At 66.2% G+C, this 57,671-nt stretch carries 48 protein-coding genes (2 of these 48 running past the window's edge); 14 read left to right on the forward strand and 34 right to left on the reverse strand.

Annotation, left to right across the window (positions count from 1 at the left end):
* The 7 genes from NX782_RS06360 to NX782_RS06390 form a co-directional block, all read left to right on the forward strand.
* Positions 1-194, forward strand: the 3' end of a protein-coding gene (locus NX782_RS06360; RefSeq protein ID WP_258844586.1) for a LemA family protein. 433 nt of this gene lie to the left of the window's left edge; 194 of the gene's 627 nt are visible here — the last part of the coding sequence; its start codon lies beyond the left edge, outside the window; the stop codon is at positions 192-194.
* A 13-nt stretch (positions 195-207) separates the two neighbouring features.
* Complete coding sequence (locus tag NX782_RS06365; protein ID WP_258844587.1) at positions 208-1,065, forward strand: TPM domain-containing protein; 858 nt, start codon at positions 208-210, stop codon at positions 1,063-1,065.
* Positions 1,065-1,586, forward strand: coding sequence for a TPM domain-containing protein (locus tag NX782_RS06370; protein ID WP_258844588.1), 522 nt, complete (start codon positions 1,065-1,067; stop codon positions 1,584-1,586). Before NX782_RS06365 ends, NX782_RS06370 begins: the two co-directional genes overlap by 1 nt.
* Positions 1,587-1,658: 72 nt before the next feature.
* Positions 1,659-2,423: an SDR family NAD(P)-dependent oxidoreductase gene (locus NX782_RS06375; protein ID WP_258844589.1), complete on the forward strand. Its 765-nt coding sequence runs from the start codon at positions 1,659-1,661 to the stop codon at positions 2,421-2,423.
* 467 nt (positions 2,424-2,890) lie between these two features.
* A complete protein-coding gene (locus NX782_RS06380) occupies positions 2,891-3,244 on the forward strand; it encodes a hypothetical protein (RefSeq protein ID WP_258844590.1) in 354 nt (117 codons plus the stop codon).
* A gap of 119 nt (positions 3,245-3,363) precedes the next feature.
* Positions 3,364-3,765 (forward strand): VanZ family protein, encoded by a 402-nt coding sequence (locus NX782_RS06385; protein ID WP_258844591.1) that lies wholly within the window; start codon positions 3,364-3,366, stop codon positions 3,763-3,765.
* Positions 3,766-3,930: 165 nt separating this feature from the next.
* On the forward strand, positions 3,931-4,794 hold the full coding sequence (locus NX782_RS06390; protein WP_258844592.1) for a hypothetical protein: 864 nt from the start codon (positions 3,931-3,933) through the stop codon (positions 4,792-4,794).
* A 122-nt stretch (positions 4,795-4,916) separates the two neighbouring features.
* On the opposite strand, the gene NX782_RS06395 is transcribed toward NX782_RS06390, so the two are convergent.
* The 7 genes from NX782_RS06395 to NX782_RS06425 all read right to left on the reverse strand — a co-directional run bounded on the left by NX782_RS06395 (position 4,917) and on the right by NX782_RS06425 (position 15,635).
* Positions 4,917-5,897 carry a TraB/GumN family protein gene (locus NX782_RS06395; protein ID WP_258844593.1) on the reverse strand — a complete coding sequence of 327 codons (981 nt, stop codon included), beginning with the start codon at positions 5,895-5,897 and terminating at the stop codon, positions 4,917-4,919.
* A gap of 3 nt (positions 5,898-5,900) precedes the next feature.
* Positions 5,901-8,528, reverse strand: a complete 2,628-nt coding sequence (locus NX782_RS06400) for an NAD(P)-binding protein (RefSeq protein WP_258844594.1) — start codon at positions 8,526-8,528, stop codon at positions 5,901-5,903.
* A gap of 108 nt (positions 8,529-8,636) precedes the next feature.
* Positions 8,637-10,445 (reverse strand): glycoside hydrolase family 2 protein, encoded by a 1,809-nt coding sequence (locus NX782_RS06405; protein WP_258844595.1) that lies wholly within the window; start codon positions 10,443-10,445, stop codon positions 8,637-8,639.
* Positions 10,432-11,544, reverse strand: coding sequence for a galactokinase (galK, locus tag NX782_RS06410; RefSeq protein ID WP_258844596.1), 1,113 nt, complete (start codon positions 11,542-11,544; stop codon positions 10,432-10,434). The genes NX782_RS06405 and galK overlap by 14 nt, the downstream gene beginning before the upstream one ends.
* Positions 11,541-12,644 carry a M24 family metallopeptidase gene (locus tag NX782_RS06415; RefSeq protein WP_258844597.1) on the reverse strand — a complete coding sequence of 368 codons (1,104 nt, stop codon included), beginning with the start codon at positions 12,642-12,644 and terminating at the stop codon, positions 11,541-11,543. Before NX782_RS06415 ends, galK begins: the two co-directional genes overlap by 4 nt.
* Positions 12,641-13,735 (reverse strand): galactose-1-phosphate uridylyltransferase, encoded by a 1,095-nt coding sequence (gene galT, locus NX782_RS06420; protein WP_258844598.1) that lies wholly within the window; start codon positions 13,733-13,735, stop codon positions 12,641-12,643. The genes NX782_RS06415 and galT overlap by 4 nt, the downstream gene beginning before the upstream one ends.
* Positions 13,736-14,102: 367 nt before the next feature.
* On the reverse strand, positions 14,103-15,635 hold the full coding sequence (locus NX782_RS06425) for a dipeptidase (protein ID WP_258844599.1): 1,533 nt from the start codon (positions 15,633-15,635) through the stop codon (positions 14,103-14,105).
* Between the two features lie 142 nt (positions 15,636-15,777).
* On the opposite strand from NX782_RS06425, the gene NX782_RS06430 reads away from it, so the two are divergent.
* Positions 15,778-16,635: a pirin family protein gene (locus NX782_RS06430; RefSeq protein ID WP_258844600.1), complete on the forward strand. Its 858-nt coding sequence runs from the start codon at positions 15,778-15,780 to the stop codon at positions 16,633-16,635.
* Between the two features lie 81 nt (positions 16,636-16,716).
* On the opposite strand, the gene NX782_RS06435 is transcribed toward NX782_RS06430, so the two are convergent.
* Positions 16,717-17,085 carry a hypothetical protein gene (locus NX782_RS06435; protein WP_258844601.1) on the reverse strand — a complete coding sequence of 123 codons (369 nt, stop codon included), beginning with the start codon at positions 17,083-17,085 and terminating at the stop codon, positions 16,717-16,719.
* A 279-nt stretch (positions 17,086-17,364) separates the two neighbouring features.
* On the opposite strand from NX782_RS06435, the gene NX782_RS06440 reads away from it, so the two are divergent.
* On the forward strand, positions 17,365-18,399 hold the full coding sequence (locus NX782_RS06440) for an asparaginase (protein ID WP_258844602.1): 1,035 nt from the start codon (positions 17,365-17,367) through the stop codon (positions 18,397-18,399).
* A 202-nt stretch (positions 18,400-18,601) separates the two neighbouring features.
* The gene (locus tag NX782_RS06445) at positions 18,602-20,782 is read left to right on the forward strand and encodes a TonB-dependent receptor plug domain-containing protein (RefSeq protein ID WP_258844603.1); all 2,181 of its coding nucleotides are present in this window, start codon (positions 18,602-18,604) and stop codon (positions 20,780-20,782) included.
* A gap of 388 nt (positions 20,783-21,170) precedes the next feature.
* On the opposite strand, the gene NX782_RS06450 is transcribed toward NX782_RS06445, so the two are convergent.
* A complete protein-coding gene (locus NX782_RS06450; RefSeq protein ID WP_258844604.1) occupies positions 21,171-22,028 on the reverse strand; it encodes a hypothetical protein in 858 nt (285 codons plus the stop codon).
* 133 nt (positions 22,029-22,161) lie between these two features.
* Between NX782_RS06450 and NX782_RS06455 the strand changes: the two genes are divergently transcribed.
* Genes NX782_RS06455 through NX782_RS06470 form a run of 4 tightly spaced genes read left to right on the forward strand, consistent with a single transcriptional unit; the run spans position 22,162 to position 26,804 of the window.
* Positions 22,162-22,611 (forward strand): MarR family winged helix-turn-helix transcriptional regulator, encoded by a 450-nt coding sequence (locus NX782_RS06455; RefSeq protein WP_258844606.1) that lies wholly within the window; start codon positions 22,162-22,164, stop codon positions 22,609-22,611.
* Positions 22,612-22,658: 47 nt separating this feature from the next.
* A complete protein-coding gene (locus NX782_RS06460) occupies positions 22,659-24,161 on the forward strand; it encodes an MDR family MFS transporter (RefSeq protein WP_258844678.1) in 1,503 nt (500 codons plus the stop codon).
* Between the two features lie 17 nt (positions 24,162-24,178).
* Positions 24,179-25,630 (forward strand): efflux transporter outer membrane subunit, encoded by a 1,452-nt coding sequence (locus tag NX782_RS06465; RefSeq protein ID WP_258844608.1) that lies wholly within the window; start codon positions 24,179-24,181, stop codon positions 25,628-25,630.
* A 16-nt stretch (positions 25,631-25,646) separates the two neighbouring features.
* Positions 25,647-26,804 (forward strand): HlyD family secretion protein, encoded by a 1,158-nt coding sequence (locus NX782_RS06470; RefSeq protein WP_258844610.1) that lies wholly within the window; start codon positions 25,647-25,649, stop codon positions 26,802-26,804.
* Positions 26,805-26,936: 132 nt separating this feature from the next.
* On the opposite strand, the gene NX782_RS06475 is transcribed toward NX782_RS06470, so the two are convergent.
* The 25 genes from NX782_RS06475 to NX782_RS06595 form a co-directional block, all read right to left on the reverse strand.
* Positions 26,937-27,860: a 2-hydroxyacid dehydrogenase gene (locus tag NX782_RS06475; protein WP_258844612.1), complete on the reverse strand. Its 924-nt coding sequence runs from the start codon at positions 27,858-27,860 to the stop codon at positions 26,937-26,939.
* A complete protein-coding gene (locus tag NX782_RS06480; RefSeq protein ID WP_258844614.1) occupies positions 27,857-28,552 on the reverse strand; it encodes a fumarylacetoacetate hydrolase family protein in 696 nt (231 codons plus the stop codon). Before NX782_RS06480 ends, NX782_RS06475 begins: the two co-directional genes overlap by 4 nt.
* Positions 28,553-28,742: 190 nt before the next feature.
* Positions 28,743-30,443, reverse strand: coding sequence for a methyl-accepting chemotaxis protein (locus NX782_RS06485; protein ID WP_258844615.1), 1,701 nt, complete (start codon positions 30,441-30,443; stop codon positions 28,743-28,745).
* A gap of 180 nt (positions 30,444-30,623) precedes the next feature.
* A complete protein-coding gene (locus NX782_RS06490) occupies positions 30,624-31,565 on the reverse strand; it encodes a LysR family transcriptional regulator (RefSeq protein ID WP_258844616.1) in 942 nt (313 codons plus the stop codon).
* A 28-nt stretch (positions 31,566-31,593) separates the two neighbouring features.
* Positions 31,594-32,544, reverse strand: coding sequence for a glycoside hydrolase family 43 protein (locus NX782_RS06495; protein WP_258844617.1), 951 nt, complete (start codon positions 32,542-32,544; stop codon positions 31,594-31,596).
* A gap of 47 nt (positions 32,545-32,591) precedes the next feature.
* Positions 32,592-33,578 (reverse strand): galactofuranose ABC transporter, permease protein YjfF, encoded by a 987-nt coding sequence (yjfF, locus tag NX782_RS06500; RefSeq protein WP_258844619.1) that lies wholly within the window; start codon positions 33,576-33,578, stop codon positions 32,592-32,594.
* A complete protein-coding gene (locus tag NX782_RS06505) occupies positions 33,575-34,609 on the reverse strand; it encodes an ABC transporter permease (protein WP_258844620.1) in 1,035 nt (344 codons plus the stop codon). Before NX782_RS06505 ends, yjfF begins: the two co-directional genes overlap by 4 nt.
* Positions 34,606-36,129: a sugar ABC transporter ATP-binding protein gene (locus NX782_RS06510; protein ID WP_258844621.1), complete on the reverse strand. Its 1,524-nt coding sequence runs from the start codon at positions 36,127-36,129 to the stop codon at positions 34,606-34,608. The genes NX782_RS06505 and NX782_RS06510 overlap by 4 nt, the downstream gene beginning before the upstream one ends.
* A 7-nt stretch (positions 36,130-36,136) precedes the next feature.
* A complete protein-coding gene (locus NX782_RS06515; protein ID WP_258844623.1) occupies positions 36,137-37,105 on the reverse strand; it encodes an ABC transporter substrate-binding protein in 969 nt (322 codons plus the stop codon).
* Positions 37,106-37,199: 94 nt separating this feature from the next.
* Positions 37,200-37,511 carry a putative quinol monooxygenase gene (locus NX782_RS06520; RefSeq protein ID WP_258844624.1) on the reverse strand — a complete coding sequence of 104 codons (312 nt, stop codon included), beginning with the start codon at positions 37,509-37,511 and terminating at the stop codon, positions 37,200-37,202.
* A gap of 33 nt (positions 37,512-37,544) precedes the next feature.
* Complete coding sequence (locus NX782_RS06525) at positions 37,545-38,078, reverse strand: GNAT family N-acetyltransferase (protein WP_258844625.1); 534 nt, start codon at positions 38,076-38,078, stop codon at positions 37,545-37,547.
* A gap of 93 nt (positions 38,079-38,171) precedes the next feature.
* The gene (locus tag NX782_RS06530) at positions 38,172-38,594 is read right to left on the reverse strand and encodes a hypothetical protein (protein ID WP_258844626.1); all 423 of its coding nucleotides are present in this window, start codon (positions 38,592-38,594) and stop codon (positions 38,172-38,174) included.
* Positions 38,595-38,718: 124 nt separating this feature from the next.
* Entirely contained in the window at positions 38,719-41,109 is a 2,391-nt protein-coding gene (locus NX782_RS06535) for a glycoside hydrolase family 127 protein (RefSeq protein ID WP_258844627.1), read from the reverse strand.
* 15 nt (positions 41,110-41,124) lie between these two features.
* Complete coding sequence (locus NX782_RS06540; protein ID WP_258844628.1) at positions 41,125-42,162, reverse strand: arabinan endo-1,5-alpha-L-arabinosidase; 1,038 nt, start codon at positions 42,160-42,162, stop codon at positions 41,125-41,127.
* Positions 42,163-42,204: 42 nt separating this feature from the next.
* On the reverse strand, positions 42,205-43,764 hold the full coding sequence (locus tag NX782_RS06545; RefSeq protein ID WP_258844629.1) for an alpha-N-arabinofuranosidase: 1,560 nt from the start codon (positions 43,762-43,764) through the stop codon (positions 42,205-42,207).
* Positions 43,765-43,781: 17 nt separating this feature from the next.
* Complete coding sequence (locus NX782_RS06550; RefSeq protein WP_258844630.1) at positions 43,782-45,710, reverse strand: glycoside hydrolase family 97 protein; 1,929 nt, start codon at positions 45,708-45,710, stop codon at positions 43,782-43,784.
* 121 nt (positions 45,711-45,831) lie between these two features.
* Entirely contained in the window at positions 45,832-46,620 is a 789-nt protein-coding gene (locus NX782_RS06555) for an SDR family NAD(P)-dependent oxidoreductase (protein ID WP_258844631.1), read from the reverse strand.
* Between the two features lie 42 nt (positions 46,621-46,662).
* Positions 46,663-48,249 carry an aldehyde dehydrogenase (NADP(+)) gene (locus NX782_RS06560; protein WP_258844632.1) on the reverse strand — a complete coding sequence of 529 codons (1,587 nt, stop codon included), beginning with the start codon at positions 48,247-48,249 and terminating at the stop codon, positions 46,663-46,665.
* A complete protein-coding gene (gene araD1, locus NX782_RS06565) occupies positions 48,246-49,241 on the reverse strand; it encodes an AraD1 family protein (RefSeq protein WP_258844633.1) in 996 nt (331 codons plus the stop codon). The genes NX782_RS06560 and araD1 overlap by 4 nt, the downstream gene beginning before the upstream one ends.
* A 15-nt stretch (positions 49,242-49,256) precedes the next feature.
* A complete protein-coding gene (locus NX782_RS06570) occupies positions 49,257-50,999 on the reverse strand; it encodes an IlvD/Edd family dehydratase (protein ID WP_258844634.1) in 1,743 nt (580 codons plus the stop codon).
* A gap of 111 nt (positions 51,000-51,110) precedes the next feature.
* Complete coding sequence (locus tag NX782_RS06575; RefSeq protein ID WP_258844635.1) at positions 51,111-52,004, reverse strand: SMP-30/gluconolactonase/LRE family protein; 894 nt, start codon at positions 52,002-52,004, stop codon at positions 51,111-51,113.
* Positions 52,005-52,009: 5 nt separating this feature from the next.
* Complete coding sequence (locus NX782_RS06580; protein ID WP_258844636.1) at positions 52,010-53,077, reverse strand: aldose epimerase family protein; 1,068 nt, start codon at positions 53,075-53,077, stop codon at positions 52,010-52,012.
* Positions 53,078-53,089: 12 nt separating this feature from the next.
* Positions 53,090-54,037 carry a glycoside hydrolase family 43 protein gene (locus NX782_RS06585; RefSeq protein WP_258844637.1) on the reverse strand — a complete coding sequence of 316 codons (948 nt, stop codon included), beginning with the start codon at positions 54,035-54,037 and terminating at the stop codon, positions 53,090-53,092.
* A 49-nt stretch (positions 54,038-54,086) separates the two neighbouring features.
* On the reverse strand, positions 54,087-55,430 hold the full coding sequence (locus tag NX782_RS06590; protein WP_258844638.1) for an MFS transporter: 1,344 nt from the start codon (positions 55,428-55,430) through the stop codon (positions 54,087-54,089).
* Between the two features lie 95 nt (positions 55,431-55,525).
* A protein-coding gene (locus NX782_RS06595) for a TonB-dependent receptor (protein ID WP_258844639.1) crosses the window boundary here: on the reverse strand, positions 55,526-57,671 show its 3' portion. It continues 431 nt past the right edge of the window; the window shows 2,146 of its 2,577 coding nt (coding positions 432-2,577); the start codon falls outside the window, past its right edge — the gene reads right to left on this strand; its stop codon occupies positions 55,526-55,528.

Below are 57,671 nucleotides of genomic sequence, written 5' to 3' on the forward strand. Positions count from 1 at the left end.
TGGAAGGCACCGAGAACCGCATCACCGTGGCACGCCAGCGCTATATCGCCTCGGTCCAGGACTACAACGTGCTGGCGCGCAGCTTCCCGACCAACCTGACGGCGAAGATGTTCGGCTACGCGCCCAAGCCTTCGTTCACGGTCGAGAACGAGCGCGCGATCTCGACCGCGCCGAAGGTCGACTTCGGCAAATAAGCGGACGCCAGGGATGAACCCCGTGCTGCGCCTGCTGTGGGCCTTTGCCCTGAGTCTGCTCCTGGCCGGGCAGGCGCAGGCGCAGCTCAAGCCCGTGCCCGAGTACACGGCGCGCGTCACCGACCAGGCCGGCATGCTGACGCCGGAGCAGCGCCAGAACCTGGAGCGCGTGCTGGCCGACTACGAGACCCAGACCGGCAGCCAGATCGCGGTGCTGCTGGTGAAATCGACCGAGCCCGAGGTCATCGAGCAATACAGCATCCGCGTGGCCGATGCCTGGAAGCTGGGCCGCAAGGGCGTCGACGACGGCGTGCTGCTGCTGGTTGCGCGCGACAACCCGTCCTCGCTGCGGCGCCTGCGCATCGAAGCCGGACGCGGCGTACAAGGCGTGCTCACCGATGCGCAATCGAAACGCATCCTGCAAGACACGATCGCCCCGCACTTCCGCCAGAACGATTACTACGGCGGCCTGGTGGCCGGGGTCGGCGCGATTTCCGCCCTCCTCAACCAGGAGAAATTCCCGGCGCCGCAGGCCCAGCCGGGCCAGGCGCAAGGACAGGCGCAGGACGAGGACGGCGGCCCCGGCATCGTGATGAGCATCTTCTTCATTGTCATCGGCCTGATGGTGCTGCGCTCGGTCTTCAGCCCGCGCCGTTCGCGTCTGTCGCAGCCGGGCATCGGGCGGCGCTTCGACAACGGCTGGAACAGCGGCGCCACCGGTTTCATCCTCGGCAGCATCCTCAGCAACATGAACAATCAGCGCGGCGGTGGCGGCGGCTTTTCGGGCGGCGGCGGCTTCTCGGGTGGCGGCGGCTTTTCCGGCGGCGGGGGCGGCAGCTTCGACGGCGGCGGCGCTTCGGGAGACTGGTAATGGATTCGGCACAACATCATCCCGGCCGCATCAAACGCAGCCTGCGCCACCTGCTCAGCACCAGGACCGAAGCCGCGCGCGTGTTTCCGCCGGCGACCCTGGAAGCCATCGCCGAAGCGATCACGGCCGGCGAGCAGACCCACCGCGGCGAGGTCCGGCTGGTGGTCGAAAAATCGCTGCCGCTGTCCGCCGTGTGGGACGGCGTCAGCAACCGTCAGCGCGCACTGGCGCTGTTTGCCGACTATGGCATCTGGGACACCGAGGACAATTGCGGCGTCCTCATCTACGTCAACCTGGCCGACCACAAGGTCGACATCGTTGCCGACCGCGGCATCAACCGCCGCATCGATCCCGCCACCTGGCAGGCGATCTGCAACACCATGACGGCAGGCTTTGCCCAGGGCCGTTTCCACGAGGCCACGCTTGAGGCCATCGGGCAGGTCAATGCGCTGCTGCGCCAGCACTTCCCCTCCAACGGCGCGCGGCCGAACGAGCTGCCGGACAAGCCGCTCATGCTGTAGCTGCCGTCACTGCCGTCGTCAGGGCGGGCTGAGTACAATGGCGTTCTTTATAGCCATCCAGGAAAGCCTGCCATGAAACTTGCCCAGAAAGTCGCCATCGTTACCGGAGCCAGCCGGGGAATCGGTTATGCCTGCGCCGAGCGCCTGGTGCGCGAAGGCGCGCGCGTGATGCTGGTCGACGTGCGCCAGGAAGGCGCGGCGGCGGCCGAAGCGCTCGGCGACAATGCCCGCTTCTTCTGTGCCGACGTCAGCCAGAAATCGGATGTCGACGCCATGCTCGCCGCCACCCTGGAAGCCTTCGGCCATGTCGACATCCTGGTCAACAACGCCGGCGTCACCCATGCCGCCAACTTCCTCGACCTGACCGAAGAAGACTTCGACCGCGTCCTGCGCGTCAACTTGAAATCGATGTTCCTGTGCAGCCAGGCGGTGGCGCGCGAGATGGTCAAGCGCAACAGCGGCTGCATCATCAACATGTCGAGCGTGAACGCCGAGCTGACCATCCCGAACCAGATTCCCTACGTGGTCTCGAAAGGCGGCGTGAACCAGCTGACCCGCGTGGCGGCGATCGCGCTGGCCGAGCACGGCATCCGCGTCAATGCGATCGGCCCCGGCACCATCCTGACCGAACTGGCGAAGAACGCGGTGATGGGCAGTCCGGAGGCGCGCCATACCATCCTGTCGCGCACGCCGCTGGGCCGCTGCGGCGAGCCGGAAGAGATTGCCGGCATCGCCGCCTTCCTGGCCAGCGACGACGCGTCCTATATGACCGGCCAGACCCTGTACGCGGACGGCGGCCGCATGGCCCTGAACTACACGGTGCCGGTAAAGGAATAAGCCGAGCCGATCAGTTATGAAGGCTGCGAATGTCTGCTATCCAGAATCAAAATTGGACGCATATATCGCGGCGCAGCATAATCTCACCTGTCTCCACTATTCTCCTCCAAGAAAATAGTTTGAAGCCCGCTCCTGAAGCGGGCTTTTTTTTATCCCCATCGTTGGTAGACCGGCCTCAGCCGAATTCGTTCGTAACGAACCTGCGTTCGCTTGAGCGGCGTCATACCCGAGTCATATTCGGCTTCTATACTGAGTTCATCTGCATACACGCAACCGATATGCGTGATCGCAGAAAGGCGTACCGCAACGCGGTGCGCCGCACCGGATTCTGCGTCTCTTGGCCCTATCTTGGGTTGTGCCCGTCCTCCGTTGGCGGGCATTTTTTTTTGCTCCCGCAGCAACTGGCGTGAATGCAACGTCGCAAATAAAAATCCACCTCAGTGCTTGATCCGGTCGAGGATTTCGCTATGATGAATTTCGCGCTTGCGTTTTTTCATGGAGCCATCCCTATGAATTTACCTGAAACGATGTCGCCACCCCAGCAACACCAATCGCGCCGGCAGCACCAAAGCGCAGATGACTACCTGGTTCTCAGCGAACTGAATCCGCGCATGGTCATCGACCACCTCGACGATGAAGACCAGCCGCTTCACGTACTGACTTTCGGCAGCGTCCGCGAGATCTGTCCGAAGTGCCGCACACATCACCTCAAGCTCGTCTTGCGACAGCGGACCGTACGCGTCGCCCATCTTTTCTGCGCCGAGTGCGAAAGCTGCTTCGACGCCCATTACCCCAACGGGACGCCCGCGCTCACGATCTGACGCGATCCCGCGCTTGGCCGACGTTCCGCACTACGGACCGCCGGCACAGGGCCAAACCTCCCTTGCGAACCCCCAGGCATGCGTCATGGTAAGGTAGATCTTTTGTCAGATCGCTTGCCATGAACGCCATGCTGTCCCAGTTGCTGCTGCACCCCCGTGTTCGCGCCGCCTGTATTGGTTGTGCCGCCCTCATGTACCTGCTGATTGTCGTTGCGGGAAATGTTCCGGGTGCGCGTGCGGATATTGGCCAGTATGCGTCCGGGGTCGTGCTGCATGGCAGCGCCTATGCGGTCCTGGCATGCCTGTGTTTCCTGGGCAGCAGCGGCAGCATGGCCACGCGCGCCGTCAAGGCGGTGCTGGCGGTTGCGCTGATGGGCGCCGGCGACGAGTTTATCCAGAGCTTCTTCCCCTACCGCGGCGCCGACGTGCACGACTGGGCCGTCGACTGCAGCGCGGCCATCCTGGCCGTGCTGGCGCTGTGCGCGGTGCTGCCGAAAACGCTCGTCGTGGCAAAGCGCTGAGACCAGCCGCGCGCGGAATTCCCGCATCCTGCCACGGCCTTGACGTGGCTCATGTTCAACCCGAGTCAGCCTGAACATCGTTCCCGAACGCGCCTCTTACCCGAGTGGCACGCGGCATCGTCACGCACATACCTGACATATCCATCCCATCAGAAGGAGTTGATCATGAAGCTAAAACACCAGAGCGTGCTCCTGACAGGCTTGCTGGCCCTGGCTTTCGGGCTGTCCGCGTGTAAATCCATGCAGGGCGACACCAGCGGCATGGAAAGCGGCAGCTCTACCAGCAGCGGCGGCAGCGGCGGCATGTCCGGCACCGGCGCGGGCACCGGCACCAGCGGCTCGGCCGGCTGGGGCGGCGGCACCGGCAGCTCGGGCAGCTCCGGCAGCTCGGGCTCCAGCGGCAGCTCGGGCAGCGCCACCGGCTCCGGTTACGACCAGTCCAGCTCGGGCACCGGCTCCTCGGCCACCGGCACTTCAGGCAGCTCGGGCAGTTCGGGCACCTCCGGCAGCTCGGGGACGTCCGGCAGCTCCGGCACCAGCGGCAGCTCCGGCTCGTCGGGCAGCTCCGGCACCAGCGGTAGCTCTGGCTCGTCGGGCAGCTCCGGTACCAGCGGCAGTTCCGGCACCAGCGGCACCGGCACCTACGACAGTGGCAGCGGCAGCGGCACGGGCACCTCCACCACCGGCACCAGCGGCGGCACGGCCAGCACCACCAGCGGCCAGGACAGCTATGGCTCGTCCAGCACCGGTGCATCCACGGCCGCCAGCTCGAGCCCGAACGCGACGGTCCTGGCAGTCGAAGTCGTACCGCGCACGGCAGGCGGCGTCGCCGGCGCAGGTTCGGTCGGCGCAGCGGCAGTGGGCGGCAGCGGCGCCACCGGCAGCACCGGCAGCTCCTCGAGCGACCGCGTCCACCGCATCACCCTGCGCATGGACGACGGCAGCACCCAGGTCATCACCCAGGAAACCACGCCGGACTTCCGCAGCGGCGACCGGGTCAACCTGAGCGGCGGCGCAATCCAGCGTTAAACCTTTCATTAGAGCGTCTAAAAAGCCCGAGGGCAAGGCGCACCGCCGCAGTGGCGTACCACGAAGACAGTACGCTAGTACGGCGAGACGGTGCAACGCCGCCATCGGGCTTTTTAGACGCTCTAATATACGCGTTCGACCAGGTAGCCCCGCTGTGCCAACAGCTGGGGCAAACCATTGGCGCCGAACAGGTGCAGCAAGCCGACGCCGACGAAGGTGACGCTGTCCTCGCGCATCAGGTGTTCGATCCGGTTTGCCATGTCGGGATTGCGCCGTCCCAGCAGCACGCGGCGCGTGAACTCGGCAACCACGCCGGGGCCGGCCGTGCTTTCCTGGAGCACGACGTCGAGGGCGCGTGCATCGCCCGACGCCCATGCTTCGATGACGGCCTGGGCGGTGCGCAGCGCGCGCCCATCGTCCAGCCCGTCCAGTACTTCCTGCAGGTAGCGCGCCGCTTCCGCTTCGCCCATGGTGTCGTACAGGGCCAACTGGTACTCGGCGCTCTCCAGCTGGGCCACTTTCAGGCCGTGCCGGCGCGCCTGTGCCAGTAGCGTCTGCTCCACGCCCTCGCTGCGGCGGTAGCCCTTGCGCTCCAGCTCCATGCTCAGCAGCAGGTTGGCAAGCAGCCAGGGTTTATAGGCCGCCATGCTGGCCATGCTGATGCCCTGCGCGTGCAGGACGGCGGTCAGCGCGCGCACCGTGGCCGGCGGCAGGTGCTTGCGGATGTCGTCGCCCGGCGCATACCTGCCGTGCAAGGCCAGCGCGCGCAGGTAATCGCCGTTGGCGCGCGTGTCGAGTTCGACGACGATGCGGTTGGCGCCGCCCAGCGCACGCTCGACTTCGGGCGGCAGCGGATAGAAACCGCGCGTGCCCACGTGCACGGTGCCGAACAGATAGGCCACCCGGCCATCATGACTGACGCGGAACAGGCCGCCCTGGTGCGCCGCGGCCACCGGCCGCGGGTTGTCCGCCACCGATCCATAAGGCAAGTAGGCGGCGGCCAATTCGCCTGCCCGCAGCGGGCCGCCGACCAGGGTACAGCCCAGGAAAGGCAGACTGGCCACGATGACCGCCGCCCGGCGGCGCCAGGCGGACGGCCCCATCGCTTATTCCGCGCCGACTTTCTGCGCGCGGCTGCGCTTGGCCAACACGGTCTCGGCGCCGCGCTTGCCGGCCAGCAGGGCGTGGTCGGAGTTGTAGTACTCCCATTCGCTATAGCGGCCGACCAGGGTGATGTCGAACTGCTTCAGCCAGGCCTTGCAGGTCTCGACATTGCGCGCCCGCTGGTGGTCGTAGAGCACATAGGCATAAGGCATGTCGACCTGGTTCGCCGTCAGGATGCGGTCGTCGTCCCGGATCATGCCGACCCGGCGGCAATCCTCGATCGCGCGCGCGATCAGGTCCTCGCCTTCGAGCGGCAGCGGTTTCGTCGGTGAATACGAGATTTCGCAGGTGAAGCCGAAGCCGCCCGGCGGGTTGCATGCCGGCGATGCGTTCCCCTGCACAAAGATGCGGTGGAAGATCGTGTCTTCCGGATAGTAGATCCAATGCTTGTCGGTGACGACCCGCTCGGTGTCGATACCCAGGCCGATGTTGACGCAGCGGATCGACACGTGGCGCAGGCCTCTGGCCGCATTGCGCACCGCTTCCGGCGCTTCGTCGCCGATCGCCTTGACCAGCTCCGGCAGCGGCATGGTCGAGATCAGATCGTCGTAGCGGAAGCGGCGGCCGTCGGCCAGGGCGACGATGTGCTCGCGCGGCAGCACCTGCACGACTTCCGCTCCCAGCTCGACCTTGCCCTTGATGTGCGGCAGGAAGCCGTTCATCAGGGCCTGGAAGCCGCCCTTGCGCGGATAGCCGAAACGGGCGTTCGGTCCGACCGGTGTCGGTACCGGTTCCAGCGCGCCCTGCACGATTTCTTCGAGGTTCGGCAGCGGCACGCGTCCGCCCAGCCAGGAAGTTTCCATCTCGGATGGCGGCACGGTCCAGAGCTTGCGGTTGTAGGGGATGGCGAAATGCTTGGCGATGCCCTTGCCCCAGACTTGATAAATGAATTGCTCGAAATTCCTGACCTCGCCCTTGACCGAGCGCCCGGTATTGCAGACGTCGGTGGTGCCGTCGGCACAGCAATCCTCGACCTCCGCTGCGCCGAACGCCTTGGCATCGTTGGCGCCGGCCTTGGCTTCGATATGGGCCTCGACCGCCCCCATCACGCACTCGGTGATGACCTTGGGCGGCAGCCCGTAGAGCGCGCCCTGGAAGGGGTAGCGCGTGTAGACGCCCTTGCTGTAGACCCAGGCTTCGCGGTTCTGCCAGTGCACGTTATCGCCCAGCAGCACCTCGTACATCTTCAGCACGTAGGGGTCGTTCGAGAACATGATGTGGCCGGCGTAATCGAAGGTGAAGCCCTTGTCTTCGATGGAACGGCACCAGCCGCCGACGGTCTCGTTGCGGTCCAGCAGCAGCGTGTCCGCACCGAGGTGGTAAGCGGCCGACAGGCCGGTCGGGCCGCCGCCGATGACGACGGTGCCGACGTGGCGCGCGCCCTGGCTGCGCAGCGCATTGACTTTCGGGGTGGCCGCAGCGGCATGCGTAACAGGCTGCGCAGCGGCTGTGCGCTGCGCGGCCGTGCCTTCGCTGCGCGCGGGCGTCGATTCCAGCAGCTCGTGCATGTGCTTCGCAGTGTTGTCCCAGGAGGTTGCGGCCACCACGGCGCGCATGGCCTCGACCATGTGCGCGCGCTGCTCCGGGGTGATGGCCAGCGCCGCTTCGCAGGCGGCGACGAATTCGCGCGCACCGCTGGCGATGGCGACCACATGGCCGTAGGGATTGGCGACATCGGCGATCGGCGTGCTGACGATCGGCAGTTGGGCCGCCATGTATTCGAGCACCTTGGTCGGACTGATGAACCTGGTCGCTTCGTTGATCGCGAAGGGCATCAGGCAGACGTCCCAGCCCGCCAGCAGGTCGGGCAAGGCGGAATACGGCTGCTGGCCGAGGTAGTGGATGTTGGGGCGGCGCGGCAGGCGCTCCTCGTCGATCTTGACGACCGGGCCGGCCAGCACGATCTGCCACTCCGGATGGGCGTCGGCGAGTTCGCCGGCCAGCTCGGGGTCGAAGCGCTCGTCCAGCACGCCGTAGAAGCCCAGGCGCGGATGCGGGATCTCCGCCTGCTGCGGGTGCACGCGGGTCCGGTCGAGGGCTTGCTGGAAGTGGACCACGTCGACGCTGCTCGAAAAGCAGTGCACGTTCGGGTGGCGGTTCTTCTTCGCTTCATACAGGCTGGGGCCGCCTGCAAAGACCAGGTCGGCGATGTTCAGCAGTGCGCTTTCGCGCTGCAGCAGCTGTTTCGGCGGATTCTTGAACGAGGCCAGCTCGTCCATGCAGTCGTAGACCACCAGCGAGGCCGGCAGCGACTGCAGCAAGGGTAGCGCCATCGGCGTATAGAACCAGGCGATGACCTGCTCGCCTGGCGGTGCCAGCTGCGCCACCATGGGCTGCAGCAGGCGCAGCTGGTCGTCATGGAAGCCGATGGCATGGATCGGGGTGTGCGCGCGGCACACGGTCACGTTCGGCGCGGGGCTGGACCGCTCCATGAACGGGGCGCCGTCATCGTGTACCGGTTCCTCGACGAACAGGACCGGATGATGCTGCGCCAGGCGCGACAGCAGGTGCTGCGGCCGCTGAAATACGAAATCCCAGCGCAGGTGGCTGAAAACGACGATCGTAGACATAGTGGCTCCTTCAACGCCCGCGTAGCGCGGCGGGCGGTCGGTTGATTGATAGAGTGCGGTACTGCGGACCGACCGCCTGCGCTGCGGGAGCGCTGTCCCGAGCGAACGTCAGGCAGCCCCTGGTCCCTCTCCCTCCTCCACATCCTGCTTCGGTTGCAGCGGGACATTACGGGTTGCGGCGCTGATCACCTCGAACGGCAGCTTGGGGGTACGGTCGGCGTTGAGCAGGCCGTTAGCTTCCTGGAAGGTGTCGGCGAACTGGGTGTAGCAGAAGCCGCTGAACATGAAGGTCTCGTTGACCACTTTCAGCAGCCGTTCGTACAGCGCGAAATAACTCTCGGCCGTGTGGGCACGGGTATAGCCCCAGGTGCCGTCCTCGGGGGTCGCGTTCGGATCGAAGGCGATGCCGCCGAATTCGGTCAGCACGATGGGCTGGCCGCGGTGCGGGAAGCCGTCCAGCGTCAGGATGCGTCCGCCTGGGCGGCGCTGGTCGAACAGGGTGCGCACGGGGTCGCTGACTTCGTAGCGCGCCTTGATCTTTTCCGGGTCGCCGTCGTAGTCGTGGATGCCCAGGATGTCGGTGGCCGAGGCTTCCCAGCCGTCGTTGCCGATCACCGGGCGGGTGGCGTCGAGGGTGCGCGTCAGGTGGTACAGCGCCTCGACCGCATTGCGATGCGCCTGCGTGAGCGTCAGGTTCGGCACGCCCCAGGATTCGTTGAACGGCACCCACACGATGATGCAGGGGTGGCTGTAGTCGCGCTCGATCGCCTCGGTCCATTCCTTGACGATGCGCTTGATCGCATGCGGGCTGAAACGGTAGGCCGAGGGCATCTCTTCCCACACCAGCAGGCCGAGCTTGTCGGCCCAGTACAGGTAGCGCGGGTCTTCGATCTTCTGGTGCTTGCGCACGCCGTTGAAGCCCATCAGCTTGGCCAGCTCGACGTCGCGCCGGAGGTGCTCGTCGGATGGCGCGGTCATGAAGGACTCGTTCCAGTAGCCCTGGTCCAGCACCAGGCGCAGCGGATACGGACGGCCGTTCAGCAGCAGGCGATCGCGGTTGATGTGGAAGGCGCGCAGCGCGGTATAGGACTTGATGTGGTCGACCACCCGGTCGCCGCAGCGCAGGATCACCTCGGCGTCGAGCAGGGTCGGCCGCTCCGGGCTCCACAGCAGCTCGTTGCGCGAATCGTCGATGCCGGGGTCGGACAGCGCGATCTTGCGGTTCGCCTCGCCCTGCAGCAGCTTGTAGTTGTCGTCCGCCAGCAGGTGCTCGCCGTGCCAGATCTTGACCTCGACGAACATGTTTTCCTGGATGTCGCCGCCGGCGAACACTTCGCAGCCGATCTCGAAGGTTTCGAAGATCGGGGTCCAGCGCAGCGAACGGATGAAGGTGCGCGAGACCTGCTCGATCCACACCGTCTGCCAGATGCCGGTGGTACGCGGATACCAGATCGAGTGCGGCTCCAGCAGCCAGTCCTGCTTGCCGCGCGGCTTGGCGAGATCGGCCGGATCGTCTTCGACGAACACGGTCACGACCTGCTTGCCATCAAGCTTGAGAGCCTGGGTAATGTCGGCCGAAAACGGCGTGTGGCCGCCCTCGTGCTCGGCCACCAGCTGGCCGTTGACCCATACCTTGGCCGAGTAATCGACCGCGCCAAAGTGCAGGATGGTCCGCTGCTCGGAGGGCATCAGTTCGAAATCGCGCTCGTACCAGCAGAAGCGGTGAAAGCCGGTGTCCTGGACGCCGGACAGCTCGGTCTCGGGCGCGAAGGGCACGTTGATTTCATGGGTCCAGCCGGTCACGCCTGCCGGCATCTTGCAGCATACCTCGTCATCGAAACGGAAGCGCCACTTGCCGTTCAGGTTGATCCAATTGTCGCGTACCAGCTGGGGGCGGGGGTACTCAAACTGGCTCATTGTTTTCCTTTCCTGGGGCGGGGACCGGGATCAGAATGCGTCCCTTGCGTCCCTCTTTGTTGTAGTTGGAGAGTGCGATTTGTGCTGCCTGCCGGGCCTGGCCGGCGCGGCACAGCGCCACGCAGGCACCGCCGAAGCCGGCGCCGGTCAGGCGCGCGCCCAGCACGCCGGGGGCCGCCTGCAGGGCCGCCACCAGCTTGTCGAGTTCGGGAATCGATACTTCGTAGTCGTCGCGCAGGCTGTCGTGCGAGGCGTTCATCAGCTCGCCGAAGCGTTCGGCCGACACGCCCTTCGCGGCCTCCAGCACGCGCAGGTCTTCCAGCACCACGTGGCGCGCGCGCCGGCGCAGCGGCTCGGGCAGCGGCCCCAGTACCGATGGGTCGGTAACGTCGCGCAGCGCCTTGACGCCCAGCTTGCGCGACGCCTCCTCGCACTCGGCGCGGCGCTCGTTGTACTTGCTGGCGGCCAGGGTGCGCGGCATGCCCGAATCGATCACGATGAGTTCCGTCCCTTCGGGCATCTTGACCAGCCGGTGCTCCAGCGTGCGGGCGTCGATGAACAGCATGTTCCGTTCGTCGCACAGGCTGGACGCCATCTGGTCCATGATCCCGCAGTTGACGTGTGCGTAGTCGATCTCGGCGCGCTGGGCGATCTGCGCCAGCTTGACGTCGTCCATCCGGGACGCGAGCTCATCGCCGAGCAGCTGGCGCAGCGCGCGCAGCGTCGCCACTTCCAGCGCCGCCGACGAGGACAGGCCGGAACCGAGCGGCAGGTTGCTGCTGACGAACACGCGCAGCGGCGGGATCTCGACACCCAGCGCCTCGACCAGGCGGATGCAGCCCTCGATGTAGCTGCCGAAGCCCTGCGGCGCGCTGCCGCCCTTCGCCGCGAAGCTGACGTTGCCGTCGAGCGTGCCCGAGTACAGGTGGTGCTGGTCGTCGTGGCTGCGCGCTAGCGCCACGGTGGTACCCTGCGGGGTCGCCACCGGCAGCATGAAGCCGTCGTTGTAGTCCGTATGTTCGCCCAGCAGGTTGACCCGGCCGGGTGCCGTAGCGCACGCCACCGGGGCGCCGCCGAAGAAGGTTTCTGCACTTGTCATGTCAACTCCAGCCAGAGCGGCCTTGCGCGGCCGCCGATGTTCGCCGCCGGCCACTGCGGGTCCAGCGTCAGGTTCTCCAGCCCGGCGCCGCCGAGCAGGAAGGTGTCTTCGATGCCGATGCCCTCGAAGCCGGGGTTGAAGGCGAACGCCATGCCGGTCTCCAGCCCGGTCGCGGTGCTGGGGCTGGCGGCGAGTTCGCAGGCCTGGTAGCCGGCGATGCCGCCCTGGCGCCGTTCGCGGATCGCGTCCGGCCGGTTCGCATGGCGGTAGGCGGCCTCGAAGGCGTGGTAGACCGCCCCCAGCGAGGCGCCGGGGCGGATCGCATCCAGCCCGGTCGATTCCAGGCGCAGCAATTCGTCCTGCCCGCTCGGCGCAGCACCAAAGCTGGCCGAGCGCGACAGCCGCGCCACCAGGCCGTGCCGGCGCGCGCAGCAGGCCAGTGTCGCGCGCCCGCCGAGCGGTTCGTGCGACGGCGTCGGCCGGCGCCACTGGGCGCTGCGGCGCTCGCCGGCCGCCAGCACCAGCGCCGGCTGGATGCCGCGCCGCAGCAGGGCGCGCGCGCCCTCCCCGGCCAGCTGGTATTCGGTCCAGTCGGGCCGCGCCGCGCGCAGCGCTTCGCCGATCGCCTCGGCGGCCGCGCGTCCGAGCGCGCGGTAGCGGTCCTGTTCCTCGGCGCCCAGCACCATGCGGCGCAGCTTCAGGCTGGCGGGCAGCGGCTGGTCGCCGTTGTGCGGACGGTCGGACAGCACCGCGCCCCCGCGTGCCGCGCCCAGCGTGTAGGTCTGGTGCAGTTCCGGCTCGGTCCAGGGCGCGATGTGGAAGGTGAAGCCGGCCGGCACCTCTTCCTGGCGCAAGCGCTCGCCCTCGACCTCGTCGGTGAGGACGCAGGCTTCATCCGCAGTCACCAGCAGCTCGGCCGCACCGCTCTCGCATCCGCCCGGGGCCTGCAGCTCGGCGCCGCCGGTGGCCCAGGCGAACCAGTCCTCGCCGCGCAGGCGGATCGCGCCGGCGCCCGATTGCGCCAGCGCCTCGCGCAGCAGCGCCAGCTTGGCGGCCGCCTCCGCTCCGCGCAGCGCCAGCGGGTCCGCGGTGACGCTCATGCGTGGTCCTCCAGGTCGACCTCGACCTGCTGCAGCTCGTAGGCAGTGGTTTCCGGCAGCACGTCCATCGCGAACATGCCGGCCGCCAGCTCGGTGCCGGCCAGGTACTTGAGGCGGTCGCGGGTACGGTAAGGCGGATAGAACTGGCAGTGCAGCTGGGTTTCCGGATGCTCGGCGCCGTCGGTGGGCGCCTGGTACCAGGCCATCAGGTAGGGGAAAGGACGGTCCCACAGCTTGTCGTACTTGAGCAGCACGGTCTTCAGCGCGCGCGCCAGGCTCGCGCGCTGCGGCGGCGTGAGCGCGGCGAAGTCCTTGCACGGGCCGGTCGGCATCACCCAGACCTCATAGGGATAGCGCGCGCATGGCGGCACGAAGGCGATCGCATGCTCGTCCTGGTACAGCACGCGCTTGCCGTCGGCGGCCTCGTCGCGCGCCATGTCGCACAGCAGGCTGGAGCCGTGCTGCAGGTAGTACTCGCGCTCCTGCGCCAGCTGGCGCGCCGGCACGCTCGGCACGAAGGGATAGCAGTAGATCTGGCCGTGCGGGTGGTGCAGGGTCACGCCGACTTCCGCGCCGCGGTTCTCGAAAGGGAGCACGTACTGGATGTGGTGCTTGCCGCCGATGCGGGTGGTGCGGTCGCCCCACACCTGCAGCAGCAGCTCGATGCGCGACAGCGGCAGCCGGCTCAGCGCGGCCTGCGGATCCTGGGTGAACACCACCACCTCGCAATGGCCGTTGGCCGGCGCGGTCGGCACCGTCAGCGTCGGCGGATCGTGCGAATCCAGCGCCAGCGAAGGGAAGCGGTTGTCGAACACGGCGATCTCGTAGTCGCCGGCCGGCATCTCGGTCGGGTGCGCCGGATCGCTGGTCGCGGCCAGCGGGTTGTACTGCGGTGGCGGCTGGTAAGTCCGGTTCTGGCGGAAGGCCGCGTAGGTGACCCACTCGCCGCGCAGCGGATGCCAGCGCAGGTGCGGATTCGCGTTTTGCGGGTCGGGAAATGGGCTTGTCGCAACGAGGCCGGCCGGAATCGGCTGGTTACTGTAGAGGGTGAGTGGACGTCCGTCAGGTTTTACGAGTTCTTGGATGTGCATGGCGGTCGGTATCGGTCCTGTCAGGATTGCGGGTCAGTGACCGATCCTATCATGGCGTTTTCGACACATTTTCCAAGGGTCAGCGCGAGCTTTTCCGCCCATCAACAAGCTCATGTGCGGTCGCAAAAGGAGCGACAGGCTCGGGCGCCCGTCCTCCTAGGGAGAGCGTAAATAGAGCGGGTATTTTCCCTATGAAGCAAGGGATTTTGTAGGCATGGACCTACAGAACGATTAGAAAAAATCGCTGATTTTGGCGAGACTTCGACCTACAGGCAAAACACGGGATCGAAGCGGACGAAGGGGGAAATGCAGACAGCGGGCCGGCAGGCCGACTGTCTGCGTGAACACGCCAGATAAAGGCCCGGCCTTACTCCGCGAGCTCGGCCAGGACGGCCGTGTACATCTCCAGATTCAGGAGCAATTGCTTGAGGGTGATGAACTCATGCTCCGAATGGCCCGTGTAGACCGTGCGCGGCATCGCCGGACCGAAGCTGACCGCATGCGGGAACAGACGCGAGTTGGTGCCGCCGCCCACCGCCACCGGTTTCGGGTCCTTGACGCCGGTAAAGTAAGCGAACACCTTCATCAGCACCGGCAGCTGCGGCGCATCCTGCTGGAGCCAGGGATCGCCGATCTGCACCTTCACGTCGGCCAGCTGCACCGCCTGGTGCGCACCCTGCCATTGCGCCAGCGCGGCGTTGATCTCGTTGCCCAGCTGCTGCGCGGTCTTGCCCTGCGGACGGCGGATGTTGATCGACAGTTCGCCGCCGCCCTCCTTCTGGCGGATCACGGTGGGGGCGAAGGTCATCGGGCCCATGAAGCTGTCGCGGTAGGCGATGTTGCCGAACTTTTCGCCGAGGTAGCCGGTGCCGACCATCTCGTTGAGGAAATTGACCATCGCGCCTTCCGGGCTGTCCGGCCAGGTGCGCACGGCCAGCGCATCGGCCAGCATGCTGATCGCGTTCAGGCCATCTTCCGGCTTGGACGAATGCGCCGACACGCCCTTGGCCACGATCGTCAAATCCTTGCCCTGGCGCTCGAAGGCATAGCGCATGCCGGTCTGCTTGGCCGCACGCTGCCTGATCTGGCTTTCCAGCGCCGGGCTGAGGTTGGCGATGCGCGCCTGCGCATCTTCCGGGATCTGGCTGCCGAAGAAGCCGCCGCCGAACTGCGCGACGGAAGGCTCGCCCGCGGGCGCTGCGGGCAGCGTCTTCGGGAAGGTCACGGCCACCGTGCCGTAGCCCTTCTCCGCCGTCACCGCCGGGTATTCGGCGTCGAGCGTGATGTTCACCTGCGGCAGCGGATGCGTCTTCACGAATTGCACCAGCGGCTCCCAGTCGGACTCCTCGGCCATGTAGACGTAGAGTTCGATGCGCTTGGACAGCGGCAGTTGCAGGTCCTTCAGCGACTTCATCGCATACAGGGCGGTGGCGATCGGTCCCTTGTCGTCCTCGGCGCCGCGCGCCAGCAGCTTGCCCGGCTCGCTGGTGCGGTCGAGTTCGAAGGGCGACTTCTTCCATTTGCCCGGATCGACCGGCTGCACGTCGCCGTGCGCGATCATGCCGACCTTTTCCTGGGCATCCGGGCTGCCCAGGCCGATCACGAGCACGTGACCATAATCGGCGAAATCGAAGCCGAGGCGTGCGGCCTCGTCCTTGAGGAATTTCTTGAAGCCGAGGTGCTGGGGATTGCGCTCGAAAGGGATGTCCTTGTCGGCCACGGTGTTGTAGCTGACCAGCTTGGCGAGGGTGTCGACGACATCGTCGCGGTAGGCGGTGACGGCGTGCTTGGCGGCCTTGACCGCGGCCTCGCCCGGTACGGTGGCGCCGGCCGGCGCGGCGGATGCGGCAGCGGCGCTAAAAGCCAGCGCCAGTGCAGCCAGGGTGTGTCTTGTTTTCATTTTCATGTGCAGCTAGTCTCCAATTGCAAAAGCGCAAGAAGTCTAGCATGCGCCCGGCAGCGCGACGCAGCGGCGCGCGCCGCCGCCGCCGGGGAATCGGTTATCGTAGGCGGCAAAGCGAACAACACGGAAAAGGACAGGCATGAGCTACAAGACCATCCAGCGGCTGCACCCGGCCATGCGCGACGACATCGGCGACCTGATCACCCAGCGCCCGGTGCCGGGGCCGCACATCGACCAGATCGACCCCTTCCTGTTCCTGAACCACCATGGTCCGCAGGTCTATCCGGCGCACAACCGCGGCCTGCCCTTCGGACCGCATCCGCACCGCGGCTTCGAGACCGTCACCTTCATCCTCGACGGCCTGCTGGCCCACCGCGACAGCGCCGGCCACGAAAGCGTGATCGGCCCGGGCGGGGTGCAGTGGATGACGGCGGGACGCGGGCTGGTGCACGCCGAGGTGTCGCCGCGCGAATTCATGCAGAACGGCGGCCCGCTCGAGATCCTGCAGCTGTGGGTCAACCTGCCGCCTGCCCTCAAGATGACGGCGCCGCGCTACACCGGCCTGCAGCGCGACCAGATCCCGGTCATCGAGAGCGAAGACGGCAAGGTGCGCATGCAGCTGGTGTCGGGCACTTACGGCGGCGTCACGGGCCCGATCGAATCGCTGACCGGCGTGTTCATGAGCACGGTCGAGATGAAGGCCGGCGGCCTGCTCTACCTGAACGATCTGCTGGACCGTAACGTGTTCCTGTACGTGGTGCGCGGCGTGATCCAGATCGCGCCGGACACGATCAGCGCCTTCCACCTGGCCCAGTTCGATACCGTCGGCGACGAGCTGGAAATCCGCGCCGAACAGGATTGCGTGCTCCTGCTCGGGCACGCCGAGCCGATCCGCGAACCGGTGGTCTCGCACGGCCCCTTCGTGATGAACACGCGCGAAGAAATCAACCAGGCGATCCTGGACTACCAGGCCGGACGCTTCGGCGCGCCGATCTAAGAAAATGACTGAGAAATAAAAAGCCGGCCCGGTCCCAGCGGCCAGGCCGGCCGGCGTTCTTTCACTGCGATGTTGTCCGGCTTATTTGCGGAACTGGGTCAAATGGATCTTGTCGGCGAAGGACGGCTCGTCGACCGCCAGCCGGGCCCCGCTCTTCTTGGCCACGAACTCGGTACGCGACAGCGGCACCAGTTCTTCGAAACGGCCGTCCAGCTCCATGAAGACTTTGCTGTTTTGGTTGCTCAGCTTCAGCACGCGTCCATCGTCCAGCTTGAAGGCGCCCTGCAGGTCCGCCGCCTGGCTCAGGCTCAGGCGCATGATCGGGCTGGGGTCGCCCTGCACGTAGACGGTATTGCCGTCGGCGCTGACCGCCACCGGCGCCGGTTCGGCAAACGCCATGGAGGAGAGTGCAGCAGCACCGAGAAGGGCTAGGACTTGTTTGATACGCATGATGACTCCAATTCACTATTCGATATAAATAACGGACCAGGTGCGCTTCAGCAGAACAATTGTCGACTACGCGGCCGGCCCACCGTTTTTCATATCGCCGCATCCCAAAATGTGCGGCGAGTGATGCTAGTGTAGGCAGCCGCTTTGCAAGCGTCAGGCGCGATCCGCCGAAGCGTCGAAAACGGGGGATGAAACGTCGAAAAACGGCGCCGGATTGCTGGCGATACATACGAAAAATGGCGTGCACCACGGCTGTGCGCGATCCGCTAGACTAGGGCGATGCACCCAGTTCCCCTTGCCGCCACCTCGCGTGGCTATCCGGACACCGGCTATCCGGTCGAGAACATCCACTACGGTTCGATCGCGGTGGTCGATGCCGCCGGCCGTCTGCTGTATTCGAGCGGCGATCCGGACGCGATGGTCTTCACGCGCTCGGCGCTGAAACCCTTCCAGGCCCTGCCCTTCATGCTGGCCGACGGCCCAGCACGCTTCGACTTCACGCTCGACGAACTCGCGCTGCTGTGCGCCAGCCACTCGGGCGAGGAAATGCATCTGGCGGGCGTCGAATCCATCCTCGGCAAGATCGGCCTGGACGAGCAGCATCTCGAATGCGGCTGCGCGACGCCGCTGTACTACGACGCGGTCGGACTGCCGCCACCCGCCGGCCGGCGCTGGCGCAGCGTGCACCACAACTGCTCCGGCAAGCACAGCGGCTTCCTGGCCTGGTGCCGCCTGCACGATGTGCCGACCCAGGGTTATGTCAACCCGCGGCACCCGCTGCAGCAGGCGATCCGCGCCACGCTGTCCGAAGCGGTGCAGATCGGCGAGGACAAACTGCCGACCGGCATCGACGGCTGCTCGGCACCGAATTACGCGATGCCGCTGGCGCGCCTGGCCCACTTGTATGCGCGGCTGGCGCAAGGCGGACGTGACGCCCGCCTTGGCGCCGCCCTGGGCGACCTGTTCGATGCGATGACGAAGCGGCCCGACCTGGTCTCGGGCGAGGCGCGCACCGACCTTGCGTGGATGACGGCCGGCCAGGGCGACTGGGTGGCCAAGATCGGCGCCGACGCGGTACAGGCAATCGGCGTGCGCTCGGCCGGTCTGGGCATCGCGATCAAGGTCGCCGACGGCGCCGTGCGCGCCCTGCACCCCTCCGTCTTCAGCACCCTCGAACAGCTCGGCCTGCTGGACGCCCGCCGCCGCGAGCTGCTCGAACCCTGGCGCGCGCCGGCAATCCGCAACGCCCGCGGCAACGTGGCCGGCGAAGTACGCGCCGTATTCACGCTGCAGCCCGAACACCCACCGATTTAATCTTCCTCAAACCGGGGTCAGACACCGAAATTTGGCAATTGCCCAGAGGCTTTTGCCAAATTTCGGTGTCTGACCCCGGTTTTTGTCTATTTCCCTGCGTACTTACTTGCCGACTAAGCACATCGATACTTCTTGGATATAGCAATCAATCATGCTACTGTTAAGCATAATTATTTGCCAATCAAACCAAGAAAGCGCCGCCATGCCTGGAAAATCGAACGCCGCACCCCATCCGTTTCGCGTCAAGCCCCTCGCCGCCGCAGTCGCGGCAAGCCTGTACATGACCACGGCGACTGCCCAGGAAAGCAAGGAAGCGAAGGACAACACCGTGCAGCAGGTCGAGGTGCGCGGCGCCCTCTCCGCCTACGATCCGCGGCGCGACGACACCGCCGCCAAGATCGTCGTCAACCACGACGAGATCGTGAAGTACGGCGACACCAGCGTGCTCGACGTGCTCAAGCGCGTGCCCGGCGTGACCCTCAGCGGCAACGGCGGACGCGGCAGCGAAGTGCGCATGCGCGGCCTCGGCAACGGCTATACCCAGATCCTGCTCAACGGCGAACGCGCGCCGGCCGGCTTCACGCTCGATTCGCTGGCGCCCGACCTGATCGAACGCATCGAGGTGCTGCGTGCGGCGAGCGCCGAATTCTCGACCCAGGGCATCGCCGGGACCATCAACATCGTGCTGAAAAAGACCGTGAAAGCCGGCCAGCGCGAGCTGAAGCTGGGCTTTGCGCGCGCCGGCGACTCGCTCGGCCCGACTGCCAACCTGCAGCTGTCCGACAAGGCCGGCAAACTGGCCTGGTCCGTGGCCGCCAATTACACGCACAATCATCTGGGGCGCACGGTGCGCAACGACCAGGAATTCGATGACGTGCCCGGCACGTCCTACGGCCTGCGCTTCGGGCGCCAGTTCGAGACCGGGCGCGTCTCGATCTATAACCTGACGCCGCGCCTGATCTGGACCCTGGACAATGGCGACACGCTGACCTCGCAGACCTTCGTCAACGCCACCCGCTTCCAGAACGACAACCACACGCTGATCGACACGGCGCTGGGCGAACCGCCGGCCTATCCGGACCTGCGCCAGACCATGAGCAACGACGTCAAGATCCTGCGCGAGGAGCTCAACTGGGTGCACAAATTCGAATCCGGCGCCAAGCTGGACGCGAAGCTGAGCGGCAGCGTCGGCGCCGCCGCCAACGCGACCTACCGCCTCGATGGCGGGGCGCTGCACGAACTGATCCAGTCGAACGCCAATTTCCGCGGCATCAACAGCATGGGCAAGTACACCAGCGCCAGCCGGGAAGGCCACGCGCTGGCCTTCGGCTGGGACGGCGGCTATCAAACCAACGACGATGCGCGGCGCGAACGCGATTCTGGTGCCCCGGATGTCCCCCTGCCCGGCGGCGACGAGTTCTACACCGGCGAGGTCACGCGCCTGGCGCTGTACGGCCAGGACGAATGGAACGTGACGCCGCGCTGGTCGGTGTACCTGGGCGCGCGCTGGGAAGGCATCCAGACCCGCATCGAGGGCAATACCTTCGCCACCGTCCACAACCGCTCGACCGTGCTCAGCCCGCTGTTCCAGACCCTGTACAAGCTGCCCGAGACCAAGGGCGACCAGTTGCGCCTGGCACTGACCCGCACCTATAAGGCGGCGGATCTGCAAAGCCTGATCCCGCACCGCTTCACCTCGGTCAACAACGACCAGACCCAGCCCGACACCACCGGCAACCCGGAGCTGAAGCCGGAACTCGCGCTCGGCATCGATGCCGCCTACGAGCACTACTGGGCCGAGGGCGCGCTGCTGTCGGCGGCGGTCTCGGCGCGCAACATCGACGACAACATTCGCGCCCAGACCGTGTTCGACGGCAGGCGCTGGGTCGCGCGGCCGGTGAATACGGGCCGTGCGCGTGCGCGCAGCATCGAGCTGGAAGCCAAATTCCCGTTGAAGGCCCTGATCGCGACCACCACCGCGCTCGACCTGCGCGCCAGCCTGTCGCGCAACTGGTCCAGCGTCGACAATGTGCCGGGGCCGCACAACCGCCTGATGGGCCAGACCCCGCTGTCGGCCACCCTGGGCGCCGACTACAAGCGCGGCCCGTTCTCGCTCGGGGGCAGCTTCGCGTTCAAGAACGGCGGCGAGGTGCAGGTGTCGGCCAACCAGCTCGCCTACGAAAGCGTGCGCCGCGACCTCGACCTGTACGCGCTGTGGAAGTTCAACCCGAAGCGCCAGCTGCGCATCGCCGCCTCGAACGTGCTCGGCCAGGACTACATCAGCGAGAGCAGCTACAGCGTGGCCGGCCAGGGCACCCAGCGCAGCCGCACGATTTATCCGGGCTCGCCGATGCTGCGCGCCACGCTCGAAATGAAGTTCTGAGCGCCCCATCCGTATTCAAGAAGTATCGAACGCGGCCCAGGGCACCCGGTCTGCCGACGACCAGCAAAGCGTGCCGCGCCTCGGCCGCATCGACGTCTGGATCAACAACGCCGGTGTCGGCGCAATCAGCGAGTTCGACACGATTCCGATCGAGGACCATGCGCGTGGTTGACGCCAACCTCAGGGGCTTGATCTACGGCAGGGTGTGCTGATCAATCTCGGTTCAGTCGAGAGCGAGGTGCCGCTGGTCTACCACGCCTCCTACGGCGCGCGCAAGCAAAAAGAAAACGCAAACTGAACTAAAGCGAACCGGGGTCAGACACCGAATTTAGGCAACTGCCACCAGGACATTGCCAAAAATCGGTGTCTGACCCCGGTTTGATGTTTGTCAGGCGACTTCCAGGCGCAGCCTTTGCGCCAGCAGGTCCAGCACCTGGGCATCGCCCCAGTAGGCCGAGTGCGCCAGCGGGTTCCAGCTTTTCAGCAGCCAGTTGGAGGCGCCCTTCGATGCATTGATCGCGCGGTCGTCGACCAGCGCCGCATAGCCCGGCGACAGCGGCTGCAGCGGCCAGCCCAGCGCGTCGTCCGGGTCGTAGAGGTTGATCCACTCGAAGCGCTGGGTCGGGCGGACTATGGGCTTGATGTCCATCTGCTTGTGCGCGGCGACGAAGATCGGGATGTTGCAGCCGGTCGTGACGAAGGCCGAGCAGGTGGCGCCGGCCAGGAAACGCTTCTCCGGTTCGCTCAAGCGCTCGCCCAGCGCGCGCAGGGCCCAGGCATCGATATCCTTCCAGATGCCGGCGCCGACCTGCCCGCCGCCGAAGGCTTTCTGCGCATCGTAGATATAGCTCGACAGCACCTGGCAGCCCAGCGATTGCGCCAGGAACACGATGCTGGTGGCGGGGTCGTGGCGGACCACGCCCAGCAGCTGGCGCGCGATCGCCTCCTGCGCCAGTTCATACACCGAGCCGTCGATCTCCTTGCGGTTTTCCAGGCCGGCGGCGTCGCCGAAGCCGAACAGCAAGAATCGCCGCAGGTCGGCATAGCGCAGATGCGCCGTCTCGCCTACGCGCGCCCACACCGCCTCCTGGTTGGGCTTCAGGATGTCCTGGTAATAGACCGAGCGGAAGTCGACCTGCGCCGCCAATCCGCCCAGCCGCGCCGCCACCGCCTGAAACAGCTGTTCGGCATAGTCGCGCGGCGTCTCTCCCATCCCGTGCACGGTGACCAATGCGGTTTGCGACATGGCGGCCTCCCATTAACTGCGTTGACTGAGCGTTAGGACGATTCTGACACGAGCGCAGAGGGGCCGCCCACTCTTTACAACGCAACTTGCATAATATAAACTCGATAGATTCCTATCGATTCGACTCCTAACGATGAGTGATCTACCTGAATCCCCGATCGAGGAACGCTTCTCCGCTGCCGTCCACAACACGGCACGCGGCTGGCGCCTCCTGATCGACAAGCAACTCAAGCACCTCGGCATCGGCCAGGCCGGCTGGATGACCATCGCCATGGTTGCCAAGGCGCGCGAGCCGATGTCGCAGCGCGCCCTGGCCGACGTGGTCGGCGTCGAAGGGCCGTCGATGGTGTCGATGCTCGACCGCCTCGAACGCGAAGGCCTGGTCATGCGCGCGCCCTCGCCCACCGACCGCCGCGTCAAACTGGTGCACCTGACCGAGGCCGGCACCGCCCTGTACAAGCAGGTCAAGCAGCAGGCCAACGCCGTGCGCGGCGCCCTGCTCGGCGACATCGACCCGGCCCAGCTCGAAGTCGCCACCGAGCTGCTGGAACTGCTGCGCAAGCGCATCGAGGAGCAGCTGTGAGCGCAGCCGCAGTCAACGCACCGGCCAGCCCGCCAATCAACCGCACCATGATCACGCTGTCGATCATGCTGGCGACCATCATCCAGGCGCTGGACGGCACCATCGCCAACGTCGCCCTGCCGCACATGCAGGGCGCGCTGTCGGCATCCCAGGACCAGATCACCTGGGTGCTGACTTCCTTCATCGTCGCCGCCGCCATCGCCACGCCGCTGAACGGCTGGCTGGTCGACCGCTTCGGCTTGAAGAAGGTGTTCCTGTTCTCGGTGGCCGGCTTCACCATCGCCTCGGCGATGTGCGGCCTGTCGATGAACCTGACCGAGATCGTCATCTCGCGCATGCTGCAGGGCGTGTTCGGCGCGGCCCTGGTGCCGCTCTCGCAGTCGGTCCTGCTCGACATCAACCCGAAAGAGAAGCATGGCTCGGCAATGGCGGTCTGGGGCATGGGCGTGATGATCGGCCCCATCCTCGGTCCCACGCTGGGCGGCTGGCTGACCGACAGCTACAGCTGGCGCTGGGTGTTCTTCATCAACCTGCCGATTGGCGCGGTGGCCTTCTACGGCATCTGGCGCTACATCCACCCGACCGTGGCCGCGCGCCGCGTGCGCTTCGACATGTTCGGCTTCGTCACGCTGTCGCTCGCGATCGGCGCGCTGCAGATGCTGCTCGACCGCGGCGAGCAGAACGACTGGTTCCAGTCGCCCGAGACCTGGGTCGAGCTGGTACTGATGCTGCTGGCCACCGCCTACTTCATCGGCCACACGCTGACGCGCCCGGCCGGCCAGTCCTTCGTCGACTTCCGCCTGCTCAAGAACAGCAACTACGTCACCGGCCTGCTGCTGATCTTCATCGTCGGCATGGTGCTGTTCGCAACCCGCGCGCTGATGCCGACCATGCTGCAGGGCCTGATGGGCTACCCGGCGGCGCTGGCCGGCCTGGTGACCGCGCCTTCGGGCCTGGGCACGATGGTGGCCATGCTCATCGTCGGCAAGCTGACCGGCAAGGTCGACTTCCGCCTGCTGCTGGGCGCCGGCTTTGCCATCACCGCCTTCTCGCTGTGGCAGATGACCCAGTACACGCTGGTGCTGTCCACCTCCGACATCGTCTGGCCCGGCGTGATCCAGGGCGTGGGCCTGGGCCTGGTGTTCGTGCCACTGTCGGCCGCTACCTTTGCCACGCTGTCGCCGCAGATGCGCGCGGAAGGCACGGCGCTCTACAGCCTGGTCCGCAACATCGGTTCCTCGATCGGCATCGCCATGGTGCAGGCCCTGCTGGTACGGAATACCCAGATCGCCCACGCCTCGCTGGCGACCCAGATCACGAATGCCAACCCGGCGATCAGCGATCCGTCCAGCGTCTACAACATGGGCAGCCAGCTGGGCGCGGCGATGATCAACAACGAGATCACGCGCCAGGCCTCGATGATCGCCTATGTGGACGACTACTGGCTGATGATGCTGCTCACCGCGGCCGTGATTCCGCTGCTGATCCTGATCCGCCCGCCGAAGGCCTCAAGCGCCCCGGCCCCGGCCGAAGCTGCGCACCTCGATTAATTTGACAAGCTGGAACAATGCGATACCCATCCTTCATCTTGAAAAACGCCGTCCTCGCGGGTGCGGTGCTGGCGCTGCTGGCCGGCTGCATCAGCGTGCCGCCCGATACCAACAAGCCCGCCGGCATTGACCTGGCCGCGCGTGCCCAGCATGCGCCGGCGATTCAACTTCCCGCCGCTGCCTGGCCCGCCGAACAATGGTGGCTGGCCTACCAGGACCCGCAGCTGAACGACCTGGTCGCGCGCGCGCTCAAGGACAACCCGAGCCTGGCGGTGGTGCAGGCGCGCGTGGCCGGCGCCCAGGCCATCGTAACGGCCGAACGCGCCGACGAAGGCGCCGCGGTCGGCCTGTCCACTGGTCTGAACCGCCAACGTTATTCCTCGAATGGCTTCTTCCCGGCGCCGATCGGCGGCAGCTACTTCAACGACGCCAATGTGCAGGTGCGCGCTTCCTATGACGTCGACTGGTGGGGCAAGCACCGTTCGCTGGTGGCCGCCGCCATCGGCGAATCGAATGCGCGCCAGGCGGAATCCGCCCAGGCCGCGCAGGCGATCGCCGCCACCGTCGCCCAGAGCTACTTCCGCCTGCAGATGCTGTGGGCGCGCCAGGACAACGTCAACGCGCTGGCTGCCGTGCAGCGCGAGATCCTGGCCGGCAGCAAGGCCCGCATCGCGCATGGCCTGGCCACCCGCGAACAGCAGGCCGGCGCTGAACTCGACCTCGGCGTGCTGGAAGAACAGGCCGCGCGCCTGGCCACCCAGGCGCTGCGCGAACGCGAAGTGCTGCGCGCCCTGGTCGGCGGCGATGCCCAGGCCTTGTCCGACCTCGCCCGCTTCAGACCGGCGCCGGCCGCGAATGCGCTGCCGCGCGAACTCGGCATGGAATTGCTGGCGCGCCGTCCGGACCTGCAGGCCGCGCGCTGGCGCGTCGAGGCCCAACTCGGCCGCGTGGCGGCCAGCGAAGCCGCCTTCCGCCCCGACATCAACCTGGTCGGCGCGTTCGGACTGGACGCCGTCTCGCTCGGCAAGCTGCTGCGCTGGCCGAGCCGCACGCCGCTGCTCGGCGCCACCCTCGACCTGCCGCTGTTCGACAGCGGCCGCCTGAAGGCCCAGCTAGGCGTGGCGCGCAGCAACCGCGACGAACTGGTGGCCGAGTACAACGAAACCGTGCTGGCCGCCGTGCGCGAAGTCGCCCAGGAAGGCGCGACCCTGCAAGGCCTCGACCAGGAAGCGCGGCAGCACCAGGCCGCGCTGGACGCCAGCCGCAAGCTGGTCGACAGCGCCGAGGCACGCATGCAGCGCGGCCTGCTCGAGCGCGCCGGCGTGCTGCAGGCGAAGATGACTTTATTGCGCCAGCAGGACACCGACCTGCAACTGCTTGACGCCCGCCTGCAGACCCAGGTCGCGCTGGTGAAGGCGCTCGGCGGCGGCTACCACGCCGCCCAGACCACTGTATCGAACAACAAATAAATCCGACCCCAAGACCATGAGCACCGATACCAATCAAGTCCCGAACAAAGGCAAGCGCCGCGCCGTCCTGGCCGGCATCACCGTCGCCTTCCTCGCCGCCGGCGCGGCCTATGGCGCCTATTACGCGCTGGTCGCCTCCAAGCGCATGGAAACCGACAACGCCTACGTGGGCGGCAACCTCGTCAACGTGTCCTCGCAGGTGACCGGCAGCGTGGTCGAGATCCGCGCCGATGAAACCCAGCTGGTGAAAGCCGGCACCGAGATCGTGCGCCTCGATCCGTCGGACGCCGAAGTCAACCTGGCCCAGGCCGAAGCGCGCCTGGGCACCGCCGTGCGCCAGCAGCGCGAACGCTATTCGAACGTCGAGCAGTTGAACGCGGTGGTCGAGCAGCGCCGCGTGGCCCTGAAGACGGCCCAGGAAGACCTGGCGCGCCGCGCGCCGCTGGCGCTTGATAACGTCGTCTCCGGCGAAGACGTGGCGCACGCGCGCCGCGCCGTCGACGATGCCAAGGCCGCGCTGGACGTGGCCTTGAAGCAGGTGGCGGCGGCGCGCGCGACGGTGGCCGGCGTCGCCCCGTCCCAGCACCCGGCCGTGCTGGCGGCGAAGGCGGACTACCTGTCGGCCTGGCTGGCGGCACGCCGCAACGCCATCGTCGCGCCGGTGAGCGGTTACGTCGCCAAGCGCAGCGTGCAGGTGGGCAGCCGCATCGCCCCGGGCGCACCGCTGCTGTCGATCGTGCCGCTGGACCAGCTGTGGATCGACGCCAACTTCAAGGAATCGGAACTGCGCGACATCCGCGTCGGCCAGCCGGCCAAGATCGAAGCCGACATCTACGGCAGCAAGGTGGTCTATCACGGCAAGGTGGTCGGCCTGGCGGCCGGCACCGGCAGCGCCTTCTCGCTGCTGCCGGCGCAGAACGCCAGCGGCAACTGGATCAAGGTGGTGCAGCGCGTGCCGGTGCGGATCTCGCTCGATCCGAAGGAACTGGCCCAGCATCCGCTGCGCGTGGGCCTGTCGGCCACCGTCGACGTCGACATCAGCAGCCAGGGCGGCAGCGCACTGGGCACCGTGGCAACCCCGGCGCCGACGTATGCGACCAATGTGCTGGAGCAGCCGCTGCAGCAGGCGCAGGCGGCGACGGAGGCGATTGTGGCGAAGAATATGGCGAACTAAATCGTTAGTCCGGGCACGCAAAACACGTCATTCCCGCGAAAGCGGGAATCCAAGTCTACAAGCGCTATCGAAACGCACGCAGAACTTGGGTTCCCGCCTTCGCGGGAACGACGATCAAGTGCGGGAACGACGTTATTTGACCGGCGTGAGCACCCGCCCACTCGCAAACCAGCTCCGCAGATTATCCAGCATCAGCTGCGCCATCGCCGCCCGCGTCTCCTGCGTGGCGCTGCCGATGTGCGGCATCAGCAGCACATTCTCCAGCCCGAAAAAGCGCGCATCGATGTCCGGCTCGTTGTCGAACACATCGAGCGCCGCGCCGGCGATACGGCGGTCGCGCAGCGCCGCCAGCAGCGCCTCCTGGTCCACCAGCGAGCCGCGCGCCACGTTCACCAAATAGCCGTCCGGACCCAGTGCATCCAGCACGGGCGCGGAGATCATGCGCGCGGTCTCGCGCCCGCCGGGCGCCGCCACGATCAGGATCTCGGCGTCGCGCGCCAGCACCACCAGGTCCGGCTCGAAACGCCAGGCCAGCTGCTGGTCACTGCGGCCATGGTAGGCCAGCGTCACACCGAACGGCTCCAGGCGGCGCGCGATATCCTTGCCGATGCGCCCCAGTCCGACGATGCCGACCTGCTTGCCGGCCAGGCTGGTGGTGAGGGGGAAGTTGGCGTTGCGCCAGCGGCCTTCGCGCACGTAGCGGTCGGCCTGCGGCAGCTGGCGCAACAGCGCCAGCAGGGAGCCGATGCACAGCTCCGCCACCGCGGCATTCAGCACGTCGGGCGTGTTGGTCACCACGATGCCGCGCCGGGCCGCCAGTGCGAGCGGAATCAGGTCGTAGCCGACGCCGTTGGTGGCAATGATTTCCAGCTTAGGCAGGCGCTCGACCAGCGCGGCCGGCACCTCCAGATTGCTGCGCGTGACGATCGCGCGGATCTCGCCGGCGCAGGATGGATCGCGCTCGACATCCGCCAGGTGCACACGCGAAAACGCCGCGTCGATCTGCGACTGCACCTCGGGCGGGAAACCGCCGATTTGCAGCAGCCCGGGCTTCATCGGCCGCCGACGGTCAGTTCGAACGTCGTGACACCATCCACGCCGCCGCGCACATGGTCGCCCGGCTGCAAGGCGTCGACGCCGGCCGGGGTGCCGGTGAAGATCAGGTCGCCGGGCGCCAGCGTCACGAAGCGCGACAGATAGGCGATGACGTCGGCCACCGGCCAGATCATTTCGTTCAGCTTGCCTTCCTGCTTCAGCTGGCCGTTCACCTCGAGCCAGATGCGGCAGCCCTGCGGGTGGCCGGTCATCGAGACCGATTGCAGCGGGCTGCAGGGCGCGGAGGCGTCGAAGCCTTTGGCCATGTCCCAGGGCCGGCCATCCTTCTTGGCGACGGCCTGCAGGTCGCGGCGGGTCAGGTCCAGGCCGACCGCATAGCCCCACACCTTGTCGAGCGCCTGTTCCGGCGCGATGTCGGCGCCGCCCTCCTTCAGCGCCACCACCAGCTCGACCTCATGGTGCAGGTCCTTGGTGGCGGGCGGGTAAGGCAGCGTGCCGCTGGCCGGCACCACCGCATCGGCGGGCTTGGTGAAGAAGAACGGCGGTTCGCGGTCCGGGTCCGCGCCCATCTCGCGGGCGTGGGCGGCGTAGTTGCGGCCGACGCAGAACACGCGGCGCAGCGGGAAGGTCTGGTCGGAGCCCGCGATGGCAAGTGCGGGCGTGTCGGGCGGGGTAATGGCGAAGCCAGTCATGCTGATCCTTGTAAAGACGATGTCCGGGCGCCCCGAGGGAGGGGCGTCGGACAGCCTAACATAATCAGCGCCGGCGTGAACTGCACGTCGTTCCCGCGAAGGCGGGAACCCAAGTTTGCGCGCATTTCGGGAACGCAAACAGAACTTGGATTCCCGCCTGCGCGGGAATGACGAGGCAAACGCTGACGGCTTAGAACGCTTCCCAGTCGCTCTCGACCGGTGCCGCTTTCGCCGCGCGCGCAGCGGGTGCCCGCTTGGCCGCCGGCGCCGGACGCGCCGCCGGCAGCGCCACACGGGTTGCCACCGGGGCCGCCGCACGGGCAGCCGGCTGCACCTGCGGCGCGCCCTGCTCCAGCTTGAACACCGCCACCGCCGCCGACAGGCGCGCAGCCTGGTCCTGCATCGATTGCGAGGCCGCCGCCGCTTCTTCGACCAGCGCCGCGTTCTGCTGGGTCACAGTGTCCATCTGGGTGATGGCTTCGTTGACCTGCTCGATGCCGGCGCTCTGCTCGGCGCTGGCGGAGCTGATCTCGTTGAGGATATCGGTCACGCGGCGCACGCTGTCGACGATGTCGCCCATGGTGCTGCCGGCTTCCTGCACCAGGCGGCTGCCGGTGCCGACCTTCTCGCTCGAGTCGGCGATCAGGGTCTTGATTTCCTTGGCCGCGGCGGCCGAGCGCTGCGCCAGGTTGCGCACCTCACCCGCGACCACGGCGAAACCACGGCCCTGTTCGCCCGCGCGCGCCGCTTCGACGGCAGCGTTCAGCGCCAGGATATTGGTCTGGAAGGCGATGCCGTCGATGACCGAGATGATGTCCGTGATCTTGCCGGAGGCTTCGTTGATCTGCTCCATCGTGGTCACCACCTGGTGGATCACATCGCCGCCGCGCGCGGCGACGCCGGACGCCGCCTCGGCCAGGGTGTTGGCCTGGCGTGCGTTGTCCGCGTTCTGCTTGACGGTCGAGGTCAGCTCTTCCATCGACGATGCCGTCTCTTCCAGCGAGCTGGCCTGCTGCTCGGTGCGGCTCGACAGGTCCTGGTTGCCGGCCGCGACTTCGCTCGACGCGGTGGAGATCGCCTCGGTACCGCTGCGCACGGTGGCGACGGTCCTGGACAGGTTCTCGTTCATGGTCTTCAGCGATGCCAGCAGCTGGCCGGCTTCGCATTTGCTGGTCACCTCGACCTGCGTCGTGAGGTCGCCGGCGGCGACGGCGTTGGCCACCTCCAGCGCACGGCGGATCGGACGCACGATCGAACGCGTGATCCACGAGGCCAGGAGGCCGGCGCCGACCAGCACGAAGGCGCCGAGCACCAGCATCAGGGTGCGGGTGCCGGCGTAGGTCTCTTTGGCCTGTTTGGCCACCGCGGCCGACAGCTCACGCTGGATGTCGAGCTGTTCGATGGTCGCCTGCTTGAAAGCGCCGAGCGCCGGGCGCAGCCGGTTCGCCAGGTAAGCCTTGGCGCCGGCGTCGTCTTTCGCCTCGATGAGCTGCAGGAGGTCCTTCTGGCCCTTGACGTACTTCTCGCCGGTTTCGACCTGCCTGGCCAGCGCTGCGCGGGCTTTCGGATGGGTCAGCGTTTCGTCGAGCTTCTTGAGCATGTCGGCCGTGGCCTGGCGCGAAGACATGATCTCGTCGATCTGTTTGGCGCGGTCCGCCGGGTCGTCGTTGAGCATCATGTTGCGCAAGGCGATGGCGATATCGTTCGTCTCGGCCAGTATGGTGTTGACCTTGTCGATATGCGGCATGCGCCTGCCGACGATTTCCTCGGTGCCGTCATTGACGCGGCCCAGCATGACGACGCCCTGTCCCACCATGAACACGAGCGCAAGGCAAATGGCACCGAAAGCGACGCCCAGGCGCGTGCCGATCTTTACATCCTGAATTCTCATTTTTTCTCCCCAAAAACCAGTAAGCGAGCGGGCAAGATACCGATGTATTTACCCATGACAAACTAGCTTACGACCCAAATTGGTGCAAAGTCGATGGAGAAATGTTAATTTACGGAAATATATTGTGCCATCAGATAACTTTTAGCAACAAATCAGGCGAATATTTGACGAATTTGCGAACTAATAAATCTCGCGCGCGGCGGCGCGCACCGCCTTGAGCAGCAGGTCCGCGCCCGGCGACAGCAGGTGGTCCTGCTGGCGAATGATGCCGAACGCATCCATCTTGCACGGCAGCTCGATCGGCAGGATGCGCATCACGTTCAGCGACGCATAGTATTGCGCCACCTCGAGCGGCATCACGTGCAGCGAATCGGTCTGCTGCAGCAAGGGCGTGATCAGGAGCATGGCGGTGGTGTCGACGGCGTTCGCGGGCGGCTCCAGCCCGGCGCGGCGGAACATCATGTCGAAGCGGTAGCGCAGCACGCTGCCGGTGGGCGGCAGGATCCAGGGCAGCGTCGCGATGTCCTTGAGTTCCAGCCTGTCCCTGTCGAGCAGCGGGTGGCCGGGGCGCACGACGGCGCAGGCCGGCTCCTCGGTCAGTTCCTCGTAGATCAGGCCGGCGGTGTCGCCGGTGTCGAAGATACGCCCGATCATGAAGTCCAGCGTGCCGTGCTGCAGCTTGTCGAGCAGGACATTGCTGGTCTCCAGCTGCACGCCGATGCGCAGCAGCGGCGCCTGCTCCTTCACGCGCGCGATCGCCCGCGGCAGCAGCGCCATCGCCGGGGTCATGATGACGCCGACCTCGACCTGCCCCGTGAGGCCGGCCTTGAGGGTCACGATGTCGTCGTGCGCCAGGGCGAGGCTGGTCAGGGCCATGCGCGCGTGGCGGATCATGGTCTCGCCGTAGATGGTCGGCTCCATCCCGCGCGGCAGACGCTCGAACAGTTTGACGTCGAGCATCTCCTCCAGATCCTTGATCTGCTTGGACGCCGCGGGCTGCGTCATGTGCAGCTCTTCCGCGGCGCGATGGATGTTGCGGTAATCGTCGAGGGCGATCAGCAACAGCAGCTGGCGGGTCTTGAGGCGGGCCTTCAGGAACCAGTTCGGGTTGGTCGTATCCATCAGGCAATCATAACATTCTTGCCCTGCATCACTTGCAAGCCGCCGAGGGGTTTGCCGCCGGTCCCTGCGCGGTCTGCGCCACCGGCAGGATGCTGCCGTCCGGGCCGTAGCGCAGTTCTTCGACCGCCACCGAGCGCCGGAACTCGCCGCCGCCCGGCAGTGTGCCGTTGTGATAGAAGATGTAGGACTTGCCGTTGAAGTCGACGATCGCCTGGTGGATGGTGTTCACGTTGCTGTTCTTTTCCATGAGCACCCCGCCCCAGGACCACGGCCCGGTGGCGCTCGGGCCCGTCATGTAGACGGTCCGCTCCGGGAACTGCTGCGAGTAGGACAGGTAATAGCGGCCGTCGTGCTTGTGCAGGTAGGACGCTTCGGTGAACGCGTCCAGGCCCACCGTGTGGATCGGCCCATCGAGCTCGATCATGTTGGCCTTGAGCTTGGCATACTTCATCACCGTGTTGCCCCAGTAGAGCCAGGCCTGGCCATCGTCGTCGACGAACACGGCCGGGTCGATGTCGTCCCAGGCGATCGGCGTCTCATGGGTCATGTCGTTGCTGACCAGGGCCGAGCCGCGCGCGTCGACGAAGGGGCCGGTCGGGCTGTTCGAGACCGCCACGCCGATCGCCTTGCCGGGGATGCTCTTGTGGTCGACCGTCGCATAGAAGTAGTACTTGCCGTTGCGCTTGGCGATGTCGCCGGCCCAGGCGTCGCGCCCTGCCCACTTGAAGGTGGTGTAGGGAATCGGCGCCGGGTGCTCGGTCCAGTGCTGCATGTCGCAGCTCGAGTAGACCCGCCACTCGTTCATCACGTACTCCTTGCCGCCCGCCGGCGCCTCGTCGTGGCCGACGTAGAGGTAGACGCGGCCCTGGTCGACCAGGGCTGCCGGGTCGGCGGTGAAGATTTTATGGGTGATCGGGTTGGCGGCCTGGGCGAAGCTGGATACCGCCAGCAGGATGGCCGGCAAAGCGTGTTTGAACATGAAGTCTCCGAAATACGTCGTCCCCGCGGAGGCGGGGATCCAATTTTTTATTTACCCGCGCGTCCGCCGACCACCCTCTGCACCACGCAGAAGACGAACAGCAGCGCACCGATGACGATCTTCGTCCACCACGAGCTGAGCGTGCCGTCGAAGGCGATCAGGGTCTGGATCGCGCCCAGCACCAGCACCCCGGACAAGGCCCCGGCGATGTAGCCGTAGCCGCCGGTCAGCAGGGTGCCGCCGATGACCACCGCGGCGATCGCATCCAGCTCGATGCCCTGCCCGTGCAGCCCGTAACCGGACAGCATGTACACCGCGAACAGCAGCCCGCCCAGCGCCGCGCAAAAGCCGGACAGCGCGTACACCGCCACTTTCGTGCGGCCGACGTTCAGGCCCATCATCGCCGCCGACTGCTCGTTGCCGCCGACCGCGTACACGGCGCGCCCGAAGGACGTGAAATGGGCCAGCCACACCGCCAGCAGCAGCACCACCAGCGCGATCGCCGCACCGGGCGACAGGAAACCGCCCGGCAGCGGCACCTGGGTCTGCGACAGCGACGTGAAGAAGGGGTCGTCGATCGCGATCGACTCGATGCTGATCAGGTAGCACAGGCCGCGCGCCAGGAACATGCCGGCCAGCGTGACGATGAAGGGCTGCAGCTTGAACAGGTGGATCAGCAAACCCATCGCCGCGCCGAAGCCCGCGCCCATCAGCAGCACGCAGACGATGACCAGGCCGGGCGGCCAGTGCGCGCGCTGCAGCAGCCAGGCCGCGACCATGGTCGACAGCGCCAGCACCGAGCCCACCGACAGGTCGATCCCGCCGGACAGGATCACGAAGCCCATCCCCACTGCCAGCACGAGCAGAAAGGCGTTATCGATCAGCAGGTTGAACAGCACCTGCTCGGACAGGAAGCCCGGATAGGCGGTGCCGCCGATGCCCAGCATCGCCAGCAGCAGCACCACCGTCACCAGCGAGGTGAACCAGGGCGCCGAGGACAAGCCCCGGGCACCACGCAAGACCATGGCGCTCATGCGCTCCTCCGCGATTGCGAGATACAGACGACGAATACGACGATGGACTTGACCACCATGTTCACCTCCGGCGGCACGCCCAGCGAATAGATGGTGTAGGTCAGCGTCTGGATGATCAGCGCGCCGACCATGCTGCCGGCCAGCGTGAAGCGCCCGCCGGCCAGCGAGGTGCCGCCCAGCGTGACCGCCAGGATCGCATCCAGCTCCAGCAGCAGGCCGGCGTTGTTGGCGTCCGCGCTCTTGATGTTCGAGGTCACCAGCAGCCCGGCCAGCCCGGCGCAGGCGCTGCAGAACATGTAGACGAAGATCACCAGCGTGGCCGTGCGCAAGCCCGCCAGGCGCGCCGCCACCGGATTGATGCCGACCGCCTGGATGAACAGGCCCAGTGCGGTCTTCTTCATCAGGAACAGGGTCAGCGCGAACACGGCGCCCACCACGAACAGCGAGACCGGCAGCCCGGCGAGGTAGCCGCTGCCCAGGTAGAAGAAGGACTCGTCGTAGACGGTGACGATCTGGCCGTCCGTCAGCAGCTGCGCCAGTCCCCTGCCCGCCACCATCAGGATCAGGGTCGCGACGATGGGCTGCAGCTTGATGGCGGCCACCAGCACGCCGTTCCACAGTCCGCACAGCAGCGCGGTGCCGATGGCTGCCGCCAGCGCCACGCCCAGCGATGTGCCCGGCGTACCCGGCGCGCCGCCCACCAGCATCGCCGCCACCGTGCCGCACAAGGCCACCACCGCGCCCACCGAGATGTCGATGCCGCGCGTGGCGATCACCAGCGTCATCCCGAGCGCGGCCAGCATCAGCGCCGCCGCGCGGTTGAGGATGTCGATCACGGCGCCGTACAGGTGGCCGTCCTTGACTTCGATGCGGAAGAAGCCGGGCACCAGCCAGGCGTCGAGCAGCAGCAGGACCAGCAGCGCGCAGACGGGCCGCAGCAGCGGATGCTGCAGCAGGATGGTGCGCAGCGATGCCGGTGCGTCTTCGCTCCCCGCCGGCTTGCCGATGGTCGGGTTGATGGGCGCGTTCATGCGGCGTCTCCCGCAATCACGCGCAGCACCGATGTCTCGTCGAGCTCACCGCGCCGGTACTCGCCGCAAGCCTTGCGGTCGCGCAGCACCAGCATGCGGTCGGACACGCGCAGTACTTCGGGCAGCTCGGACGAGATGAAGAGAATGGCCATGCCCTTGCGGCACAGCGCGCTTACGTAATCCATGATTTCCTGCTTGGCGCGCACATCGATGCCGCGCGTGGGTTCGTCGAGGATCATCAGTTTCGGGTCGGTGGCCAGCCAGCGCGCCAGCAGCACCTTTTGCTGGTTGCCGCCCGAGAGCGATCCGATCGGGGTCTCGATGCTGGCGGTCTTGATGCCCAGCCACTTGACGTAGTCGTTCGCCAGCTGCTGCTGGCGCTTCAAGGGAATCGCACGCCAGATGCCCTGGCGCGCCTGCAGCGCGAGGATCATGTTCTCGCGCACCGACAGCGGCAGGATCGCGCCCTCGTGCTTGCGGTCTTCCGAACAGAAGCCGATGCCGGCGGCAATGGCGTCGCGCGGGTTGGCGAAAGCGACCTGCCGGCCGTCGATCTCGATGCTGCCGGCATCGACCTTGTCGGCGCCGAACAGCAGGCGCGCGGTCTCGGTGCGGCCCGAGCCCAGCAGGCCGGCCAGGCCGAGCAGCTCGCCGCGGCGCAATTCCAGGTCGAGGGGAGACAGCACGCCCTTGCGTGTCATGCCCTGGGCGCGCAGCCAGACTTCGCCCTGCTCGTGTTCTTCCCCGGCCGGCACGGCCGAGGCTTCGTCGGCGTCCGCCGGCGTCCCGATCATCTTGTTCACCAGGGCCAGGCGCGACAGCTGCTCGCAGGTGTATTCGCCTTCGCGCTCGCCATTGCGCATCACCGTGATGCGGTCCGAGATCGCATAGGTCTGGTCGAGGAAGTGGGTGACGAACAGGATCGCCATGCCCTCCTTGCGCAGCCGCCGCAGGACGCCGAACAGGGTCTGCACCTCGGCTTCGTCGAGGCTGGAGGTGGGTTCGTCGAGGATCAGCACGCGCGCATCCGTGTTGAGCGCGCGCGCGATGGCGACCATCTGCTGGATCGCCAGCGGATAGTTCGCAAGCGGCTTGCTGACGTCGATGCCGATCTGCAGGCGCTGCAGCAGCTCGCCGGCCTGGCGTCGCATCGTGCGCCAGTCGACCAGCTTGAGCCGGCGCGGATAGCGTCCAATGAAGATGTTCTCCGCCACCGACAAATTCGGGCACAGGTTCACTTCCTGGTAGACGGTGCTGATGCCGAGCGCCTGCGCATCCTGGGTCGAGCGCGGCCGGATCGCCTGGCCGTCCAGCAGGATGCTGCCGCCGTCGGGCTGGTAGACGCCGGTGAGCACCTTGATCAGCGTGGACTTGCCGGCGCCGTTCTGGCCCATCAGCGTGTGGACTTCGCCGGGGAACAGGCGCAGGCCGGCGTCCGCCAGCGCCTTCACGCCGGGGAAAGCCTTGTGGATGCCGGTCACCTCGAGCACGGGCGCCACGGTGTTCGTTGCGTCGACCATGGCCGGCTCAGTATTTCCGGTTCGGGAATTCCTTCGCCGCCACCTCGGCCGGGAACACGCCTTCCTGCACCGTGATGCGCTTGGCCACCGGCTGCCCGGCCGCCACCGCCTGCGCGGTCTGCATCAGGGTCGGGCCCAGCAGCGGATTACATTCGATGGTGACGTTGAGCTTCCCCTTCATCATCGCTTCGAAGGCGCCGCGCACGCCGTCGATCGAGACGATGACGATGTCCTTGCCCGGCTTCAGGCCCGCTTCCTCGATCGCCTGGATGGCGCCGATGGCCATGTCGTCGTTGTGCGCGTACAGCACGTTGATGTTCTTGCCCTCGGACTTCAGGAAGGCTTCCATCACCTCCTTGCCCTTGGCGCGGGTGAAGTCGCCGGTCTGCGAACGCAGCACCTTCAGCTTCGGATTGCCGGCGATGACTTCGGCAAAACCGTTCTTGCGGTCGGTGGCCGGCGCCGAACCGACGGTGCCCTGCAGTTCGACGATGTTGAGCGGCTTGTCGCCGTTCTTCTTCGCGTAGTCCAGCAGCCAGCGCCCGGCGCGGCGGCCCTCTTCGACGAAATCGGAACCGATGAAGCTCACGTACAGCGAGGGATCGGACACCTTGACCGCGCGGTCGGTCAGGATCACCGGGATCTTCGCGTTCTTCGCCTCGCGCAGCACCGTCTCCCAGCCCGTTTCGACCACCGGCGAGAAGGCGATCACGTCGACGCGCTGGGCGATGAAGGAGCGGATCGCCTTGACCTGGTTCTGTTGCTGCTGCTGGGCGTCGGCGAATTTCAGGTTGATGTTGGCCTGCCTGGCGGCTGCCTTGATCGAGGCGGTATTGGCGGTGCGCCATTCGCTTTCGGCGCCGACCTGGGAGAAGCCGATCGTGAGCGGCTTGGCGGCTTGGGCTGGGGTCGCGGCTACGCATGCCATGGCAGCAGCCACGGCTACGCCCAGCAGGGTTCTGCGGGTGAAAGGCATCGCTTGTCTCCGGTATTGTTGTGTAGCCAATACTAGAACAGGATGCGATACTCATCCAATCATTTTTTGTGCTGGCCCGATACCGGTTTCCGTATCACTCTCCAGCCGATGCGGCCCCGCCTGCGAGCTTCGTCAACAGAAGCGAGTAACTCGATTCGATGCAGGCTGGCACCTGCTCGGAGAGCGGCTTCATATGCGGCGCCGCCAGATGCCTGTCCAGGTCGGCCTGGCTCTGCCACTCCTCGATGAAGACGAAGCGGCGTGGATCTGCCCTGTCCCGGTTGATCTGATAGCTGATGCAGCCTTCCTCACCCAGGGTGGTATCGACAACGCTACGGAAAAGCTGCTCGAGTTTCTCTTCGAAGCCGGGCTTGGCGACGAAGACGGCGATCACGGGCAAGGTCATGGCGGTCCTTGAAAACAGGTTGGGAGCAGATTATCACAGGGTTTGCAATACTTCCCGCTCGCGCGTATACACGCCGACCGCTTTGCCGAATATCTCCGTCTCGGATTCGTAAGTCAGGCCAAGGCGCCTGGCGACCCGCAGCGACGATTCATTGGCCGCGGCGATGAGCGCCCGAACTTTCGGCTCGCGCCGGATCTCGAGCGCATGGTGCACGGCAGCCGCCGCCGCTTCGTTCGCGAACCCCTGGCCCCAAAAGGCACGATAGGTGTTCCAGCCAAGCTCCATTACGGAGCAATCCTCGCGAAAGAACGCCCCGATCGTGCCGACGAGTTGTCCCGTCTCCTTTTCCTCGACAGCCCACCATCCGGCGCCATGGATGAGCCAGAGTCCTGCTTGCGAACAGAAGATGCGCCAGGCAGCTTGGCGGTCGGCCTGGACCAGGTGGGCCGCGCTGACCGGGTCGGCCAAATGGGCAGCGAATGCGTCGAAGTCTTCCCTTCGATATTCACGCAGCGTGAGCCGCTCCGTGTGGAGGCGTGGGACAGAAGTGCTGAATTCGCTGTTCATGTGGTGGATTCCTTATTGTGGTGCCGGATAAGCCGCCGATTGTCGGTTGCAAGCTGCAACGCGCGCTTATGGTCCAGTCCCATTGCAGTTGTTTTATTCCCCTGGCCGTTCTTGTGCTTTCAAGGATTCTTTCATTGCTTCTTTGTCCCGTAACTGCACCAGCAATTTCCCATTCAAGGTCGTACCGTTCAGGCCCATGTAACTTGTATGACCAGAGTCCTGCAGCCGCACGACTTGCATGCCTTTGTGCATCATCGGAGTCAACGCAATCTGGCGCTGCTTTCCATCGGACATCGTGATGGTTTGGTGGTAGCTGCCAGCGAACTCCGTCCCCAGGAATTGACCAGGAGTGAGTTTTTCCTTGATCTCAAAAATCGCTACATCGAACGGCCTCTTCGCCAAGTCTTCGGAATCGCTATTCGAAGCAGCCACGGCGTGCGGCAGGTTGGATGCGAGAAGTCCTGCCGTGAAACCAGCCAGCACACCCAAAAGAATTTTGAATTGCAGTGCTTTCATGGGATGACGCCTCGTCCGTTGGTTGACCTTAGTTTTGAGGGCACTGGCAAGCTCTATTTCAAATAATACAAAAGAAAACTTGTGCAATATGCTCGCTTTGTCACCAATGAACGACCGTTAAGATTCAAGGGCTTCGCTCTCCCATTTCAGAACGCAACAGCAGCAAGCCATACAAGCCACCCGCCAGCGAACCCTCCCTGGCCACGAATTTCACCTCCAACTGCCCGCCCGCGTCCTTCACCAGCGCCGCCGGCAAGCTGACGTCGCGCGAATAAAACGCCTCGGCTTCGTCCGCCGTCAGCGCTACCTCCGCCACCGTGATGCCGTTCACCAGGATATCGAAGCGCCGCCCCGCATCCGCGCGCGCAAAGGTCAGCCGCAGCAGCCTGGCCTCGCCCTTCGGGTCCTTTAGCCGGTAGCTGAACCACTTGCTCGCATGCCGCCAGTGCCGTCCCTGATTGACGCCGGCCTCGGCGCCCTCGCCCTGGAAGCCGTGATCGACCTCCGGCTGCTGCTCGCCCGGCGCCACCCGGTCGATGGTGCGCGCCTCCAGCGCCAGCCGCTCGGCTTCGCGCGCCGCCGTCTCGGCGCGCATCTGCGCGTAGGCGCCCGGCGTCGATTGCGGCAGGTACATCGCATAGCGCGCATCGTGCAGGCGGAAGAAAGGAATGAACTCGGTTGACGATCCAAGCCCGCCGCCCTGCACCACGCCCGGCGGCGCAGTAAAGGTCAGCGGCTTGCCTTTCACCGGCTTGAACCGCTTCAGGAAGGCGCGATCCGAAGCAACGAAGGTCGGCGCCGCCTCCAATGGACACACCTGGCCGGCAGCGATATGCCCCATGCGCGTATCGTCGGCCAGGAAGTTCAGGTGCTCGCCGGGGAAGGGATTGGTCTTTGCCGCCAGCACGATGGGTCCGTGCAGCACGGCATAGTAATTCGACTTGTCCGGCATCTGCTCCAGGCGGGTGGACATCGGCAGGCTGACGTCGACCCGGTCGCCCTTGCGCCATGCACGCGCAATGATGACATAGCCGCCTGGCTGCGCATCGACGCGCACCCGACGCCCGTTGACGCGCACGCCCAGCTTGCCGGCCGCGACCCAGGCCGGATAGCGGATCTTCATGGTGAAGCGGGCATGGTCAGCAACTTCGTCGACCGTGATGCGCGTCCCCGCCTGGTCCGGAAAGCGGTTGGTCTGCCTGACCTGCACGCCCTGCTCGCGCCACTGCAGCACCGAGGGAATGAACAGGTTCACGAACAGCGCGTCCTTGTCGTGCGCATAAATGAACTCCCCATACTTCGCATGGCTCTCGATGCCCGAGCCGACGCAGCACCACATCGCCTGGTCCACCTGCGAATAGACGCGATAGTGGTTCGGGCGCATCGGCGTGAAGTAGACGAAGCCGCCGCTGCCCGGCCGCTGCGAGGCGAGGATGTGGTTGTACAGCGCGCGCTCGTAGTAGTCCGCGTACCTGCCCTGCTCAGTGGCTGCGAACAGCATGCCGGTCAGCTTGAGCATGTTGTAGGTGTTGCAGGTCTCCGGTCCCTCGACCTCGTTGATCATGGGGCTGAAGTCGGCGGCATCGTGGAAGTGCTCCTTGACGCTGTTGCCGCCGATGGCGACCGTGCGGTGCTCGACCACGGTCTGCCAGAAGAAGCTGGCGGCCTGCCGCATGTCCTTGCGCTTGGTGAGTTCGCCGATGCGCTGGAAGCCGATCACCTTCGGGATCTGGGTGTTGGCGTGCAGGCCGGTCAGCCGGTCTTCGCCCTTCTCCAGTGGCGCCAGCACGGCCTGGTGCGAGAACTTCAGCGCCAGGTCGAGGTAACGCGCGTCGCCGGTCATCTGGTAGACGTCGGCGAAGATCTCGTTCATGCCGCCATGCTCGCTCTTGAGCATGGTCTGCATCTGTTCCTCGCTGAGATGGCTGCTCAGGCGCAGCGCCCAGTCGCTCAGCGCGATCAGCATCGCGCGCGCGTCTTCGTTGCCGGTGTACTTCCAGGCGTCGCGCAGGCCGGCGTAGATCTTGTGCAGGTTGTACCAGGGGACCCACTTGCCGTTGACCGAGAAGTTGTCGGCCTGGAGCCGGCCTTCGGCGATGTCGCGCCAGGCTGCGCGGCCGCCGGGGATGCCGCCGAGGTAGCCGTCGCCGTTGGCGGTCTGGGCGCGCTTCAGCTCCGCGATGAAGTAATCGAGCCGCTGCTTCACTGCCGGGTCGTCGGTCGACGCAAACATCAAGGCCAGCGCCGACAGGTAGTGGCCGCCCATGTGGCCATCGAGCCCCGTCGATTCCCAGTTGCCGTAGCCCGGCTGCTTCGGTGTCAGGCCGGCTTCGCGCAGAAATGGCGCCAGCAGGCGGTCCGGCTCCATCGCCATCAAATAGTGCAGGTCGGTCGCCTGTGCTTCGAGGAAGGGACTCGGGCCCAGGCGCACGTCGCGCAGGGGGAAGAGCTCGGCGGCCTGCGCGGACGCGGCGCCGAATAAAAGTAATAGCGCTGCGATCCGTGTCAGGTTCATGCTTACCTCATTGCTTCAGTTCGACGCCGCCTCAATACTCTTGTAGCGGTTCAGGTCCTTGGGATCGACGACCGGCCAGCCGTCCTGGTCCCACTTCATTTCCAGCATTTTCAGCTTCTGCTTGTACTTGTCCGCCGTCTCGTAGGCGTGCAGCACCAGCCAGTCCTTGCCCTCAAAAGAGTAGGCGCTGTTGTGGCCGAGCGCCTTCCAGTCCTTGTCGCCTTGGATGAGGATGGTGCCGCCGCCCTGCGCCATGTCCTTGCCCTGGCGGTCGAGGTAAGGCCCGGTGACCTGCTTGGCGCGGCCCACCACCACGTGGTAGGTGCTCTTCGGTCCCTGGCAGCACAGGCCCCAGGAGACGAACAGGTAGTACCAGCCATTCTTCTTGAAGATGAAAGGACCTTCGATCTGGGCCGCGCCGGGTTCTTCGTCGGGCGTGAAGGCCGGACGCTCGCGGCGCGCGATCGTGTGCCATTCCTGCGGTTCGGCGAGCCTGGTCCAGCTGGGGTCCAGCTTGACCAGCTTGATGCCGCCCCAGAACGAGCCGAAGGACATCCAGCCATTGCCCTTGTCGTCCTCGGCCACGTTGGAGTCGATGGCGTTCCACAGGTCGCGGCCCGGCACCGACTGCACGATCATGCCCTGGTCTTCCCAGCGGTAGTTGGGCGAGCGCGGGTCGAGCGTGGCGTTGGTCGTCACGCCGATGCCCGAGGTGTTCTTGCCGAAGCCCGACACCGAGTAGTACAGCAGGTAGCGGCCATTGTGGTATTGGATGTCCGGCGCCCAGATGTGGTCGTTGAAGGTCGGGGCGGCCTTCCTGGCCCAGGCGGGTTCGCCAGCGAAGACCCGGCCTTCGGGGCGCCAGGTCAGCATGTCGCTGGAGCTGTAGAAGGTGATGCCGGGGCCGGTGCTGTACAGGTAGTACCTGCTGCCCTCCTTTGCCATCACCGGGTCGTGGATGCTGACCTGGGCGGCGGTGGCTGTGCCGCACAAGGCGATGCATATGGCAGCCAGCGCCGCGTGGGCACGATGTGCCCACCCTACGGGACGCATTGCGGTCCCGTTTGCGTACATCACAGGGCGGGCTTGCATCGCTTAGCCCTCCACGCTGAAGACCATCACCGCCTTGGCCGGCACCTTGACGGTCAGCTTGCCGCCGGCAGCCTGCGCGCTGAACGGCGCCGGCTTGATCGCCTGCGGCTGCTCGAAGGTGTTGTGGGCGTCCATGGCGGCGGCGGTCAGCACCTGGCCGCGCACGGCGCCGATGGCCTGGCCGGCCACGTCCAGCGTCACGTCGGTGGCTTCGCGCGGGTTGGTGTTGACCAGGGCGACATAGACCTTGCCATCCTTGCCGCGTGCCGCGGAGGCGCTGATGCCCGGTACGCCCTGACCGTTCTCGCCGTAGACCGTGTTGTTGGCCAGGGTGATCGGCAGCGAGGTCGCGTCCTGGAAGGGCACGTACATCTGGTAGGCGTAGTAGGTCGGCGTCAGCAGCATCTTGTCCTTCTCGGTGATGATCATGGCTTGCAGCACGTTGACCATCTGCGCGATGTTGGTCATGCGCACGCGGTCGGCGTGGGCATGGAAGATGTTGAAGTTGAGCGCGGCGACGACGGCGTCGCGCAGGGTGTTACGCTGGAACAGGAAGCCCGGGTTGGTGCCCGGCTCGACGTCGTACCAGGTGCCCCACTCGTCCACGTAGAAGCCGATCTTTTTCTGCGGGTCGTTCTTGTCGAGGATGGCGACGTTCTTGCGGATGTGCTCATCCATGCGCAGCGTGCGCACCATGGTCGAGAACCACTCGGTTTCCGGGAAGCCGATGGCGGCGCCCTTCTTGTCCCAGTTCCCGGTCGGCAGCGTGTAGTAGTGGAAGCTGATGGCATCAAGGCCGCGCGCGGCGTCGCGGCTCAGCACCTCGGTCCAGGCGGTGTCGTTGTCGTTGCCGCCGCTGGCGATCATCTTCGGACGCACGTTCGGCGGCGCCTTCAGGAAGGTCGTGTAGTGGTTGTACAGGCTGGCGTAATACTCGGGCTTCATATTGCCGCCGCAGCCCCAGGCTTCGTTACCGACCGCGAAATACGCGACCTTGAAAGGCGCCGGATGGCCGTTTTTGGCGCGCAGCTCGGCCAGCGAGGACTTGCCTTCGGAGGTCATGTACTCGACCCATTCCGCCATCTCCTGCGGCGTGCCGGTGCCGAGGTTGCCGTTCACGTAGGCGTCGGCGCCGAGCTGCTCGACCAGGTCGAAGAACTCGTGGGTGCCGACCGCATTGTTTTCCGGGACGCCGCCCCAGTTGGTGTTGACCTTCACCGGCCGCTTGCTGCGCGGGCCGATGCCGTCGCGCCAGTGGTACTCGTCGGCGAAGCAGCCGCCCGGCCAACGCACCAGCGGCACGTGCAGGTCCTTCAGCGCGCCAACGACATCCTTGCGCCAGCCGCGCACATTGGGGATCTTCGATTCCGGGCCGACCCACATGCCTTCGTAGATGCCGGTGCCGAGGTGCTCGGCAAACTGGCCGTAGACGTCCTTGTTGATCACGGCGCCGGGTTGATTGGCGTCGACGCGCAGGCTCACCTGGGCGAACGCGGGCGCGGCCAGGACCGAGAGCGCGGTCAGCACGCCGGCGGCGATGAGCGAAGGTTTGATGGCTTTCATGTGGGTCTCCTTTGTCTTTATTTTTTGAATACGCCGGCGAATCCGCCGTGCGCCTTGATGCCGATGCGTTGCTTGCCGCCGCCGGCAATCGGCGATTGCACGAATTCGCGCGCCTGCCGGCCGTCCGTGATGAGCTGCCCGCGCAGTCCGCGCAGGAAGCCGAGGTCGAGATCGAGTGCCAGGTCGGTGTCGCCGCCATTGAAGCCGGCCAGGTACCAGCTGTCGCCGCTCTTCCTGGCGATGACGGCGTAGCGGCTCGGGTAGCCGTCCACGAAGCGCATCTCGTCCCAGCTGCGCGGCAGGTCCTGCAGGAAGCTTTTCACGTAGCCGGGCACGCCGGCCATGCCTTCCGGCGTCTCGGCAAAATGCTGGATCCCCGACAGGAACAGCACCGATTCCGCCAGCTCGAAACCGTTGTGGGTCGCGCGGCGGATGTTCGGGATGTCGCCGAACACCATGGGCGTGAAATCCATCGGGTCGAACAGGTTGCGCGTGAACGGCAGCATGGCCGCATGCGCCGGCACGGCATCCTGGTCTTCCTGGGTGAAGGTGGTGAACTCCAGCCCGCGTACCGCTTCCGCCGTCATCAGGTTGGGCCAGGTGCGCGCCCAACCACGCGGCAGGGTCGCGCCATGGAAGTTCACCAGCAGGCCGGCCTGGGCGGCATCGTTCAGGATGTCGATGTAGTAAGCGATCATCGACTTGCCGTCGCCGCCGAAGAAGTCGACCTTGATGCCCTTGACGCCCATGGCGCGCAGGCGCGCGAACTCGGCCATGCGCTGCTCGTGGGTCAGGAGCCTGGATTTCGGCGTATAGGGCGTTGTGTTCCAGTCGCCCGAGGAGTTGTACCAGGCCAGCAGGCCGATGCCTTTCGAAGCAGCGTAAGCGGCCAGCTCGCCGAGCTTGTCGTAGCCGATCTTGCGGTCCCAGTCGGCGTCGACCAGGGTGTAATCCCAGTGCATCTCGGCAGCGTAGTCGATGAACTTCTTCTGCACGGCGAACACGGTGGCGTCGTCCTTCAGCAGCGCCCAGCTCCAGGACGCGTGACCGGGTTTTGCCGGCGCGGCGTCGAAGGCGACCACGGGCGCGGCGAGGTCGGTGCCGAGCGTCGATTCCATCACCGTGCGCATGCTGCCGAGGGCGATCAGGCGCCAGGGCGAGCTCAGCTCGCCGCGGCTCTCGGCCAGCAGCGCGCCGCCAGGGATGACCTCGGCCGCCATCGGCTGGCCGAGGCGGTAGATGCCGCCGCTGCTGTCGGCCTGCAGGCGCGAGGCGTGCCAGCTGCCGTCCAGCCCTGCTTCGCTCAGGGCGACCCAGGTGGCGCCGGTGCGGAACAGCGCCGGGAACACCCAGCCCGAGGGCAGCGGCGACGGCGTGCCGACCGCGATCTCGCGCCGGTAATGCTCTTCGTAGGACGGGTTGGTATTGCTCCAGCCGGTCTGGGCGACCGACATCGGCTGCAGCCAGGCCCTGGCGCCGGCGTCGAAGCGGAAGCTGGTCGCCTCCGCCACGAATTTCTTGATCGGCAGCCCGGGTTCGCGCACCCGGTAGCGGAAGGCCACGCCGTCGTTCGAGACACGGAAGACCACGTCCATGGCCTGCCCCGCCGCGTTGCGCACGGTGACGACCTGCTCGTTCGCGCGGTAACTGATATGACGCTTCTTGCCGGTGGCGAGTTCGTAGCTGTCACTGACCAGCTTCACCGACGACAAGGCCGTCAGCTCGAGGCCCGCCGACAAATCGGCGCCTTCGAGCTGCAGACCCAGGCGGGACGGCAGGATGACGGGCTGGCCGTCGCGCCGGATACTGTACTCCAGCGTGTGCGCAGCGGTAACGTGCACATCCACGACGACATGGCGGTCCGGACTGGTAAGCACCGGCACCGGAGGCGCTGCAAAGGCGGAATGGACGGCAAAACCGAGGGTGACAAGTAGCAATTTGGTCATGTCGGCGACGTTCGAGTATCAGCAAAACCAGCCGTCGTTCCCGCGCAGGCGGAAACCCAGTTTCTGCACGCATGCACGCTCAACTTGGGTTCCCGCCTTCGCGGGAACGACGATTTTTTGGTCAGGTCCAGCCTGCGTCGACCACGAAATCCTGCGCCGTGCACATCTTGCTGTCGTCGGCCGCCAGGAACAGCACCATCGCGGCGATATCCTCGGACATCAGCTTGCCCGGCAGGCATTGGGCGCGCCGGATCTCGGCTTCGCCGGCTTCGTCCAGCCACAACTCGACCTGGCGCTGGGTCATCACCCAGCCCGGGGTCACGGTATTGACGCGGATGTTGAAGGGACCGAGATCGCGCGCCAGGCAGCGCGTAAGGCCGGTGACGGCGGCCTTGGTGGCCGCGTACACCGGGTAGCCCGGGTTCTTGGCGTGGAAGGACATCGAGCTGAAATTGATGACCGAACCGCCGCCGCGCCGCTTCATGCCCTCCAGCGCCGCCTGCACCGTGAAGAACATCGGCCGCTGGTTGATGGCGATGCGCTCGTCGTAGTAGGCGGGCGTGACATCGCCGATCTGGTGGCGCTGGTCGTTGGCGGCATTGTTGACGACCACGTCGAAGTCGCCCAGCTTGTCCGCCAGCTCGGCCATCGTGGCTTGCAGCGCCGGGATGTCGGTGATGTCGCAGTAGCGGAACAGCGGTGCATGACGAGTGCACTGCGGCCCTGACTCCAGCGAAGCGGTGAGGCGTGCCACCAGGGCTTCGCTGGCGTCGGCCACGATGTCGACGAAGGCCACCACCGCGCCCTGCGCCACGAAGGCGCTGACGATCGCCTCGCCGATGCCGCTGCCGCCACCGGTCACGAACACGCGCCTGCCCGCCAGGCTTCCATACTTGGCCAACTTGTCCATCCTGTCTCCGTCTTGTCTTTTTTTGCGATGCTTATTGCTTGCTCAGTGCTTGCCCAGCTGGCCGTCGCGGCGGCGCCAGGTGCCCATGGGATTATCGTCGCGCAGCACCGCCGGGAGCAAGGCCTGCGGCAGGTTCTGGTAGCACACCGGGCGCAGGAAGCGGTAGATGGCGCCGGTGCCGACCGAGGTGCTGCGGCCGTCGGCGGTGGCCGGGAACGGACCGCCGTGGACCATCGCATGGGCCACCTCGACGCCGGTGCCGAAGCCATTGGCCAGGATGCGCCCTGCCCTGCGCTCCAGCGCCGGCAGCAGCTCGCGCGCGGCGTCGATGTCGGCGTCTTCCAGGTGCACGGCGGCGGTCAGCTGGCCTTCCAGGCGCTCGGCAACCGCGCGCATCTGCGCCACGTCCTCGCAGACCACCAGCAGCGAGGCCGGGCCGAACACTTCGGCGTGCAGCTCGTGGCGCTCGAGGAAGTCGGCGGCCGAGACGCGGAACAGCGCGGCGTGGCCCTGGTGCTCTTCGTGCTCGAGGCGCAGCAGGGTCGTCACCGAGGCGTGGCCGCGCAGCGCTTCGACGCCGCTGCGGTAGCTGGCCGCGATGCCGGCGGAGAGCATGGTGGCCGGCTGGGTGGCGTTCAGCGCCTCGGTCGCGGCCTTGCAGAAGGTCGCCAGGCCGGGGCCGTCGATGGCCAGGACCAGGCCGGGATTGGTGCAGAACTGGCCGACGCCCAGCACCAGCGAGGCGGCGAATTCGCGGCCGATGCGTTCGGCGCCCTGCTCCAGCGCGTGCGGCAGCAGGAACACCGGGTTAATGCTGCTCATCTCGGCATACACCGGAATCGGCTGCGGGCGTGCCGCGGCCACGGCCATCAGCGCCGTGCCGCCCGAGCGCGAGCCGGTGAAGCCGACCGCCTGGATGGCCGGATGCGCGACCAGGGCCTGGCCGATGCCGTTGCCGGTACCGGTCAGCAGCGCGAACACACCGGCCGGCAGGCCGCACAGTTCGACCGCCCTGACGACGGCGCGCGCCACCAGTTCCGAGGTGCCGGGGTGGGCCGAGTGGGCCTTCAGTACCACCGGGCAGCCGGCCGCAAAGGCGGACGCGGTATCGCCGCCGGCCACCGAAAAGGCCAGCGGGAAGTTCGAGGCGGCGAACACGGCGACCGGGCCGACGCCGATCAGGCGGCTGCGCAGGTCGACGCGCGGCGGCGTGCGTTCCGGCAGCGCCGGGTCGATGCGCGGGTCCTGCCAGGAGCCTTCGCGCAGCAGGCTGCCGAACAGGCGCAGCTGGTTGACGGTGCGTCCGCGTTCGCCTTCGATGCGGGCGCGCGGCAGGCCGGTTTCCAGCATCGCGCGCTCGACCAGGGCATCGCCCAGTGCGAGGATCTGCTCGGCGACGGTGTCGAGGAAGCGCGCGCGCTCTTCGTCCGAGGTAGTGCGGAAGGTGTCGAAAGCTTCACCGGCCAGAACGCAGGCGCGGTCGATCTGCGCGCGGTCGACCATGTGGAAGGCCGGCTCCAGGTGTTCGCGCGCGTGCGGGTTCCAGGCCCGGAAGGCGCCGCCGGCGCCCTGCTCCGCGCGGCCGCCGATCAGGGCCTCGCCGGTGAGCGTCGTCATCGTGGTATTCATAAGGTCTTCACTTTCACATACTGGGTCGGGCTCACGGCGAGCGGATTGCGCAGCGGCGGGCCGAAGTCGGGCGCACTGATTTCGAAGGTCTCGCCGGCCTGCACCTGCACGTTGTCGGCGAAGCTCAGCGTGGCGGTGCCGAAGAAATGGATATGGACGTCGCCGGGACGCTTGAACAGGCCGTACTTGAAATGGTGGTATTCGAGGTTGGCGATGGAGTGCGACATGTTCTGCTCGCCCGAGACGAAGGCCTTTTCCCAACGCACCTGGCCGTCCGTGCCGAGGATGCGCGACACGCCTGCGACGTGGGCCGGCAGCTCGCCCACCAGCAGTGCCGGGCCGAGGCCGCAATTGCGCAGCTTGGAGTGGGCCAGGAACAGGTAGTTCTGGCGTTCGGTCACGTGGTCCGAGAACTCGTTGCCGAGGGCGAAACCGAGGCGCCGGGGCCGGCCGTCCGCGCCGATCAGGTACAGCCCGGCGATCTCCGGTTCCTCGCCGCCGTCCAGCGAAAAGTCGGGCATGTGCAGGGCCTGGCCGCTGGCGCGCACGATCGAGCCGTCGCCCTTGTAGAACCATTCCGGCTGCACGCCGGGCGTATCGCCGGCCGGCTTGCCGCCCTCCACGCCCATGCGGAACATCTTCATGCTGTCCGACAGGGTCTCGACGTCGCCGCCGATCTTCTTGTGCATGGCGTCGCGGGTGTCGGCGCTGCCGAGGTGGGTCAGGCCGGTTCCCGTCACCTGGCAGTGGGCGGGGTCCGGGTGGTCGAGCGGCGCCAGCAGGCGGCCTTCGCGGGCGATGGCTTCATAGGATTCGTCGGCGGCGCTGCCGGCGGCGGCGTCGGCCAGCGTGGCGAGGCCCTTGCCCTGGGCGATGGCGGCCTGCGCCAGTTCGAGGGTCGAGGCGTAGCCGGCCAGCGGGGCGACCGTGTCGCCGTTCAGGATGCCGACGCGGCGTTCGCCGGCGGCGGTTTTGTATTGGATGAGCAGCATGTTGGTGTCTCCGTCTCAGTGCGAGTGTTTTGGCACAGCCGAACCGCGGCAGCCGACCAGGAAGTCGAAGTCGCAGCCTTCATCGGCCTGCAGCACGTGGTCCAGGTACAGCCCGGCATAACCGGTCTTCGGCGGCGCGACCTGGGTCTCCGCGCGGTCGGCCAGGCGGGTCTTGATCTCCTCGTCGGAGACGTCCAGGTGCAGGCGCCCGTTCGCGCAATCGAGCTCGATGAAGTCGCCATCCCTGACGATGCCGAGCGGGCCGCCAGCCATCGCTTCCGGCGCCACGTGCAGCACCACGGTGCCGTAGGCGGTGCCGCTCATGCGCGCGTCCGAGATGCGCACCATGTCGGTGATGCCCTTGGCCAGCAGCTTGGGCGGCAGGCCCATGTTGCCGACTTCCGCCATGCCCGGATAACCCTTCGGACCGCAGTTCTTCATGACCATCACGCAGGTCTCGTCGATGTCCAGGTCCGGGTCGACGATGCGCTGCTTGTAATGGTCGAAGTCCTCGAACACGACGGCGCGGCCGCGGTGCTGCATCAGGTGCGGCGATGCCGCCGAGGGTTTCAGCACGGCGCCGCGCGGCGACAGGTTGCCACGCAGGATGCAGATGCCGCCGTCTTCGATCAGCGGGGTGTCCAGCTTGCGGATCACCTCATCGTTGTAGATCGGCGCATCGAGGCAATTCTCCCACAGCGATTTGCCGTTGACGGTCAGTGCATTCGGGTGCGGCAGCAGGCCGCCCTCGCCCAGGCGGCGGATCACGCCCGGCAGGCCGCCGGCATAATAAAACTCTTCCATCAGGAAGCGGCCCGAGGGCAGCAGGTCGACGATGGTCGGGGTGCCCTTGCCGATGTTGGTCCAGTCCTCCAGCTCGAGCGGCACGCCCATGCGGCCGGCGATCGCCTTCAGGTGGATCACGGCATTGGTCGAGCCGCCGATCGCCGCGTTCACGCGGATCGCGTTCTCGAAATTCTCGCGGGTCAGGACTTTTGACAGCTTCAGGTCTTCGTTGACCATCTCGACGATGCGGATGCCGGACATGTGGGCCAGCACGTAGCGGCGCGCATCGACCGCCGGAATCGCGGCGTTGTGCGGCAGCGAGGTGCCCAGGCTCTCGGCCATGCAGGCCATGGTCGATGCCGTGCCCATGGTGTTGCAGGTGCCGGCCGAGCGCGAGTGCCCGGCTTCGGCCGCCAGGAAGTCGTGCATGGTGATCTGGCCGCCCTTGGCCTGCTCGTGCAGCTGCCAGACGGCGGTCCCGGAACCGATATCCTTGCCGTTCAGCTTACCGTTCAGCATGGGGCCGCCAGTGACGACGATGGTCGGGATGTCGACGCTGGCCGCGCCCATCAGCAGCGCCGGGGTGGTCTTGTCGCAGCCGACCAGCAGCACCACGCCGTCCATCGGATTGCCGCGGATCGACTCTTCGACGTCCATGCTGGCCAGGTTACGGGTCAGCATGGCGGTTGGGCGCAGGTTGGATTCGCCGTTGGAGAAGACCGGGAATTCGACCGGGAAGCCGCCGGCCTCGAGGATGCCGCGCTTGACGTGCTCGGCGATCTTGCGGAAATGGGCGTTGCAGGGGGTGAGTTCGGACCAGGTATTGCAGATGCCGATGATCGGCTTGCCCTGGAATTCGTGATCGGGGATACCCTGGTTCTTCATCCAGCTCCGATACATGAAGCCGTTCTTGTCCTGGGTGCCGAACCACGCGGCGGAGCGCAGCGTGGGCTTCTTCTTTGTCTCGGACATGTCTTCCTCCTCGTTATTCTGTACTGCTCAGCGATGGAGGAAGTCTACGTAGGCGCTAGATAACTATCCAATCAAATTTTTGCAAAGATTGATATCGATTTCAGTATCGCATTAGCCCGTAAGGCCGGGTTGCCTGAAGCGCTGTTCGGGCAGGCCGCGCACGCCCGGTGCGCAAGCGAATACGCCGCCGGAAGCTGGCGCATCGCGCAGCTGCGCAGGCGTCAGCTCGAAGGTGGCCGAGCTCACGTACAGCACGTCCAGATCCGGCCCGCCGAAGCTCGGACAGGTCGGGTGCGGCGCCGCCAGCGCCACGACGCGGTCGACGCTGCCGTCGGGGGCAAACCGCACCACCTGCCCCGCGCCCCAGCGCGCGCTCCACAGGTAGCCTTCGGCATCGATGGTCGAGCCATCGGGCGCACCCGGCGCCGCATCATGCGCGGCGAAGGTGCGCGGATTCGACACCGCGCCGCTGGCGGGATCGTAGTCGCAGCAGCGGATCTCGGAGGTAGCGGTATCCGCGTAATACATGGTGCGGCCATCCAGACTGAAGCAGATGCTGTTGGCGATCGCGACGTCGCCCAGCGGCAGGCGTTCGAGCCGCAGGTCGTGGTTCAGGCGGTAGAAGCCGCCGACCGGATGCTTGGGATCGTTCAGGCGGTTGAAGGTACCGAACACGAAGCGGCCTTGGCGGTCGACCCGGCCGTCGTTCAGGCGCGTGTGCGGGATATGGCTTTCCACCTCGCAGATGCGTTCCAGCTCGCCGGTGGACAAGGTGAAGAAGGCCAGGCCCGATTCGAGCCCCAGCAGCAGCCTGTCGTCGCTGGCGGTCAGCGCCATCGAGCACAGGCTTTCCGGCAGCGGCCAGCGCTCGATGGCGCCGCCCGCCGGGCTGTAGGCGCACAAGACCCGGTCATGGATGTCGGTCCACAGCAGCCTGCCGGTGCGTTCGTTCCAGATGATGCCTTCGCCCAGCGCGTGCCGGCTGTCGACCGCCAGTTCCATCATGTGTGTCAGTCTCCTTGGTCGATCGAGAAGCGGAAGCGCGACTCGGTATCGTAGGTGTCGCCCGGGCGCAGGATCGTGTTCGGATACGCGGGCTGGTTGGGCGAGTCCGGGAAATGCTCGGGCTCGATGCAAAAGCCGGTGCGGTGGGCATAGCTGCGGCCCTTCCCCGCCAGCGAACCGTCGAGGAAGTTCCCGCTGTAGAACTGCACGCCCGGCTCCTGGGTGAACAGCTCCAGCACCCGGCCCGAGCGCGGATCGCGCACGTGCACCGCGCGCATCATATTCCTGTCGTTGGGAGCGCGGTCGAGCACGAAGCAATGGTCGTAGCCGAGGCCGTGGCGCAGCTGCTTGTCCGGCATGGCGATGCGCTCGCCGATGGTGCGCGGCTGGCGGAAGTCGAAGGGCGTGCCGGTGACCGGCGCCAGTTCGCCCAGCGGAATCGATTCGGCGTCGATCGGCACGAAGCGGTCGGCTTCGATCAGCAACTCGTGGCCGAGGATGTCGGCAGCGGCCTGCAGGCCGCACAAATTGAAATAGCTGTGCTGGGTCAGGTTGACCGGGGTCGGCTGGTCGGTGGTGGCCTGGAAGCGCACCACGATCTCGTTGTCGTCGGTGAGACGGTAGGTGACGGTGGCGTCCAGGTTGCCGGGATAGCCCTGCTCGCCGTCCGCGCTGCGGTACCTGAGCACCAGGCTTTCGCCCTCGACGGTGGGAGTCCACAGCACCTTGTCGAAGCCTTTCTGACCGCCGTGCAGGTGGTTGTTGCCGTCGTTGGTCGGCAGCTGACAGGTTTTCCCATCGAGCACGAAGCGGCCCTGGCGGATGCGGTTGCCGTAGCGCCCGATCAGCGCGCCGAAGTAGGGGCTGTCGGCCAGGTAGGGTTCGAGGGTCTCGAAGCCGAGGGCGACGTCGTCGATCTTGCCGTCGCGGTCGGGCACATGGATTTCGTTGATGATGCCGCCGAAGTCCAGGATCCTGACCACCATGCCCTTGGCGTTGGTGAGCGTAAATTGGGTGACTGTGGCGCCGTTGGGCAAGGTCCCGAACGGCGCCTGCGCGATACCGGTTTGCACGTTGTGATGTCCTCAGAGAGTGGAAGGCCGCCCGAACACCGGCATGCCGTCCTCACTCCAGCGCAGCGGCTTCACGAACGTATGGCGGTCCGGATTCCACAGCGGATCGCCGACGATTTCGGTGTAGGTGCGCGCGTGATAGACCAGCATGACGGTGTCGCCATCTTCAGCATAGGTAAAGCTGTTGTGGCCGGGTCCGTAGATGCCATGATCGTAGCATGTACGGAACACAGGCTCGCGCGCCTTTGACCAGGCGGCCGGATCGAGCAGGTCGGCATCCTCGTCGGCGACCAGCAGGCCCATCGCGTAATTGTGGTCGGTGGCGCTGGCCGAGTAGGAGATGAAGATCTTGCCGTTGCGGCGCAGTACCGACGGACCTTCGTTGACCCAGAAGCCGCGCGTCTCCCAGTCGAACTCCGGCTTGGACAGCATGACCGGCTTGCCCTCGATCTGCCAGGGCGTCTTCATCGGCGCGATGTAGAGGTTGGAATTGCCCTCAATGTCCTTGTCCTTCTGCGCCCACAGGTAGTAGAGCACGCCCTTGTGGCTGAAGGTGGTGGCGTCCAGGCAGAAGCTGTCGATGCCGGTATCGACCTGGCCCATGAACTCCCAGATCCCCTCCAGGGGGTTGGCGTTGGTATTGCGGATCGCGTACATGCGGTGCTGGAACAACTTGTCCTTGATCTCGCGGCTGGGCGCGGCGGCAAAGTACACGTACCAGGCGCCCATGTTGAAGTGCAGCTCGGGCGCCCAGATCAATTCGCTGTACGGGCCGGTGTCCGGCTTGATCCAGGCATCCACGGTCGGCGCCGTGGCCAGGCCGGCGATGGTGGTGGCGCGGCGCAGCTCGATGCGGTCGTAGAGCGGGACCGAGGCGGTGAAGTAGTAGTAGCCGTCCGTGTGTTTATAGATGTACGGGTCGGCGCGTTGTTCGATGAGTGGTTTGAGTACGGTTTCCATGATGATTTGTTTGTAGTTTGCGGACATGCGTGGGCACGGTGTGCCCACCCTACGCTGTACGTAATTCTTCCTTCACCGTGCCATAGTAGGCATCGCTGATGCGGTACTTGAACATCAGTGCCCCCATCAGGAAGTGGAAGAAGCCCGGGATCACCGACAGCATCAGCGCAATGCCTTGCAGCGCGAGCTGGCTCTGTTCCTGGTTGGGCTGGTAGTGGAAGTAATCGAGCAGCAGGCCGACCATGCCGCCGGCGATGGCCATGCCGGCTTTCTGGCACACCGAGATGCCGCCGAAGGCGAAGCCGGAGACGCGCTTGCCGGTCTTGACCTGGCCATAGTCGATGGTCTCGGCGATGGCCGACCAGAACACCGGCGCGTGCAGATCGACCACCAGCGACAGCGCGAAGTACAGCACGAAGGCCGTCGCCTTGTCGCCCGGCGCCACCATGAAATAGATCATCACCGACAGCACCGCCACCATCAGCTGGGTGTAGCGGAACAGCTTGACCTTGCAGTAGAACTTGGTGACCCAGGTCGACACCACCATCGCCAGGATCGCCGCCGCCACGCCCGTTGACAGGAAGGCCGAGACGGTGGCGGTGTCGCCGTGCAGGTAGTACTTGGCGTAGTAGATCGCCACCGAGCCGCGGATCACATAGCCGACGGTGCCGGTCAGGCAGACCGCGCACAGGATCAGCCACTGGTCGTTCTTGAGCAGCACCCTCACCTGCTCGAGCAGCGGCTGGCGCTCGACCTTGTGCACCACGCGCTCGGTGGTGGTGAAGAAGCAGAACAGGAACAGGGCCACCCCCAGCAGCGCCATCACCGCCATCGCCAGCTGGTAGCCGGCGGCCGGGCTGCCGTTGCCCCAGCGGCTGGCCATCACCGGCACCACGATGGTGACCATGAAGGCGCCGACCTTGGCCAGGAACAGGCGGTAGCCGTTGGCCGACAGGCGCTCCTGCGGGTCGGAGGTCAAGCCGCTGATCAGGGAGATGTAGGGCACGCCCACGCCCGAGGTCATCAAGGTCATCAGGATGTAGGTCGAGTAGGCCCAGACCAGCTTGGCGTCGTAGCCCCAGTCCGGCGTCGAGAACACCATGAACACCGACAGCCCGTAGGGCACGGCCAGCAGCAGCAGGTAGGGCCGGTAGCGTCCCCAGCGCGTCAGGAAAGTGTCGGTCATCTGCCCCACCACCAGGTCGGAGACGGCGCCGATCACTTTCACGGCCACGAACAGCAGCGCGAGGTCGCGGGTGCGCAGGCCGTAGACGTCGGTGTAGAAGAAGGTAATGATCAGCATCATCGACGAGATCACCACGTTGAGCGCCATGTCACCGGCGCCGAAGCCCACCTTTTCGAGGGTCGATAGTTTCTGGTCTTGCGTCTTCATGCCTGCATCCCTTCAAACGACGAGGGTGCCACCGGCCTTCCGGCAAGGGCACCCGTGATTGCGCTACCGGCCCATGCTGGCGGCCGGCCCTCCGATCAGTACTTCCAGCGCAGCGCCAGGCCGACCACGCGGTCGTAGCGCCGCACGTCGCGCGGCAGTTCCGGCACGCCGTGGTAGTCGTGGTAGGCCTGGTTCAGCAGGTTGCTGCCGTCCAGGGTCACGACCAGGGTGTCGGTGAATTTGTACGAGACCGAGGCGTCCAGGGTCTTGATCGGCTCGACGATCAGATCGAAGCCCAGGCCACGGTAGTTGTAGGTATCGACGAATTCGTCGCGCCAGCTGTAGGCCACGCGCGCCGACCACGGCCCGCGCTCGTACATGCCGACCAGGTTGTAGGCGGTCTTGGACATGCCCGGGAAGGTGTTGCGGCTGCCGTCCGGCTCGGTCATGCCGCCGTTCATGTAGGTGGCGTTGACCTGCACGCCCAGTCCGCCCAGCCAGCCCGGCAGCGACGGGAAGAACTGCTGGTAGGCCGCTTCGAAGCCGTACAGCTTGGCGGTATCGGTGTTGTACGGGCGGTCCACCAGGTAGCGCTGGCCGTCGATGACCTCGGTGGCCTGGCGGTGGCGCAGGAAGTTCTTGAAGTCGTGCTTGAAGGCGGTGCCGGTCAGCGAACCGTCTTTCGAGAAGTACCATTCCAGCGCCAGGTCCAGGTTGCGCGCTTCCTGGGGCTTCAGGTTCGGGTTGCCGCCGGTGCCGGTCGGGTCGTTGGCATTGGTGGCCGTCACCGATCCCAGTACCACGCCCGGGTTGTAGTCGCCGAAGGCGGCGCGCTCGATCGCCTTGCCGTAGACCAGGCGGCCGACCAGGTCCTGGCGGAACTTGGCGCGCAGGTTCATGCTCGGCAGGACGTCGGTATTGCTGCCCGAGACCGCCACCGGCGTCACCGGTCCGGTGCCGGCACGCGAGTTGCCGACGATGTTCTGCCTGGTGCGCACCACGCGCACGCCGGCGCTGCCGTCGACCGGGATGCCGAAGGCGTCGAAGGCGATCTTCGCCTTGCCGTAGATCGCGTTGGTGGTTTCGCGGTCGGTGTAATAGGACAGCGGATCGTCCGGCAGGCCGGCGGTGGTGCCGAGGATGGCCTGGCGCACGGCGCCGGTGTTATCGAGCAGGAAGTCCATGCAGCCGGCGTAGAACTGGCTCACGCCGTAATTGCCATGGATCGCGGGGCTGACGCAGGACAGGCCCGGGATGCTGCTCGGCGCCAGGCCGGTGATGGTGGCCGGCCGGTAGTTGCCCAGTTCGTGGGCGTAGGAAGCGTCGCGCTGGGCCCAGCGCAGGCCGCCCGACAGCTCCTTCAGGATGCCCATGTCTTCCGGGCTCCAGGCGATGTCGCCGCGCCAGTCGTTGGCGCTGCCGTTCGCGTGGTTGTGGTTGTCGTACAGCGCGATCATGGTCCACTTGGACGGATCGATCAGGTTCACGCCCGGATAGTCGACGAAGCCGCCGCCGTCGCGGGTGCCGCCCGTCACCGGATGGGGCGCGGTGTAGATCGAGTCCAGGATCGGGTTCTCCTGGCGGTAGGTCGAGACCGTGCGCACGTATTCCGAGGACAAACGCAGCGTCGGCGTCATGTCCCAGGTCCCGCCGATCGCGCCCTGGCTGCCGCGCGACCAGTCGCGCCTTGCCTGGGTCGAGGACAGGACCAGCGAGGTATCGCTCGGGTTGCTGATGGTGTCGAGGTATTGCCTGCCGCCCGAGGTGACGGTGGTGACGGTCGAATTCGGGTTATTGATCGGGAAGCCGCCGACGAAGAACACGTTTTGCGAATCGACGTCGATCCTGGTCGAGAAGCCTTCGGCGTAGAACTCCATGTCGCGGTTCGGGCGCCACTGGGCCGACAGGTTGGCGGCGATGCGCTTGCGGTCGCCGGTGGTCATCACGCGGCCGTTGCCGTCGGCGCCCTGCACGCCGGCCGGATTGGTGTAGGTGACGGGCTGGCCGGCCCACGCGGTTTCGTCGTGGTAGCGGCCGCGCTGCCAGGACAGGCCGCCCAGCAGGCCGATCTCGCCGATGCCGGTCTTCCAGCGGTTCGACCACAGGCCGCCCACTTGCGGGTCGGTCTTGCCGGCCTTGTCGCGGTGTTCGCCGCGCAGGTTGACGGCGGTCTGGCTGCCCTTGAAGTCCAAGGGACGGAAGGTGCGCACGTCGATCACGCCCGAGGTGCCGCCTTCGACC

This window comes from Massilia norwichensis (assembly GCF_024753245.1).
In the GTDB taxonomy this organism is placed as follows: Bacteria; Pseudomonadota; Gammaproteobacteria; order Burkholderiales; family Burkholderiaceae_D; genus Telluria; species Telluria norwichensis.

Excerpts from the sequence above, each read along its gene's own strand:
- NX782_RS06365 (WP_258844587.1), top strand. The coding sequence starts at position 208 with ATGAACCCCGTGCTGCGCCTGCTGTGGGCCTTTGCCCTGAGTCTGCTC.
- NX782_RS06370 (WP_258844588.1), top strand. The coding sequence starts at position 1,065 with ATGGATTCGGCACAACATCATCCCGGCCGCATCAAACGCAGCCTGCGC.
- NX782_RS06375 (WP_258844589.1), top strand. The coding sequence starts at position 1,659 with ATGAAACTTGCCCAGAAAGTCGCCATCGTTACCGGAGCCAGCCGGGGA.
- NX782_RS06380 (WP_258844590.1), top strand. The coding sequence starts at position 2,891 with ATGATGAATTTCGCGCTTGCGTTTTTTCATGGAGCCATCCCTATGAAT.
- NX782_RS06385 (WP_258844591.1), top strand. The coding sequence starts at position 3,364 with ATGAACGCCATGCTGTCCCAGTTGCTGCTGCACCCCCGTGTTCGCGCC.
- NX782_RS06390 (WP_258844592.1), top strand. The coding sequence starts at position 3,931 with ATGAAGCTAAAACACCAGAGCGTGCTCCTGACAGGCTTGCTGGCCCTG.
- NX782_RS06395 (WP_258844593.1), bottom strand. The coding sequence starts at position 5,897 with ATGGGGCCGTCCGCCTGGCGCCGCCGGGCGGCGGTCATCGTGGCCAGT.
- NX782_RS06400 (WP_258844594.1), bottom strand. The coding sequence starts at position 8,528 with ATGTCTACGATCGTCGTTTTCAGCCACCTGCGCTGGGATTTCGTATTT.
- NX782_RS06405 (WP_258844595.1), bottom strand. The coding sequence starts at position 10,445 with ATGAGCCAGTTTGAGTACCCCCGCCCCCAGCTGGTACGCGACAATTGG.
- galK (WP_258844596.1), bottom strand. The coding sequence starts at position 11,544 with ATGACAAGTGCAGAAACCTTCTTCGGCGGCGCCCCGGTGGCGTGCGCT.
- NX782_RS06415 (WP_258844597.1), bottom strand. The coding sequence starts at position 12,644 with ATGAGCGTCACCGCGGACCCGCTGGCGCTGCGCGGAGCGGAGGCGGCC.
- galT (WP_258844598.1), bottom strand. The coding sequence starts at position 13,735 with ATGCACATCCAAGAACTCGTAAAACCTGACGGACGTCCACTCACCCTC.
- NX782_RS06425 (WP_258844599.1), bottom strand. The coding sequence starts at position 15,635 with ATGAAAACAAGACACACCCTGGCTGCACTGGCGCTGGCTTTTAGCGCC.
- NX782_RS06430 (WP_258844600.1), top strand. The coding sequence starts at position 15,778 with ATGAGCTACAAGACCATCCAGCGGCTGCACCCGGCCATGCGCGACGAC.
- NX782_RS06435 (WP_258844601.1), bottom strand. The coding sequence starts at position 17,085 with ATGCGTATCAAACAAGTCCTAGCCCTTCTCGGTGCTGCTGCACTCTCC.
- NX782_RS06440 (WP_258844602.1), top strand. The coding sequence starts at position 17,365 with ATGCACCCAGTTCCCCTTGCCGCCACCTCGCGTGGCTATCCGGACACC.
- NX782_RS06445 (WP_258844603.1), top strand. The coding sequence starts at position 18,602 with ATGCCTGGAAAATCGAACGCCGCACCCCATCCGTTTCGCGTCAAGCCC.
- NX782_RS06450 (WP_258844604.1), bottom strand. The coding sequence starts at position 22,028 with ATGTCGCAAACCGCATTGGTCACCGTGCACGGGATGGGAGAGACGCCG.
- NX782_RS06455 (WP_258844606.1), top strand. The coding sequence starts at position 22,162 with ATGAGTGATCTACCTGAATCCCCGATCGAGGAACGCTTCTCCGCTGCC.
- NX782_RS06460 (WP_258844678.1), top strand. The coding sequence starts at position 22,659 with ATGATCACGCTGTCGATCATGCTGGCGACCATCATCCAGGCGCTGGAC.
- NX782_RS06465 (WP_258844608.1), top strand. The coding sequence starts at position 24,179 with ATGCGATACCCATCCTTCATCTTGAAAAACGCCGTCCTCGCGGGTGCG.
- NX782_RS06470 (WP_258844610.1), top strand. The coding sequence starts at position 25,647 with ATGAGCACCGATACCAATCAAGTCCCGAACAAAGGCAAGCGCCGCGCC.
- NX782_RS06475 (WP_258844612.1), bottom strand. The coding sequence starts at position 27,860 with ATGAAGCCCGGGCTGCTGCAAATCGGCGGTTTCCCGCCCGAGGTGCAG.
- NX782_RS06480 (WP_258844614.1), bottom strand. The coding sequence starts at position 28,552 with ATGACTGGCTTCGCCATTACCCCGCCCGACACGCCCGCACTTGCCATC.
- NX782_RS06485 (WP_258844615.1), bottom strand. The coding sequence starts at position 30,443 with ATGAGAATTCAGGATGTAAAGATCGGCACGCGCCTGGGCGTCGCTTTC.
- NX782_RS06490 (WP_258844616.1), bottom strand. The coding sequence starts at position 31,565 with ATGGATACGACCAACCCGAACTGGTTCCTGAAGGCCCGCCTCAAGACC.
- NX782_RS06495 (WP_258844617.1), bottom strand. The coding sequence starts at position 32,544 with ATGTTCAAACACGCTTTGCCGGCCATCCTGCTGGCGGTATCCAGCTTC.
- yjfF (WP_258844619.1), bottom strand. The coding sequence starts at position 33,578 with ATGAGCGCCATGGTCTTGCGTGGTGCCCGGGGCTTGTCCTCGGCGCCC.
- NX782_RS06505 (WP_258844620.1), bottom strand. The coding sequence starts at position 34,609 with ATGAACGCGCCCATCAACCCGACCATCGGCAAGCCGGCGGGGAGCGAA.
- NX782_RS06510 (WP_258844621.1), bottom strand. The coding sequence starts at position 36,129 with ATGGTCGACGCAACGAACACCGTGGCGCCCGTGCTCGAGGTGACCGGC.
- NX782_RS06515 (WP_258844623.1), bottom strand. The coding sequence starts at position 37,105 with ATGCCTTTCACCCGCAGAACCCTGCTGGGCGTAGCCGTGGCTGCTGCC.
- NX782_RS06520 (WP_258844624.1), bottom strand. The coding sequence starts at position 37,511 with ATGACCTTGCCCGTGATCGCCGTCTTCGTCGCCAAGCCCGGCTTCGAA.
- NX782_RS06525 (WP_258844625.1), bottom strand. The coding sequence starts at position 38,078 with ATGAACAGCGAATTCAGCACTTCTGTCCCACGCCTCCACACGGAGCGG.
- NX782_RS06530 (WP_258844626.1), bottom strand. The coding sequence starts at position 38,594 with ATGAAAGCACTGCAATTCAAAATTCTTTTGGGTGTGCTGGCTGGTTTC.
- NX782_RS06535 (WP_258844627.1), bottom strand. The coding sequence starts at position 41,109 with ATGAACCTGACACGGATCGCAGCGCTATTACTTTTATTCGGCGCCGCG.
- NX782_RS06540 (WP_258844628.1), bottom strand. The coding sequence starts at position 42,162 with ATGCGTCCCGTAGGGTGGGCACATCGTGCCCACGCGGCGCTGGCTGCC.
- NX782_RS06545 (WP_258844629.1), bottom strand. The coding sequence starts at position 43,764 with ATGAAAGCCATCAAACCTTCGCTCATCGCCGCCGGCGTGCTGACCGCG.
- NX782_RS06550 (WP_258844630.1), bottom strand. The coding sequence starts at position 45,710 with ATGACCAAATTGCTACTTGTCACCCTCGGTTTTGCCGTCCATTCCGCC.
- NX782_RS06555 (WP_258844631.1), bottom strand. The coding sequence starts at position 46,620 with ATGGACAAGTTGGCCAAGTATGGAAGCCTGGCGGGCAGGCGCGTGTTC.
- NX782_RS06560 (WP_258844632.1), bottom strand. The coding sequence starts at position 48,249 with ATGAATACCACGATGACGACGCTCACCGGCGAGGCCCTGATCGGCGGC.
- araD1 (WP_258844633.1), bottom strand. The coding sequence starts at position 49,241 with ATGCTGCTCATCCAATACAAAACCGCCGCCGGCGAACGCCGCGTCGGC.
- NX782_RS06570 (WP_258844634.1), bottom strand. The coding sequence starts at position 50,999 with ATGTCCGAGACAAAGAAGAAGCCCACGCTGCGCTCCGCCGCGTGGTTC.
- NX782_RS06575 (WP_258844635.1), bottom strand. The coding sequence starts at position 52,004 with ATGATGGAACTGGCGGTCGACAGCCGGCACGCGCTGGGCGAAGGCATC.
- NX782_RS06585 (WP_258844637.1), bottom strand. The coding sequence starts at position 54,037 with ATGGAAACCGTACTCAAACCACTCATCGAACAACGCGCCGACCCGTAC.
- NX782_RS06590 (WP_258844638.1), bottom strand. The coding sequence starts at position 55,430 with ATGAAGACGCAAGACCAGAAACTATCGACCCTCGAAAAGGTGGGCTTC.